We start from the raw sequence: 53670 nt of genomic DNA, 5'->3' as shown, positions 1-53670 counted from the left end.
CCGATACGACAAACTCCTCGTTAACTTCAGAGGATTCGTCATCATCGCTGCCATAACAATCTGGCTCAGATAGTTAATTCGTCACCACAGCCTAGGCAATTCCGGGACACGACGCGGAGCTTCCCGCCCGGATCAGGCAAAGCCACCCCGCTTCCGACAAGGACGGCGGGGGTATTCGTTGTCTGGAAGCGACGCTATCGAATTACCCTCGACGAGGGTTCAGAACTTGATCATGTCGATCCTGGTCAGCGTCGTCTTCTGGGAAACGCCGGGCGCATTGACCATGTGCCAGGCGACATATTGCTCGCCATAGAGTTCGGTGGACGACATGCCGTCCACGGGCAGGATGATATTCATACCGTTCAGCGCCGCATCGGTGGCGGTATCCAGAACCGCGCCTTCCGACGCCGTGCCGGTGACGATCACGGTCTTGATGCCCTTGTCGGCCAGGATGCTGCGCAGATTGGTGCCGATGAACTTGTCCGGACCGGATTTGACGATCGGATCGCTGGCGAGCGGCGCGAGCGCGGTCGCGATATCCTGCGGCTCACCGGCGCCGGCGAGGCTGTAGACCACGAACACACCCTTGGCGCGCGCCGCATCCAGCAAGGATTTGACCTTCGGAAGCGAGGCCAGGCAGCGCGGCTTGGTGTTCCTGTTGCACGGCCCCTTCGTGGGGTCCTGCGCGCCGTTGAAATCGAGCAGCAGGAGTGCCGTCGTCTCCAGATCCACCGTGACCGGCTTCAGCGAGGGTGCGGACGGTGGCTGCACCGTCTGCCAGTCGTCGATAATGGTCTGCGCGCAAGCCTGCGACGCACCGAGCCCGAGCAACCCGATGCCGCAAGCCAGGGCCGATTTCCGCATGATGCTGCCGATCATCTTCATGGCGTCCTCCTTCGACTCCGGCGCTTCGGCATCCAGCTAGAGCATTTCCGCCTTTCTTCGAATCGCGAAAACGCTCTATCTCTTTGTTTCAGCGCAATTGCGGACGGAAAGCGGCTCACGCACTTTTCCTGGAATTGCTCTAGGTCAAAAACGGCGGGTTGGTAACGAAACTCTTCGTGATCCGGGGATGGGCGGAACAATCGGCCCTGCGGTGCAGCGGGGAATATGCAAGCGGCCCGCGCATTTTTCCAAGGACAATCCGTCGTTGACAAATGGCGGGGAGACCATAGTCTTCGCCCAAGCCCTTGCGATCGCTACCATTCTTGCGGAGATGAGGATCATGCTGGCGAAATGCGCGACACGACGCCCCCTCCTGGCAGGCCTTGCCCTTTGCCTCTCGGCCTACGCGGCCATGGCGGCGCAGACGCTCGATCTCATATCGCAGAGGGGAAGCATCCGCGTCGGCTATGTCATCGACGAGGCGCCTTTCTCCTTCAAGAAGAAAGACGGCAATCCCACGGGATATGTCATCGATCTCTGCGGCAGGATCGCCGATGCGGTCGGGCGCACGCTGCCCCATTTGAAGCGGGACTATGTCGAGATCACCCTCGCCGACGGCTTCGATGCGGTGAAGAACGGCCAGATCGACCTTCTATGCGGCGCCATCACCATCAATCTGACGCGGCGCGAAAGCGTCGATTTCTCGCAACCGATCTTTCTGACCGGCGCGAGCGCGCTGCTGCGCAAGGATTCGCCCGACTATCTGCAAGTCCTCTTCCTCGACAAGCACCCTGCCCACGCGACCGACAGGAAATCGCCGCCGGCCAGCACCATCGGGGTGCGCGCCGACACGACAACGGGCGCGACGCTGCGCGCCGCGCTCGGCCCGGATGGGCCACAAACGCATGTCACGGATTTCGCCACGCATCAAGACGGACTGAGTGCTCTAGAGGATCACAAGATCGACGCCTATTTCGCCGATCGCGCCCTGCTCATCGGCCTTGCCGCCCACGCCCGCAATCCCGCCGCACTGGCAATCGGCAACCGCCTCTTCACCCACGAACCCTACGGAATCGTCCTCCGACGCGACGATTCAGCCTTCCGGCTCCTTGTGGACCGGACGCTTACCGAACTCTACCAGTCCAACGATTTTCCGAAGCTGCTGAAGACCTATTTCGGGGACGAGGGACCGGTTCTGAGAAGCGAGATTATGACGGGTTCGGTTCCGGAGTAGTCAGTTGCACTACGGGGTGAGCGTCGGCCTTCTGGCGATGGATAGTTGTCTTGATTTTAGTAGGGGATATTGGTTTCTGGGGCCTGAGTCCATGGAGGCTTGTAAATTCTCAGCCTCAAATCGGCCCTACGGCGGCAATTCGGCTTTGGGCCGAAAGCAGCATGTCAGCTTTAAGGCTGCGAACTGACAAAGCTGACAAGTTCTATCGTCGTCGAGTGACTTTACGACCATGCGTAAGTCATCACCTTTTTCCAGCGGAGTGACGTAACGCCATGCTTTACCGCATAGGATGCACCGAGTGTACAGGCATGCAGGTGGAAGATCCGCGCATTCTTGACGAGTGCTGTCTGCCGCGGCTCAGCGCCAAGGTGCTGCTCAACCAGGAAAATATGCGATACGTCGTTGGCTTGATCTTGCCCGATTAATTCTGTGACTGCGAGGACATATCGGTTGGGAATCACCTTTGTTTTTTCCAAATCGCGCGCGCCGTCGATTACCTCGGTTATCACCTGCTGGTAGAGTCTGTTGGCGTATCCAAACAGTTTCGAAGCGCGGCGATTGGTGTCTGCATCTCGCTGCTTCCCAGCACCGGCCCCGGTTTCGCCATAAGACCCACAAGACCTCAATGGCGTGCACTCGGACACGAAGTGCCGATACCGACGAACTTTGACGTTCGGGACGCAGCGATTGAAGCAAGCCGCCTTTTGCTAGATTTGGCTCCTTTTGACAAAACTGAGTTGGAGGAGCTGCTGAAAATCGCTCCACGTTTGCATCCTGACGATTTGAGCCGCTTAGTTGAGCAGATTGAGCGTTGGGCATCAGATGCTGACGACGAAGACAAGGCAGACCTCCGGAATGACCTCCGTCGTCGTGAGGTCATACGTATTTTCGAAGACGGCCAAGACGAGAACGACTTGGTGGTTGCTCTTCGCAGGATGGAAGCTGCGTTGGAGGCTGGAATTGCGACCGCCCGCCATCGCTGGCTTTTCGATAGTCCACACGTCGAGTGGCGATCTCTAATCGAAGATGAGGAGAAGGGACGCTTATCGTGGCAGGAACGGGATGCTCGCGTAAAGCGGAAGCGCATCGGGGCCATCATGGAAATCCGAGAGCAAGTGGGTGAGGATCAGGTCTTCGAGTTCGCGCTAAGTGTCAAGCACCCGGAGCTTGTCGCCCAGGTTCTGGTGCCGCCAGACGCCTCTCCGGAGGTAGCCGCGAAATGGGCAGCGCGCGCGCTCCAGCATCAACCGAGCGAAGCAGTCAATACCTTCCTTCGCCAAGTGCTCTGGACCTCCGGATGGGCCGATCTCAACTCAGTTGTGACAATTCTCTCTCAAACGGGTATCTTGAAGGATGCCGACATAAAGTATCGGTTAGCCGAGCACCTTCCTGGCCGCGCGCCTGGATGGAGAGTTGCTGAAGAACTCGGAAGTGATGTTGTTACCACTTATTGGAGGACTGTATCGGTCAGATTATGGGATGACACGCCATCGGAAGAAGGCGAATACGCCATAACAAAGCTGCTTGATGCGCAGCGTCCACGCTCAGCATTTGCTGCAGTGAGTCTCTCGCCCGATAGACTCTCTCCGGAGAAATGGGAACGCATTCTGGAAGCCATTGCGCATGGGCAGGAGCTGGATGGTCCATTTCCAGAGTCCTATCATTTGGACGAAGTGCTGAAACGCCTTGATGACTCTGACGAGATCTCAAATGACCGGATCGCAACTTTGGAACTGCCATTCGTACCGCTGCTATGCCGCTATGGGTATCGCCATCATCAAAGAACCTTGGCGGTGCATCGAAAACTGGCAAGTGATCCGTCGCTGTTTGTTCAACTGCTGTGTTGGCGCTATCGTCGCAGAGACGGAAGGGACGATCCAGAGCAGGAGGAGATATCATCAGATCGCCGGAAATTCCTTGCCGAACTGGCATCTCATACGTTTGAGGGCTGGAATAAACTTCCTGGGCTGAGCGAAGACGGAGAGATAATCGAGCAAGATTTCAACGTCTGGGCCGAAGAAGCGATGCAACAAGCAAGTGACGTAGATCGCAAGGAAGTTGCCGAAACCCATTTCGGAGCTTTGCTCGCACGCTTTGCACGCCACCGTCCTTGGGATGAATGGCTGCCGCTGGTGATATTGGACTTCTTGAACCGCTCTGAAAATGTGGGGCTTCGCGAAAAGTTTGATCTGGGCGTTCGAAATGCTCGTGGCATCACCAGTCGTGGGCCATACGACGGTGGCGAACAGGAGCGCAAGCTGGCGGGTCGCTATCGTGGACTTGCCGCACGATACGGAAATTCACATCCTCGCGTTTCAGCAGTTCTCATCTCGATTGCTGAAAGCTACGAGTGGGATGCCCGTCATCAGGACGAGCGTGCAGCTATAGGCGAGCGTTGGCATCCATAGGGATCGCCCTTCCTGCTGCTATGAATGATCCCTCGAAGTACATAATCGACCTTAGTGTAGTGCAAGAGGTACATACTCCCTCCATTCGCAATAAATCCCTCTCGATACGTATTTTATGAGCACTGCAATCAGAGATTATTTTCGGATGCGATCCTGCTCATCCGAGGAAATCATCAAGCGACTGGAACACGCCTGCTGTTTTCCAGAGGCTCCGGTTGCCCACCACGTAAAGAGCTTCCTTAGCCCTTGTCGCCGCGACGTTCAGGAGATTGGGGCGGCCACCCGCCCAACCGCGCGCGCCTCGCTGCTGCGCGTCCGGAGCACCCAAGATAAAGAAGACGGCGTCCGCCTCGCGGCCCTGAACGGTGTGGACCGTTCCGATGCGCTCCCTGACCCACTGATAGGGGGTTTCGACCCACCCCTCGAGCAAGCCGCTGGTACGCAACACTTCCCGCATACGATCCTGCACCACGACGAACGGGGTCACGACATAGAAGTCGGGAGCGCATCCTTTATCCCGTAGTTGGCGTAGCAGGCCAAGCAGCGCGTCGCCCTCCTGCGGGCACCATTTTTCCTGCCCCCGCCCCTCGACATTGATCCATCGGGAAGGACCGAGAATGTCCCGGATTGCGGAAGGTTTGGCTGCCTTCGCCTGCACCATGAGGTTTTCGTAGGCAATGGAATTGGAAATGCTGAACATCGGTTCAGCGCAGCGTCGATGAACGAGAAGAGGAACGCCAACTTCACGGGTTCCGAACTTTGTCTCGAAGGTTCCGTAATATTCCGTGGCGCTGTCGGCCAGTGTTTGCGCCGAAGCCCCGGGCGCGTTGTAAATCAGCGGATCGATCCCGAATTGCTGGCACATCGCTTCGGTCAACTGGTCAGGCAGAACGACAACCGGCTCTATCTGGATCGGATCGCCGACGACCATTGCTCGTTGAGTCCGCATCAATGCGCCCACGGCCGCCTGCGGTAATGCCTGGCCTGCTTCGTCCACAAGCAGCCAGCCGAAAGATTCGGGTCCGATTTTACCGAACATGCGGGAGACCGAAGCAAACGTGGTGGAAACCACCGGCACCAGGAGGAACAAGGTCGACCAGAGATCAGGGATCAGCGCGTCCTTTTCCGGGCTTCCTAGCGAACGCGTACCGAAGCCATCCATCAGAACATTGAGATTATGCCGGATCGGCTTTGCGGCGCCGTCAACAAACGCCTTATGCAATGCCATCGCTGCTTCGAAAACATCGTTGCGCAAACGTGCGGTAGCCGCATCCAGCCAGGGCGCACTCTTCTGTTTATCCTGATGACGCTGGTCGAAAAATTCTTCCGAAATGAACGTGCCGGGATATCGGCCGGCAAGGTCTTCACATGCAATTCGTTCGCGCCTGAGCGTCTCGGTCAGTTCAATGACCGAAGCCTGCATTTTTTGCAGCTCGCCGTTCGCTCGCGCAAATTCCGACCTTTTCGTCTCAGCATCTGCCGACAGACGCGAAAGCTCTATTTTCTCTGAGGTCAGGCTTTTCAAGAGGGTATCGTATGCCTCGTGCCATGAACGATAAGCCTGCGTGCCGAACAGCCGGCTGAGAAAACCGGGCCGTATGCTCCATAAAGCGGCTCGATCCTGATCCAGTGCTTCCACATTCCGCTTCTGGACATCAAAAGCGGACACCGCTTTTCCGGCGTTCTCCACTAGTTGCGCCAAAACCGGGTGCATTGCCTCGATTTCGACGGCGAGACCGTCAACCGTCTCCTGCTTTTGCCGGATCGATCGTAAAAGATCATGAGCCTTCTGCAACTCCGCCAGTGCCGATTTCGAAGATGCCGCTACCTTGCGAAAATGCTGACGGGCTTTTCTCCAGCGCCGCAGGGCCTCATCATGATCCTCCGGTGCGTTTTCCTTGACGATGACCTGCGGCGGTCTTTGCTTCGTTCCTGTCTCTGTTTTCTCAGTGATCAGTTGAGGATTACCGCTGGCCTGCTGCAAATACCTCTGCAGCCCGACATCGTCGTCCCACCAGAAGGTTTGCCGGAAATCGCTTCGGTTCTTGCCATTGCCGAGCACTGCAGCGACCGCGCCCCAGGTGTCGCGTTCCAACAGGGCGTCGGATACAGTCTTGAAATATCTCAGACCGCCGGCGTCACCTGCTATCGCTTGCATGGCTGGCAGCTCGGCGCTGACATTCTCGACGGCTTTGTTGTTCGAGGAGGCAACGATTATCTCATACCCCCTGATCTTGTTGTCCAGGCGATAGAGGTGAACGAAGGAAGCTCCCTTCTTCAACCTCTGACCGGAATGGATGAAGGCGCTTTCCGGCTCGTCATAGGAGGAAAGAATTTCAGCCCGCTTGGTGACAAGCGCGGCGATGACATCGCGAAGAAGAGTTGTTTTTCCCGTACCTGGCGGACCGTTCACAGCAAGAATACCGTCCGTCTTCAGGTCGTGAAGGGCAAGATTGACCGCGCATTGCTGAAGGAGAGCAAGCGGATGCCGGCCGTCGCCCGGCCATGATCCCAATGGAAATTTCCGAGGCTCGAGCGCTTCCGAAAGCGCCTCGTTGTCCTTCATGAGGTTTCGGCGACCGCGTGGCTTAAGGACGCCCAGATAACGTTTGAGATTGGGCGTCGCCTTACCGGAAACTACAAGAGCGCGTGCCGCTGCCAGATCATCAAGGAAGAACGAATTGAGCAGAATTGCTTCAGGCGGGTCCTGCAGCTTGAAATACTGATACGACCGAACGGCAAACGCCGGTGGCCTGACAAATTGTGCAGGTAGGCCGATGGTCTGCACCAGCCAATCATAAGTGTCTTGAATTATCTTGCGGGTGAGCGGCAGCGGATTTCCGTCCTTGTCGGCACTCACAATTTTTGCCGCCAATCCCTCCACAAGCGACTTTTCCGCCTGCGACCATTGTCCGAGATCAATCAGCCTACCACCCAATGCCACGGGTATTCCCCAGCCGAAGCTGGAAATGGAAACGGCTTCGCTCTCGACCGGACGCCCTTCCCGGTCCACCATGATCGTGGCGAGCACGGCTTCTCCACGCGCTTGCGGCCGCTCCGCCCGGCTGTCGGTATAAACCGCTAGCAACGCCGAGACGGCGGCTTCCATGTCAATGCTGCCGAGAATGACTTGGTAGTAAAGCTTTTGGTTAGGGGGAGCTTTCTCGCCACCATTCTCCCAAGGCAGCGCGTCCTTATCGATTTGGGCGATACGATATCGAGCGCCGCTCGCCAGATCCTCGGGCTTTCGGAACGACGGAGGAGACAAGACCTCCATCGCCGTCCACGCCAGCAGGATGCTTCCCGGATCACTGCCGACAGGGGGGCGTTCGAGGATAGGACGGATTGTTATCGCCGGGGCCGGCACTGGTCCGGGAATAGGAGAGGCCAGGCGCTCTGCTGGTGTTGCGGCAGCAACAATCGGGCCTTCCACAACCGGTTCGCTGATATCGACGCGCGAGGCAGATCGTTGAGCGATTGTTCCCCGAGCCTGCATCGCCCGCTGCCTTAGCTCCTGCGCGCGCTGGGTTTTTCGCTCGGAAAGCTCTTCAAGCAGGCCGTCCAAAAACTTTGGATCATCGCGTCGTTGATCGAACAGCTTTTCAAGCTCTACTACGCCCTTTTGGATCAGCGGTCTTTTGGACATGGAAAATATTCGCAAAATTACTACTCGGCCCAATTTGCCACCAGAAGCTGTGTGAAATCAACAGGCATGCCTTTGAACTGCTGGATCGGCGCATTGGAGCAACGACTACGACCGCGATCCCTGTATCGGAGGCGCGGGCACCATCATCAGACAGGTCGAAAGTTGTTCGATGGCATCGGCCCGGTGGCGTCTGGTCCCGAAACCCCATGGTCCAATGACAGTGGGGCAAGCCGACCCTTTGACATCGGCATTGTTTCGATAGCATCGTCTCCCCCCCATTCTCCAAAAGCAGGCGGTGTTCCGAAATGCTTACATTGCGCCAAATCGAGGTCATCCGAGCAATAATGGTCACCGGCAGCATCGCCGGCGCGGCACGGCTGCTCAATGTTTCGGCGCCGGGGCTCAGCCGTCTGATGAAATATACCGAGGACTCGCTCGGAGTCCGATTGTTCGACCGACGCGCAGGGCGCTACGTCCCCACGCCCCAAGCGCGAAACATCTTTGATCTGCTGGACACCGTGCATCGCAAGATCGACGATCTGCAGACCGCCGTCGCCGGCCTCGGACGTGGCAACAGCCAGGAGCTTTGCATTGCATCGGTACCAAGCATTGCCAACGTCATGGTGCCCAGGGCAATCGCGCGTTTGCGGCAACGCTATCCAGAACTCGCTCTCGACATCAACATCCTGAAGATAGAAGAAGCGATAGACTATCTGCTCCTAGGTCGTGGTGAGTTGGTGGCGATATCTTCTCGCTTCGACCACCCCCTTATCGAATTCGAGCTTCTTGCGAGCGGAAGACTAACGTGCATCGTCCCTGAGAACAGCCCGCTCGCAGCAAGAGCGACGATAACGCCGGAAGAAATGGCACGACATCCGCTCATCGGCATCAATCCGAAGGATCCGTACGGTGCAATCATGGCGGCGATGTTCACAAAGAGCGGCATCGACTACCAGATGAATGTCAAAGCTCGTTTCGGTACGACGGTGTGCAGCCTTGTTGCCGCCGGGCTTGGGATCGCGATCATCGACGAGTTCACAGTCGCACACAACGTTGTACGCGGTCTGAAAAGCATCGAGATCGAAGCAGACACGGCATTCCACACTTACGTCGCCTACAGGAACGACCTCCCGCTCTCCGCTTTTGCCGAGCATTTTCGAAAGCTTTTGCGCGAAGAGATGGTCCTTGCCAGCACCTACGCGTCGAATGCCAAGGCGCCAAAGACGATACAGGGCCGAACCGTAACATGATGTTATGCAACATGCAGAAAAAGGTAGGCGATATTATCCACTACATCAGTTAGATTTCATTTCGATACCGGGGCCTGGGGAGGCGTGCCCTGCAGAGCGCTCATCTTTGTCGTGCGCACCGCATCGGTTCCCTGCCCGTCAACCATCTGGAATGAAACATGACCGGGTTTATTCCCTCGGGAAACACACGCATCTTCCCCGTTGTCGGGGACCCTATAGCTCAAGTCCGTTCGCCGACCGTCGTGAGTCGAATGCTGGTTGAGCGCGGCGAGGACGCGATCGTTGTGCCGATGCATGTTGCCAATCGCGATCTCCGAGGCCTATTCGAGGCACTTCATCCAGTTCGCAACATGGGTGGAGCGCTCGTGACAATCCCTCACAAGCAGGCAGCCCTTTCCTTTTGCACAACAGTGACGGAACGGGCGGCGTTCGTTGGGGCGGTCAATGTGGTCGCTCGCACGCAGGATGGCTGGCATGGAGATAACACCGACGGATTGGGATACCTTGACGGTATCGAAGCAGAGGGCTTCTCGGTAAAGGGGCGAACGGCGCTTCTCGTCGGATGCGGCGGCGCGGGATCGGCGATCGCGCTTGAGATATTGAAACGAGGAGCGTCCAAGCTCGCTGTTCATGACATCGACAATTTCCGCCGAGATAGCGTCGTAGCTAAACTCGAGGAGACTTATCCTGGGAAAGTAGCGATCGGCAGTCGCGATCCGTCGGGTTTCGACCTCGTTGCGAATGCGACACCGCTCGGGATGAGGCAAAGCGATCCTCTCCCGATCGACGTTGCGCGCCTGGAGCCGACTCAGTTCGTGGCCTGCGTCGTCACCAAGCCGGAAGTCCCGAGATTGATCGAGGAGGCCCGCAAGATCGGGTGTTCGACGATGACCGGCGCAGGAATGTTCGACGCCCAGGCCGCGACGCTTGTGGACTTCCTTCTAGCGGGCTGGACAGACTGATGGGCCTGTTCGAAGAGTGACTGATTTTGTCTCCCGATGAGGAGAGACTGGGCGGCGCTTCAGGGAGACAGCGCCTCGACAACCCGGCCTAGTGTACAAGGGAGGACTCCATGTATCGCAAGCAAATGCTCGCAATGACGACCGCGCTGATGGCCACCATAGGCGTTGCCAACGCCGAAGACGTGATCAAGCTCGGAATGGTCTCGGAGCTGTCCGGCGCAGGGGCGCCGTCTGGCACAAACTGGCGCGATGGCGTCAAGCTGGCTGCCGAGGAAATTAACGCACAGGGCGGCATTCTTGGCAAGAAAGTCCAGATCGATGAATACGACACCCAGACCGATCCGCAGGTGTCCCGTGCGCTCGTTACGAAGGCGATCGACGAAGGCGCGGCCGTCATCCTTGGGACGATTTATTCAGGATCGACGATGGTGAACATGCTGGTGGCGCAGCAGAACGGCATTCCGCAGTTTGTCGGATCGGAGGCGCCAAGCATCACGCAGAAAGGCAACGGTTTCGTTTTCAGGACGTCCGCAGGGTCTCAGAAGGGCATCCCGGCTCTGGTCCCATATTTCACCGACACCCTCAAAGCGGAGAAAGTCGCCGTCGCCTGGGTGAACAACGAGTTCGGAAAGGGCGGCCACGACGTCTTCGTCGCCGAGATGAAGAAGGCGGGGGTCGAGATCGTTGCGGACGTCGCCTCAGAACAGGGGCAGGCAGACTACGCAGCAGACGTCGCCAAGCTGAAGCAAGCCAATCCCGACGCCGTGTTCGTCTACATGAACCAGGAGGAGTCGGCCCGTTTCCTGGTCGAGGCACGCAAGCAGACTGTCGCCGTACCATTGATCGGAGAAGTCACCCTCAACGACCAAAAGGTCATCGATTTGGCAGGGCCTGCCGCCGAAGGCGCAATCGCCCATGTCGGTCTGACGATCGAAGCTCCGGAAATCAAGCCGCTGGGCGATAAGTTCCAGGCGAAGTACGGTCGAAAGCCAATCCAGGACGCCATCAAGGGCTACATCGCGACATGGACAACCAAATATGTTGCGGAGGAAGTTGGAAAGATCGATGGCGAAGCATTCGCTGACAAGATGCACGGTCTTTGCCTCAAGGCCGCGGACCACCCCAATATCCTTCTCGACACTTGCTGGGACGAGCATGGCGAAGTCTCCCGGCCGAGCTTCATGGTTCAGGTGAAGGATGGCAAGGCGGTCGTGATCGGCAAAGTTGCAGCCAACTAAAAGGTACTGGCAAGCCGCGGCTGCTCGCCGGCCGCGGCCATCGAGAGAACGAAACGATGTCTCAATTTCTGCAAGTTCTGCTATCCGGCCTTGCGACCGGGTCCATCTACGCGCTCGTAGCGATCGGCTTCACCCTCGTCTGGCAAGCGGCCCAGACCGTCAATTTTGCCCAGGGCGAGTTTGTTATGCTGCCGGCCTTCCTTGTGCTCGCCTGCATGACCTTCCTAGGCATGCCGTTCTGGATGGCATTGCTAATCGGGCTGCTCCTGTCACTCCTTATTCTAGGGTATGCGTTCAAGAAGCTCATGGTCGAGCCTATCCTTCCCCACGGAGGAATAACCTTGATCATCGCCACGATGGCGCTCGGTATCTTCCTCAAGGAAAGCGTAAAGGAGCTCTATTCGGCGGAGGCTCAGCCATTTCCTGCGCTCTTCCCGAACGATCCGATCAACGTTTTCGGTGCGGCATTGTCTCTACAAGACATCCTGAACCTGGTTCTCTGCCTGTGCATCGTCATTCTCCTAACCTTGTTCCTCAATCGTACACGCACCGGACGAAGCATGCAGGCAACCGCCCAGAACCCCGCTGTCGCGGAGATTCTCGGGGTGAATGTCAAGAGGATGATCCTATACACCTTCCTCATCAACGCAGCCTTGGCGGCACTCGCCTCATATCTGATCACGCCCGTCTACCTCGCCAAGTTCTCGAACGGCGAAACGCTCGGACTGATCGCTTTCATCGCGGCGATTGTCGGCGGCTTCAATCAGATTCGCGGCGCTCTGGTCGGAGGCTTGCTCATCGGGGTTCTCGATAATCTTACCGCAGCCTATGTGACCGCGCAGTATCGTGCAGCTCTTCCGCTGGTTCTGCTCATCATCATCATTCTCGTAAGGCCTCAGGGCATCATGGGAACGTCCGAAGGGAGGACCGTCTGATGAACCCGCGCATTCGTCTACTAGCGATCGTTGCGCTCCTGGCAGTTTCAATCGCAGCGCCTCTGGGACAGGGGAACTACATCATCTACGTGCTGACGTCATGGCTCATCTTCACGATCGCGGCCATGGGGCTGAACCTGACCCTGGGTTATGCTGGTCAAATCTCCTTGGCGCAGGCTTCGTTCATGGCGATCGGCGCCTACATCACCGCACTGCTGACTCTCGCGGGATGGCACTGGCTGTTGGCGATGCCGGTTGGAGTCGTCGCGTGTTTCGTCGTCGGTCTCGTTCTCGGATATCCGGCTCTGCGCGTAAAAGGCCATTTCCTTGCCTTCGTGACGCTTGCCTTCAACACGCTCGTCTTTCTGGTGCTGCGCAACGAGGACTGGCTGACCGGAGGAAGCATCGGACTTTCTGGCATGCCGCGACCTTCGTTTGGCTTATTCGCCGCGACAAAAAGCTTGCCGTTCTACTATTTCACGCTTTGTGTCGCGGTCATTGCCGCGCTTGTGATGTGGGGCATCGTGAGGTCCCCATGGGGCAGAGCCTTCAAAGCCCTTCGCGAAAACCCGGTTCGTGCTGAAAGTCTCGGCGTCGACACCCGTCGCATCACGCTCTTGGCTTTCGCCATCGGATCCGCTTACGGCGGCCTTGCAGGTTCCCTAATCACGCCGCTCGTGCAGTTCATCGAGCCCGGATCGTTTGCGTTGGCCCATTCACTGCGTATCCTCCTCATGGTGATTGTAGGCGGAGCGGGCTACTATTTTGGACCCTTGCTGGGAGCCGGTGTGGTGATCCTGTTGCCCGAGTTGCTTCGTTTTACCGAAGGATACTATCTCATCATCTATTCCGGTCTGGTCATCGTAATGCTCGTCTTCGTACCATCGGGTCTGATCGGTATCGGAGCCCGCGTCAGGAACAAAATCTGGCCCAAGCAGCAGGTACGAGCAGACATGGCCGAAGGAGCCCGACTGAAATGAACGCTCCAATCCTAACCGTCAACGAGATCACCAAGAGCTTCGGCGGCATACGCGCCGTGGACGGCGTATCGTTCGAAGTGAACAAGGGCGAGATTCTCGGGCTTATCGGGCCGAACGGCTCGGGCAAGTCAACGCTTTTCAACTGCATTCTGGGCCAACTCACTCCAGATTCCGGGCACGTGTCGGTCAATGGCAGGGGTGTCTCTGGAATGCGCGCGTCCGACCTTAACAAGCTCGGCGTCGGTCGCACGTTTCAGCAGTTGTCCGTCTTTCCAAAAATGTCAGTGCTGGACAACATTATCCTCGCAGGCCAGGAACATCATGGGACTATGCTCTCACGCCTTTTCGGACCGGGCGACGCGGGTCTCACCGAAGAGGCGGACAAGATGATCTCCTTCTTTCGCCTGAACCATCTGCGCGACACACTGGCGGGATCTTTGTCGTATGGTCAGCAGAAGCTGGTGGACGCTGCGATGGCGTTCATGGCAGGCCCTAGTCTTGTACTCCTCGACGAGCCTGCCGGCGGTGTCAATCTTACTATGCTGGCAAACCTGAAGGACAGGCTTGTTGCCTACAACGCGGCGCATGGGACGACCTTCGTGGTCATCGAGCACAATATGGAATTCGTCATGAGCCTGTGCTCGCGCATTATCGTTCTGGCCGAAGGCAGCATCATCGCCGAAGGCAGTCCCGACGAGATCCGATCCAATCAAACCGTCATCGACGCGTATCTTGGAGGCTGATCATGCTTGAACTGAAAAACATCTATGGCGGCTACGGGAAGATCACCATTCTGAACGGCGTCACCTTCACGATACCAAAGGCTTCGATCACGACAGTGATCGGCCCGAACGGTGCGGGAAAGTCGACAGTGTTCAAGGCAATCTTCGGACTTTTAAACATCCATTCCGGACAGATTCTGCTCGATGGCCAGGATGTGACCCGACAGACGCCAAGGCAGATGATCGGCCACGGGGTAACCTATGTGCCGCAGGGCAGAAACGTCGTTCCGCAATTGTCCGTCTACCATAATCTGGAACTCGGTGGGATCACGGCAAGCGACCAGACGATCGTTCGCAAGCGTATCGACATGGTCATGGACCAATTTCCGATGTTGCGGAAATACAGCGGCAAGAAGGCGATCGAACTTTCCGGAGGCCAGCAGAAGCAGTTGGAAGTGGCTCGCGCACTCCTCTTGGACCCCAAACTGATCCTGATCGACGAGCCTTCAATCGGTCTGTCACCGAATCTCGTTCAGGAGGTCTTCCAGACGCTGCTCAGATTGCGGGATCAGGGCGCGACAATCCTGATGGTCGAACAAAACGCAAAGGCTGCGCTGGCGATGTCGGACTATGGCCTCGTTCTCGAGCTTGGACAGACCCGAATGCATGACAAGGCGACGAATCTTCTCGCCGATCCCAAGGTCGGGCAGTTATTCCTAGGCGGGCATATCGAGGCCGCAAATGCCGTATGAGGTTGTCGACTCGCCACGGGCAAGGCTTGGAGAGTGCCCGATCTGGTGCGAACATACCGAAAGACTCTGGTGGGTAGACGTCCTCGCGCCGAAGCTCTGGAGCTACGATCCCGCGGCGAAGGTTTGCAAGGATCATCCGGTGACGGCGCGACGTATAGGATCGGTGGCGCTACGGTCCAGAGGAGGCCTCGTTCTCGCTTGCGACGACGGCCTATATTCATATGATCCGGAAACCGGGGATCAGCAATTCCTCATGGATCCGGAACCGGACGCGATAGGCCATCGTAAAAACGACGGTCGCGTCGACTGGGCGGGCAACTTCTGGATTGGGACACTGAGGGAGGCAGACTATGCCCCGGTGGGAGCAATATATCGCGTAGATCCAGAACTTGGCGTCGAGCGGATCAGGGGCGACCTTGCAATTCCGAACGGTCTCGCATTCGATGAAATCCTCGGACGCGCCTACTACGCCGATACGCGCGCGTATGCGATCTGGGTTCGGGACTACGATGCGGCGAACTCCACTCTTGGCGACGAACGGCTGTTTGCAAGAACCCAGGCGCCGGCGCGGCCGGACGGAAGCTGCCTAGATAGCGAGGGCCATATCTGGAACGCCGAATACGCCGGGGGGAGACTGGTGCGCTTTGCACCGGACGGACAAATATCTCAGGAGATCAATCTGCCGTTTACCTATCCGACGTGCTGCTGTTTCGGAGGTAAAGACTTCGACAAGCTATTCGTGACGTCCGCGTCCGAACCACTTTCTGCGGAGGAGTGTAGTCACCAGCCGCTCGCAGGGCATACCCTCGTCCTCGATGTCGGCGTGCGGGGAAGACCCGAATGGCGCACGTCAATCTGAACAACTGCGGGAGACGGTTCGATGAAGACTTCAATAGCTACGGTGTCGATAAGCGGCGAGCTTCCGGACAAGCTTACTGCGATCTCCAAGGCGGGATACTCGGGCGTTGAAATATTCGAGAACGATTTTCTTGCGTTCGACGGCAGTCCGGCTGATGTCGGCCGGATGGCTCGCGACAGCGGCTTGGAAATCACGCTATTCCAGCCATTCCGTGACTTCGAAGGAATGCCGCACGCGTTCCGGCAGCGGACGTTCGACCGAGCCGAACGCAAGTTCGACATCATGCAGGAGCTTGGCACTGATCTTCTGCTCGTGTGTTCGAACGTCTCTACAGCCTCCCTCGGAGGAATCGACAGAGCGGCGGAAGACTTCCACGAGCTCGGAGAGCGGGCCGCCAAGCGCGGGCTTCGCGTTGGGTACGAAGCGCTGGCCTGGGGACGCCACATCAACGATCACCGGGACGCTTGGGAAATCGTACGTCGTGCGGATCATAACGCTATTGGACTTGTCCTAGACAGCTTCCATACCCTATCGCGGAAGATCGACATCAATTCGATCCGATCGATTCCGAAGGAGAAGATATTTATCGTTCAACTGGCGGACGCGCCGCTTATTGGTATGGATCTCCTGTACTGGAGCCGGCATTTCCGCTGCATGCCCGGTGAGGGTGACCTACCGGTAGCGGCCTTCGCCAAGGCGGTGTCGGATACCGGCTATGACGGCTACTTCTCCCTCGAGATTTTCAACGATCAGTTTCGTGGTGGCTCCACACGGGCGATTGCGGCAGATGGCTATCGTTCACTGATTTATCTGGCAGACCAGATCGGCCGGGACAAGGATACCGGCGCTTCTGCGTCCGCCATGCCCGCCCGAGCCAAGGTGAACGGTGTCGGCTTCGTGGAATTTACTGCCGATCAAGACGACGCGGCGGATCTTGACGGAATCCTTTGGACACTCGGGTTCCGAAAGACTGCCGTTCATCGCTCGAAGCATGTCTCGCTTTATCGGCAGGGAGACATCCGCTTGATCGTAAACAGCGAAGACAAGGGCTTCGCCAATGCCTCCTTTGCGGTTCACGGCACATCGGCATATGCAGTCGCCCTCAAGGTAGACGATGCGGCTGCCGCCATGCGAAGAGCAGTCGCGCTCGGGGCTGAACCCTTCAGCCAGGCAGTCGTTGCTGGAGAGGTCGAGATTCCTGCCATTCGTGACATCGGTGGTGGTGTCGTCTATCTGTTGGACGACAACGGCAAGCTTGGACATTTCGACGAGATTGACTTCGTCCCCGTCGAAGAGGACCATGCGGCCATAGCGGATGTGCGCTTAGTGACTATAGACCATATCGCGCAGACAGTTCCCTACGAAGACTTGTTGTCATGGCTGCTTTTCTACACGTCGATCTTTGACACGGAGAAGACCCCGATGGTCGATATCATCGATCCCGGCGGCGTTGTGCGTAGCCAGGTCGTTGCGAATACCACGGGTTCCTTGCGGATCACCTTAAACGGCGCTGAAAACCGACGGACCCTCGCAGGCCACTTCATGGCTGAGAAGTTCGGCTCGAGCATCCAGCACATCGCGTTCCAGACTAGCGACATCTTCGCGTCAGCCAGCGCTCTGAGGCAGAACGGCTTCAAGCCGCTGGTCATCTCGCCGAACTACTACGGGGACGTTGAGGCACGCTTTGGACTCGAACCGGAATTTACGGACCGTCTCAGGGCGGAGAACATTCTCTATGACAGGGACGACGACGGAGAGTATTTCCAGCTCTACAGTACAACGTACGGGGAAGGGTTCTTCTTCGAGCTGGTCGAAAGACATGCCTACCGAGGATACGGCGCCGCAAATGCACCATTCCGGATCGCGGCACTGAGGAAGCGCCTTCGCCCCGAAGGGCTGCCGAAAGCCTGACGAGATTCGTCCGACGGTCTCATCTCAATAGGTGCCGCATGGCAAGTCCGACAAGGTTTCCGACCCAGGCGGGGCGACGAAGCCTTGATTTGGATGGCTCTCGGGTGTCACGATCCCACCTGGATTGTGATGTCCGGTTTGCATGCCATACTGATTTCTGGCTGGTGGTGCGGGCCGAGCTCCAAATGAGCGGATGCGGCAAAGGCCATCCCAGTATTTGCCGATGTAGATGAACGCTTCACCAGTTCAGATATCGAACAGACAATCCGCTATCGTCGAGCTTCTTTCTCGTCTTGGCCGATGCATTCACGGCAAATGCACTTCTCGCTTTGCGCAGGATTGGCAGATCATCAAAGCTATCCGTGTAAGCCGCAGACCAGCTCTCCTCAAACCCAATGACGCGGAGTGCTTTGCATTTTCGCTCATGGCGACAATGGTCACCGAGAATCCAACCACCGAGAAAGCGATGCAATTTGGATCCGGCAACTGTGATCCGGCCATCAATGCGAGCAAGCAGTGGAGCGGCGATCCAGAGCGGCGCTCCCGTTGCCACTGCGACCCGACCGCCTTCATCTAAATAACGTCGAAGTTCAGCCAAGCCTTTGTCATGCCAAGCCACCCTTGACTGTTCGCCCGATTTGACCTTGTCCGCGAAGCACTCGAAAGAACTCTTCAAGGCGCGTTCGGAGAGCCCAAAAGTGGCGATCCAGAGAAAGACCGTCGTTCCCCAGCGACGAGACTGCGGGGACAGAATCAAGGGGCCAGCGAAAGGCAAGGCCAACGCTGATAGCACGAAGCGCAAATAGGATCGTGTCACCCGGCCAAGAATCCAAGCTGCTGTTGAATCCCAGTTGAGCAGTGTTTCATCAAGGTCAAAAACGGCAGACTTCAATTCCTGCATATTGATGCATAGCCCTCATCTCAGATTCTTGAATAGACACGCTAGCTCTTCACAGTCAGTCTCAACCCAAACGTAGCGTTAGATTTCCGACCCGGCATAACTATGCTTTCGAAGCAACGCCGATTTGGTCGGAGGTCGATGCCCCCTTCTCGACATCGGGCAGTTCGGGCATCGACTTGCGTAGAATCCAAAGGATTACGGGTTTTGGTAGAATATGCGCTAGCCGGATAAGCCAGCGCATGACAAAGGGAAATAGATAGTCCACCTTCTCGTTTCTAAGTGCGTACATGATATGGTCGACGGCCTTCTCCGCCGAAATTTCGAGCGGCGCTGGCATGCCGTCGTTGGCGGTTGCTTCGGTGGCCACGAAACCCGGATACACCGTCGTGAACTTGATGCCATAACGGGCAAACTCGATCCGGCATGTGTCGATCAACAGTATCGCCGCACCCTTTGCCGCCGAATAAGGCCCCTGAAGCGGCACTCCCAGGAAGCCGGCCAGCGAATTGGTGTGCGCCACATGGCCACCGCCCTGCCGCATCATCTGCTTCAGGATTGGGAAGAGGTAGTTGACGACGACGTCGTAATTCGAACGCATATAGGCGTTGACGTCGCCGGCGTCCATCAGCCGCATGTCAAGAGCCGGTGCGCCGCCGGCGTTGAGATAGGCCATATCGATGCGGCCATAGCGTTCGACCACGGCTTTCACAACATTTTCGGCAGCCGTGGTATCGCTCGCATCGGCGGCTATCGGCCAACATTCGCCGCCGGCGTTGCGGATATCTTCCGCCAACTTGATGAGCATCGGTTCGCGCCGCGCGGTGACGATAACCTTTGCGCCTTCGCCGGCCAGCCTTCGGGCCAAGACCCGCCCCATGCCGGAGGAGGCGCCGACGATCAGAATGATCTTTCCCGAGAATTGCATGGTTGATCCCTCGTCTTGATCAGGCCGCCTTGGCTCGACGCTGTTCCGCCCAGCCGCAATAGTGGTCCGCCATCGTCTGCTCGAACGGCCGGTAGACGATACCAAGCTCCTTCCGGCTACGAGCATTGTCGAGAGCGAAGCGAATTCCCAGATGGTTCGTCATGTACTCTTGCGTCAGACCGAACAAGGGGCCGATAATCCGAACGACGAGGTTGGGAATCTGCCAGGACGGCAGGAGAAAGGGCTTCGGATGAAATCGGCGGGCATAGCCTGCGATTTCCAGAAAGGTCCGGGTGCGGTCCTCCGAGAGGATATAGCGTCCCTTGGCGTCCAAGTTCAGCGCCGCCCGGATATGGGCCTTCGCCACCTCCCGAACATCAACACAGGCCAAACTGAGATCGGGCATGCCATAGAAAAAGTAGCCCTTGAACATTTCGTCGAGTAGGAAGAGGGAGCCAGATTCCGACGCCGGTGTCAGGGATGGACCAAGGATCATTCCGGGATTGATCGTCACCAGGCTCCAGCGGCTTTGCTCACTGTTGATCTTCCAGGCCTCCTTTTCCGCCACGACTTTGGAGTAATGGTAGGGGTTGTTGTGAACGTTGCTTGAGGTGTTGAAGTATTCCTCGGCGACCGTGTTATTCCTCATCGACCGGACGTCGATGTAATCACCGAAGATGGCACCGATCGTTGATGTCATCACGACACGCCGAACGCTCTCCACCCTGTTGACGCTATCGAGAACATTGCGGGTGCCTTGAAGCGCCGGTTCCACCATCTCGCGCTGCCCGTCTTTGATTTTTTCCGGCAGCTTGAAAGGTGAAGCGACGTGAAAAACGATCGAGCAGCCGGCCATCGCGCTGTCGAAGGAACCCGACCTCAGAAGATCTGCCTCGAACAGTTTCAGCTTGCCAGGAAAACGTGCCTGCATGTCGGTCAGAGGTTTCACCTTGTCCGAATTGCGCATGCTCCTGACCGTGGCATGCACCGTCGCGTCGGCTTCAAGAAGCTGAAGGATGAGATGGCTGGCGACAAAACCACTCCCGCCGGTGACAAGCACGGTCTCTTGCATTCGGAACCCCTGTTCTCGTTATTCAAATTACTGTACCAGATCAATGAAACGGTCCGTAATATGTCTCCGTTCCCATGGCCTCGGGTGATCAAAAAATGGCCGAAAAGGACCCTCCCCAATAGAGCGCAAAAAGCCCCGTCTTCTTCGAAGATGCCGAGCCTTTCAACAGACATTGTTAGCGGGTTTGGCGGACCCCGGCGCTTCGGAGATCAGCGATCGTTGGATAGCCGTTCACGGCCATGAGAAGATCAGTCTCCGCCAGGATAGAGCGCAGATGGTGGATAACGCCTTCCGTTCCGCCCGCAGCAAGCGCATAAGCGTGGGAACGGCCGATACCCACAGCGGCCGCGCCCATCGCCAGAGCCTTGGCGACGTCGGTGCCGCTTCGCACTCCAGAATCGAATAGGACCGGCATATCCGGAACGGCGAAGATAACGTCTTTCAACATGGAAAGGGCCGCGATACCGCCATTCGCCTGCCGCCCGCCGTGGTTGGAGCATTGGATGGCGTCAATCCCGGCATCGGCGGCACGGCGCGCATCGTCAGGATGGCAAATTCCCTTCAGCACGATCGGCAACCGGGTCGCCTCCCGCATCCATTTGAGATCGTCCCATGTCATTATGTGGCCAAATATGTTCACCCATTCATGGATGGCCGCTGCCGGGTCCTCGGCAACGGGCTTCTTCAGCCGTTTGAGAAAATGAGGATCGCTGAAATAGTTGGCGAGGCAGAGGCCTCGCAATTGCGGGAAGTTTGCGGAATTCAAATCGCGAGGCCGCCAGCCGGTCACCCAAGTATCGAGCGTCACGACAAGGGCCTCAAAGCCGGCATTTTCTGCTCGCGAAATGAAACTTAACGCGAGATCGCGATCTTTCGGCGTATAGAGTTGAAAATAGCTTGGCGTGCCGTCAAGCTTCTTGGCCACTTCCTCCATTGGGTCCTGCGACAGCGTTGACGCCATCATCGGCACGCCGGTCTTCGCTGCCGCTTCGGCCACTCTGAGATCGCCGTGATTGTCGGACGAGCAAAGGCCGACCACACCAATGGGGCACAGGAAGACCGGAGCCGACAACGTCCTGCCGAACAGAGAAACGCTCAGATCACGCTTTGCCGCACCATTGAACATGCGTGGCACGATACCGTAGCGGTTGAATGCCTCGGCATTGTTCCGCTGGGTGAATTCATCCCCACAGCCGCCGGCAACATAGCTCCAGACCGAGGGAGACATTGCCTGTTTCGCCTGCTCCTCCAAGGTGGCGAAGTCCACCGGTAATAGAGGCATCTTGCCGCTCAGCCCGGCAAGATAGATCTCATTTTGAAAGTCTCCAAAATTTTGCGACATAAATTTCTCCTCCCATTGGCACGATGCATGCGAGACCGGGCGGTTGCCCCCGCCCAGGTTCTTCAGTATCCGGCTTTCAAGATCGACCGCTCGCCCCGAAGATGCCGTGAAGCGGCGTCCTTTTGATCTTTCTTCAGGCGTCCGTTGGCGATGAACTTCACGAGCCATGGAAGGCGCTTGACCTTGGCCGTGGCGCTTTGCGCAAGCACGAAGCACTCAGCGCATTTCTCCAGGATCTCGATATTGAGCAGCAGGCGCTCAAGGCCCATACCAAAGCAGAGGGCCATGTCATCAAGACAATAAGCGTTGGCACCGTTTGAAAAGGCTCCCATCGGTCCATCCGTCGATCGCATTCCCACTCGTTTCGCTTCCACGCCGAGATGGCGGACTTGCTCGTCAAAGACCGCCGGCAGCGACAGGTCGAGACGCGCCAGCGCCGATGTCCAGGTGAGCCCCCCGGAAGCAATGGCCCCGACATCGGGCCGCACCAAATAGATGTGGTGATGCAAGTTCCAGGGCGTCTCGGAAAGACGTGTCCATTCGAAGACGTCAGGAACATCCTGCCTGGCATCGATCCGGACGCGGACGAAGGAATTCTGTTCCGGAATACGCTGGGAAAGCGTGTCCCCCGACTTCAGAAGCCCTTTGCCAGCGAGTCTCGCCGCTGCCAGGCCGAGGGCTTCCTCGATGTGAGAATTGTCGACTTTCATCAGCATGTCACACCAGACGAAAAACAGCTTCAAAACGTTCAAGGGCATCGTCGATCACCTCGTCGGTGTCAGCCATGCTGGTGTAGATGCGGCTGCCGGCCAGCGTGAGAATGCCATGGGCGAGATAGGCGGCCCCCATTTCCTCCATCAGATGCTTGCGGGCATTGGCCTCCCGCATCAACTTGATAGGGTTGCGCATGCTCATCAGAAGCACGGCCGAGGTCTGGAGATGCACGATGGAACCCATGTTGTAGACGACATAGGGCAAGCCGCGCCGGTTCAGGATTTCCTTCAATCCCTTGGCAAGTCTGTCGCCCGCGCGGCCGGCCAGAAGCGGCGCATTCGTGCGCGCCATTTCCTCGATCGCATAGTAGCCTGCGACGCAGGACAAGGGATTGGCAGAGAGAGTACCGCCGACGAAAGCACGCTTGCTGGATGTTCCGATGCCGCCGACCAGCGCCATCATGACTTCCTTGCGCCCACCGATGCCGCCCGCCATCAAGTAGCCACCTGTGAGGCACTTGCCGAACACGGTGATGTCGGGTTTCACGTTGAAATAACCTTGCGCGCCGCCCATGCCGACACGAAAACCAGTAACGACCTCGTCGAAGATCAGCAGTGCGCCGAACTCGTCGCAGAGCTTGCGGACTTCGCGATTATATTCGGGGGTCACGGGCCGCGTGCCGCTTTCGGGACCTAACGGTTCAACGATGACGGCGGCGGTTCCGCCACGGATGCGGTTGAGCATCAGCTTGCGGCGCAGCGTGCCGAGTTCGTTAGGGAAGACTTCCTGGGTGTGGGCCGTGGCGCCCTTCGGAATGCCTGTCGCTTCACGGCGGCCGGTGCCCGGCACGCGCATGCCGTAGACCATCTGGTCGCTCCAACCGTGATAGTCGCCGCCGACCTTGATGACCCATTTCTTGCCGGTATAGACACGCGCAAGACGGATCGCGCCCATGCATGCCTCGGTACCGGACCCCAGCATCCGGAACATCTCAATGCCCGGCATGTATTGCCGGATAATCTCGGCGAGTTTGAATTCGTATTCGTGAAGAAGGCCGGTCACCGGACCACATTCGTCGATCAATCGGTGGGCCTTCTCACGCACGGGCAGGTAGTTGGAACCGAGAAGCGTCGGTCCGCCCGCCTGCAGGAAGTCGATGTAGCGGTTGCCGTCTGCATCCCACATGTAGGCGCCGTCGACCTTGGCAGCGGCGATCGGGAACGGATGATTGAAGGCGAGGTTATGCTGGACGCCTCCGGGGATCACTTCCGCCGCCCGTTTGGCCCACGCCTTGGAGGTCTGGCACTTCTGCTCGAAGTACTCGAGCACCTTCGGCATGTTCGCTTTGGAAATACCGCGTGGCGGTTGCTTGAGCAGGGCATTCAATCGGTCCATAAGGTCCTTGTTGTCCGGCCAGGCGCTGATGCTATAGGAAAGTTCCGGGGTGCGAGCTACCATGTTCATTTCAGGCTCCCTTGGTCTCAGCCTTGTCCAGGATGTTCAGAATGAACGCCTGAAGTTGCTTGTCGAGGTTGACGCGTTTCTTAATGCGATCGCGAAGATGAATGGCGGACGCCGCTTCGATCTTGCGGATCATGCCGGTTGCGGTCTTGAGATCGGCCCCTGCGCAGATGACGCCGTGACTCGCTAGAAGATAGGCAAAGATGTCCGGCCGCAGCGCCTTCGCGAACGCCTTCGCCAGCATTCCGGTGCCGGAGGGCTTATACGGAATGAGGGCGACGTGGGGACCGAGCGTTTTCAGATCGCTTCCCCGAGGCCATGGCAGGATTTCGTGCAAAAGCGCGACCGCGCTTGCGATCGGCTGGTGCGTATGAACGCTGGCATTGCGGCCGGGATGCATTCTGAGCATCCGCGCATGCAACCCCTTTTCGATAGTAGGCGTCTTCTCGCCTTCCACGACGTCAAGGGTCTCGATGTCGAGGATCACCACGTCTTCTGCCCGCACGGAGTAATAATCGGTGGCGGAAGGCGTGACCGCCATCAGCCGGTTATCAACGCGAACGCCGATATTTCCACCCGTTCCGGCGAAATAGCCATTGTCCGCGAAGTAGCGGCACATATCGGCAATCTCCTGCCGCCGAGCCATGAATCTAGCCATGAACCTTGCCCTTCGAACCGTTCAGACGTTTGTAAAGTGGCGCCAGGCGCCGATGGAGTTCGGTAAATAAGCCGAAACGCTCGTCGTAGAGCCGATGAGCGGTTGCACCGGGCTCATAGACCCTGTCGATGACGACATGGCGCGCAGCTTCCTCGATATTGATAAGACCTAGACCCGCGGCGCCGATAAACGCGGCACCTCGCGCATTCGCCTTTACTGGATCACGCGGCTGGCGGATACGAACACCCAGAACATCGGCGAAGATCTGGCACCAGGAATGTGACATCGCGCCGCCGCCGATCATAGTGATCTCCTCAGGCCGGCGGCCGAGGAAGCGAGTCACCGGCTTCATCATCCACCGGGTGTTGAGTGCAACCCCCTCGAACACGGCCCTGACCAGGGTTTCCCGATTGTGCTCGATGCTCATATTGAAGAGGCCTGCCCGAAGTGTCGGATCGTCCACTGGGCAACGCTCGCCGAAAAGCCAGGGCAGATACATCATACCGTCGGCACCAGCGGGAGTGCGCGCGGCGATTTCGTCGAGAATCCTATAGGTGTCAGGGGTCGGCTCGGAGTCGATCAAGCCATCGTCATGGAAAACGATGCGATCTTTCAAGAACGCGATATTGCTTGCCCCGCTCGATTGCATGGCGATCATCAGATATTTCGATGGAACTGGACAAGGAACAGAGGTGATCTGGTCCATAACATTGGTCTTCTTGAAGGGGACGTGCGCCGATATCCAAGAGGATGAGCCCATGTAGAGATGGGTATCGTAGTCGGCGATCGTTCCCGCGCCGATCGCGGCCGCCGAATTGTCGATTGCACCCGCGACGACCGGCGTTTTCGGCGAGAGATCCAACAGATCGGCAACGGAAGGAAGCAGAGTTCCTACAACATCCGTGCAGCGTACCAAATCCGGAAACTTCGCCTTGTCGATGCCGCTTGCGGCGATCAGGCCGTCATCGTAGCGGATATGATCGACATTACGGTTGTCGGTTACCCAAGAGGTAAGGATCGAGTCCTGCGTGGCGCAGAAGCGACCGGTGAGACGCAGATTGAAGAAGTCCAGAACATTCAGGAATTTGTAGGTCTTCTCATAGATTTCGGGGAACGCATCGCGGATCAGAAGCATGTGGCCCGCAGGATCTTTGCCGGACAATGCCGGCGCCCCGCCGCAGAGCCTCAACCATTTCTGCAGTTTGATCGCATCATAACCTGCCACTTTCAGCGCGCCGCGCATTTCCTTTTTCAGATAGCGGGCACCGCGCATATCGAGCCAGATGACTGCGTTCATCAACACATTGCCGTCGCAATCGACGGCGATCGTTCCCTCGCCTTGGGTTGATGAGCAGATTGCGACGATATTCTGACGTGGCACCGCATTCTGGCTTAGTACGTCTCGAGCTGCCTCGATGAAAGCCTTCCACCATTTGAAGGGGTCCTGTTCGGCCCCGATTGTGTCCACCACTAGCAACGGAACCGGCCGAAAGGCCCAGGCCACGACATCGCCTGTGATCGAAACCAGTCCGACCTTGCAGCCGCTGGTACCGAGATCAATCGACAAGATATATTGGTCGGACCTGAGCATCTATCGCTATACACGCAGCCCGGAGATAGATCTCTGGGCTGCTCCCCATTTTCTTTGGATATTGTGCTGACGATATTTGAAGCCTGTGCCGTCTGCGTAGCGGCAAAGCTGTCCTATTAGGGGTCTGTTCCGGTCAAATAGAAGATAGATCTGCTCGCAGTGCGCCGGGCGTCGCGCCTGTCCAACGACGAAACGCACGACGAAAATTGTGGGGGTCCGAGAAACCCACTGCAAATGCGATCTGCTCGACCGACATATTCTGATTGGCCAACAATTCGAGAGCGCGGCTCTTTCTAAGCCCGTCGAGAAGCGATTGAAAGGAAACCCCGCTTTCAGCAAGCCTGCGACGGAGGGTTCGTTCGCTCATGCCAAGAGCTCTCGCGACTTTTGAAATATGATTGCGGCTCTCCAGCTTTTGCCGCAACACCCTCTCGACGGACTCGATGATTTCCGCAGCCTCGCGGCTTCGCGCCCGATTGTAGGCCATAAATTCGAGGAGCTGGCGGTGGCCGAAGGGATCAGCCGTCACCAGTGGACGCTTATACCAGGCAGGATCATAGACGAAGGCGTTTTCCATCTGGCCAAATCGCACGGCGCAACCAAAGACCCTTTGGTAAACCTCCGCATGGGCAGGCGCCGGATAGGCAAGATCGACCCGGAACGGTTTGAACTCCTCCCCGACGAGGCCGCTTGCTATCCCCATGAAGCTCGCGAAAGCCTCCTCCACCAGGAAAATATATATGTCCGGGTCGTGAAACCGGCTCGCGGCGGTGACGACAACGCCTTCCGGGCAGACCTTCGTGTCGAATTCCAGCATACTTCCCGTATCTTTCTGGAGATCGAGGCCGAGTTTGACTGCATCACCGACGGTATTTGCTGTCAGCATCGCATAGCCAACAAGTCCGACGGAGGTGATCTTCTCACGAATTCCGGTTTCAAGCCCTAGTGCCTTGCCCTTGGCCATTTTCAGGGCGCGCAGGATCGCTTCACGCCCCTGGCGAAAGGAAACCCGACAAGCGGGATCGGCAAGGTCCTCCATGGTAAGGCCAAGGCCGGCCGTCAATCGAGAAGCGTCCAGATCGAAATCCGTAAGCGTCGCGACAAGGCTTCGGATCAGAAACGCAGGAATGTTGGCGGTGACGTAGCGTGCATCGACTGTCTTCATATGACCCCTTGTGAAAGAGCTTTCCTATTGTGGCCCCTGCCTTTCCTCCCTGCGCGTGGTCTTACCTGCGAGGTACTGGTTGCCCCAAACCAATAGCAGGCATCATGCGCTGGATTTCCAAGCCACTCGACAACCAGTTCGGCAACTGCACACCGTAAGGGACACGAGCGGCCGCAACTTTGCGGATCATGAAATAAAACGATATCTGTATGATAATCGTCAAATACCATTGAGGGATTGCGACACAAGTTGGCCGGATATGACACTATAGAGGCCCCAAATTCCCTTGTCGGACAAGGTCGTCCTCCTATTCTGACCTCCACCGTGCCTCACAGAGGCCGGTCAATAATGAGAATGGTGGAACTATGGGTATGCAAAAAGCAACCCGACCTCTCTGGGGGAATGACGATGCTCTTGTGGATACTTGGCTTGAGCGCCGCATATGCGGTGGCGCTCAACGGTACGATGGTCATGCCCGTCGTCGTGCTGTCGATGAGCAAGCTTGCGGGCTATGACGAAGCAACCGCGACGATCGTTGCCAGCGCAGAATTGGCAGGAATTGCTCTCTACGGGATGTTCTTGCCCAAACTCGCCCTCAAATCATGGCAAGCGGTCGCCCTGGGCGGCCTTGTCGCGGTTGTCGTCGGCGAAGCGCTCAGCTTCTGGCTCCGGGCCCCGTTAACCCTCGCTGCCGCCCGATTTGCGACCGGCCTTGGCGAAGGAGCGCTATTCAGTCTCGTTTCGATGAAACTCGCCTCGCTCGCCAATGCCGAACGATATTGGGGAGCGCTTAGCCTGATTGGCGGCTCAGCCATGGGCGTGTTGCTTTTCGTGGTGTCGGTGATGCCCCAGGATGAGGCGGGTGCACCCGTCTTCCTCATATTGGCCGCTTTCGTCGCCATCATGGCACCGCTCCTCGTTTTCATCGCCAGGCGCTCACCGTCGTTGGCCGTGGCCACGCATCATTCCCGGCTGAACGGCAGCAAGATGCTGCTTTCGATGATTGTCGTCTTCCTCGTCTATGCGGTGCAGGGGGGGCAATGGGCGGTCTGCGGATACATGGGCGAGAGAGTGGGGTTAAGCAATGGCGCGGTCGGCTTCTATCTTGCCACCTCATCACTGGTTGGCTTTCTGGGTGCGGTTGTTCCCTCTTTCACCCACGACAAGACCAAACGGCTACCCGCCGTGCTCGCGGGTTTCCTGATCATGGCCGTGTCGATTTATTTCCTATTCAACATGCTAACGTCGGTGGTCTTCGTCGCCACGCAGGTACTCGTGAACATAGGCTTCTATATCGTGACGCCGTTCGTCACTGGAGTCCTGACTGAAAATGACTCGGACGGATCGCTGATGTCTCGGACGCTGGTCGTCGCCGTCATGGGCGCGACGGTCGGCACGGCGATCGCCGGACCGGTCTTCGCCGAGGCGGGCGCAAGCGTCTTCGCTTGGTCGTGCCTGTTGCCGCTTACCGTCGCGGCGATCTGCGGAACGATGGTCTTCGGCCATCTGCATCGAAGCCTTCCGGCGGTGGCGTCAGTCAAAATTGCGGAGTGAAATCTTGCCCGATATGACCATCGATACCCTTCAGACCATGCTGAAACGCCAACGCGAAGCCTTCGACGACGATATCTATCCGTCTTTCGCGATACGCCGCGACCGCCTGGATCGCATCGGCAGATTGTTGAAAGAGAACCAAACAGCTCTCTGCGAGGTGGTTTCGCGGGATTTCGGCCACAGGTCGCATCATGAAACGACGCAGCTCGAAATCGCCCCGTTGATGGGCGCACTCAGGCATGCGCGCTCACATCTGCGTCGGTGGATGAAGCCCGAGCGCCGAGGACGATCGATTGAATTCCTCCAGCTTTCGAACTGGGTTCAATACCAGCCGCTCGGCGTGGTCGGCATCATGGTGCCATGGAACTATCCGCTTTTGCTTGCGCTTGGACCGCTCATCGACATTCTGGCGGCCGGAAACCGGGCGATGATCAAACCATCGGAACTGCTACCGGAAAGCTCCGCCCTTATTGCCCGGCTTATCGGTGACTATTTCAAGCCCGAAGAGGTAGCGGTCGCCGAAGGTGGAGTGGAGATTGCAGCGGCATTTTCCGCCCTCCCTTTCGACCATCTGATTTTCACCGGTTCGACCGCCGTTGGCCGCAAAGTGATGGCGTCAGCCGCGGCGCATCTAACGCCTCTTACGCTGGAACTCGGCGGCAAGTCGCCCGCGATCGTAGCGCCGGATTATCCTGTCGGCGAAGCCGCTCGCGACATCGCCTTCGGCAAGCTGATGAACGCCGGCCAGACCTGTATCGCCCCCGACTACGTGCTGGTCGAAAGAGGCAAGCTCGAGGCGTTCGCCGCAGCCTTTATCGCTCAGGCGGAGGCCTTCTATCCACGCCAGGCCGCGCAGAAACATTATTCGAACCTCGTCGGAGAACGCGCCTACCGCCGGCTCCTCAGCGGCGTCGAGGAATGCCGCGCACGCGGTGTCAAACTCGTGACCGCCGACATCGCCATGTCCGCCAAGGGTCTCAATATCGCGCCTACACTGGTGGTCGATCCACCCGCCGATTGCCTGTTGATGGAAGAGGAAATCTTCGGGCCGGTCCTGCCGCTCGTCCCCTATGACGACTTCGATGCCGCGCTGAAATTCATCCGAGTGCGGCCGCGCCCGCTGGCGCTCTATATCTTTACCCACAACGGCGTCACCGAGCGGAAGGCACTTCTGAACACCGTCTCCGGCAACGTCACCGTCAACGGCACACTTCTCCATATCGCGCAGAACGACCTGCCCTTCGGCGGCATTGGCCCAAGCGGAATCGGCGCTTATCATGGTCATGAAGGCTTCAAGCGCTTTTCGCATGCGCGTGGCATCGCAAAGGTGCGGATCCTCAATCCAGCGCGCCTCGCCATGCCGCCCTATGGGCGCGTTGCGGAGTTCCTGGCACGGTTCATGATCCGTGGCTGAACTGACATTAGGTTCTTCCGCTAGGATTTGATCAATTCGCTCATGACGAACTTGGATCGGGCCGGGGCCGTCTTGGTACGGTTCCGCGTTTCATGGAATCGCGAAACCGTTCTATCTCTTTACTTTCACGCAATTCCGGACGGAAAACCGCTGCGCACTTTTCCTGGAATTGCCCTAGAGGCGGGTCCACGTCACGGATTTGCAGAAAATCTTCAGCGCGCATCCCTTCAGATCCAGGGAGTTGCCATTCACCGTCCCATATCCGCTATAGGTTTTATTGTCCCCCGGGTCCGTGACTTCGCCCGAATAGTTCGCCCCCTTGCCGCTCAGCTTTCCAATATGCTTGCCAGCAAATTCGCCAGTCGTCATGGTGAGGCAAAAGTCGCTGCCGCAGGGTTTTATGGCGATAATTTCAATCGGTCCGTTCTTCCAACTACCCTCGATCGGCTCACCGGCTTCCACACCGCTCGCTATACAAATCAAAAGACCCAATGCGGTTATCAATGTTCTTGTCATGTTGAGGTTCCCCTATTTCGATTGGCCTCCCATCACTTTTTGCTGCTCTCTGTGGGCAGGCAAGACACCGAGGCACGAGGAAGGCTACTGACCTCGGAAAGAGCGGAAAAGTCGGCATGCCGGTCAAATAGGGGTCCGATCCGGCAGACTTGACACAAGCCGATTGCATCTTCCGAGACGCTGCGACGGCCCGGCAATCGGGGACGTTGCCGATGTCTGCGAGATCGGAAGAGTATTCGCGCGCGCATGTTTCCAAGGGCAAGACAGGCTTGGGAGGCGGCGTTCGTTCGACTGTGAAGCTTGGCCGCACATGACACCAATATGACCCCGTTTTCCCTTGTTGGAACCAAGGCCCAACCTATCGTCACGGAATTGGGAAACGGGCGCTCGACACTTCGGTATGCCAAATGGCCGGGAGAAAAGAGGGGAACAAAGAGCCTGCGATCATCCTGTCGTGACGTCGTTCCGGTCAGAGAAGTAACGACAATGCTCCGGAAGCTCTACCCGAGCGTGGTCTTGGACGGAGCTAGCGGAAAAGGGACAACATGCTTCGTCGTCACCGGTGCCTATACCACGGACCTCCGGGCGAAAGAGACCCGATGCATTGCGAACCGCTTCAACGCTTCCCGATGAAAAATTTCCGAATGAGGACCTTCAGGCTGCGCTTGTCGGAACTCAGCAATAAAAAGAGGGAACGAAATGAACAAGCAATGCTATCGGCAAGCGCATCGGTTTGCGCTTGCGACGTTGGTCGGAGTGTTGTCACTTGCGCCTTATTCAGCGCTCGCCGGAGGCTTCACCCGAGGGGAAGCAGATACTGACATTCTCTTCATCGACGGAAACTACGGCCTGCGTACCGGGGCGGCATATGTTTCGCCGAGCCGTACCTATTCCACGCTGAATGGGGCATCAGCTTCGGACAAGGCCTATTCGGATGCGTATTGGATACCTAGCGCCGGCATCAAGGCAACGCTTGGACTGGGCGTCGCCTGCGCGTTGACCTACACGCAACCATTCGGCGCATCCGCCACTTACGGCACGGAAGCGCAGAACGCCGAAGCGACGACGGCCGCGAGCCAAGGAGTGGCACTGGTCAATCCGACTTCCAAGATGCAATTTTCAACTGACGAATACGGCGTCACTTGTGATATGCACTTTGACGCTGGCCGTGGCGGCCTCCATCTTATCGGAGGTGCATTTCTCGAGAGTTTCGAATACAAGGAAGATACCTGGTTCGGTTCCGTTCGGTTGAAGGATGACGGCGCGCTCGGTTATCGAATCGGTGCGGCTTACGACATCCCCGAATACGCCATGCGTTTCCAGATAATGTACCGGTCCGAAGTTCGGCACGACGCGGAAGGGACCTTTACGCCCTCGGCACTCGCCGTCGCAGCCGGCGTAACAAGCAACCTCCCAACTATCGGAAGCGGTACCCTGCCGCAGTCAGTCAAACTGTCCGCCCAAACTGGAGTTGCTCCTGGCTGGCTAGTCTACGGCTCTGTCGCCTGGACTGATTGGAGCGTTCTTACAAACTTCAGATATGATGTCTCTGATCTTGCCTCCAGCAATAAGGTTTTCAACTACAAAGATGGCTACACAATCCAAGTCGGTCTCGGTCACGAATTTAGCGAGAGCCTTTCAGGAACCGTCAATCTAACCTGGGACGAAGGTGTAGGAACTGGAGCCGACATCACCACCGACACCTGGACCGTGGGTGTCGGCGGCGAATACAAGACCAAGCTAGGCACATTCGGTCTTGGTGCCTCCCTTTCCTACCTCACCGCAGGCTCGCAAAACGAGGCGGCGGGAGCCACCTATAATGCAACGGCCGACGCCGATTGGGCGGTCGGCGTAGGTGCTAGCTATTCGCTTGCGTTCTGAGCGACCTGACCCCGTCGCCGTTGCGGATTGCCGGAAAACGGCTGAGGCCTATGCCTCAGCCGTTTTCGCATCGTGCCGCGCTCTTCGTTTTCCGTGGTCCGCTACAGCGCGCGCGGAAACCCTTGCTTGCGACAGCGAGGCGGGCCCTCATAGGCCATAGTCATAGAAGATGCTACTAACGACGCTTTACTTCATTGATAAACGCGTTTAATAAACGTGTTTATCAAAATGGAGAAAGCCATGCCCAGGCTTGCCCTTTCTGAAGAGGAACTAACCGCCTTCAGGGCAAAGATCCTCAAAACGGCAACGGCAATCATTGCAAAGGCCGGTTTTGCCGGACTATCAATGCGCGCCCTGGCAGCGGATCTCAGGCTGACGCCGGGAGCGCTCTATCGCTATTTTTCCTCTAAACAGGACCTTCTGCGGGCTCTTTGGGAAGACGCTATCGGCTGTCTCCACACGCGTTTCGAAGAGATCGATGCGACCGTCGAGGATGAACAGGAGGCCATCATCGCGATGTTGAAGGCCTATGCTGTCTTCGCTCTCGAGGATCACGATCGCTTCCGCCTATTGTTCCTCGAAAACGATCATGGCGCGACCGACGTGTTGCAACTGAATGCGGTAGCGCAGGCGCCTTATGCGATATTGTGTCAGCGCATCGGAATTTCGATTTCGAGTGGGCTCTTCAAGAACGGCAACTCCGAACAACTGGCACATGTGCTCTGGGCCTGTGTTCACGGCGCGGTCACCCTTGTCATCACCGTACGGGAATTCGATTTCGGCGACGCAGAGAACTTCGTCGATCTAACGATAGCCACTGCCATTCGCGGCCTCGCCGCAGGTCAGAGAAGAAACGATGAATAAGACACTTTCCGTGACACTCGTTACGGCAATCATGCTTCTTTCCGGTTGTTCCGAACAGGATGAAATGGCTGCCAAAGCCCCCCGACCCATCCGGTCCGTCACTGCGCATTTCCAAGAATTGGGTGAAACCGTCACGCAGACGGGTGAAGTCAGGCCGCGGATCGAAACCGCGATGAGCTTCAGGCTCGATGGACAACTCACCTATCGCGTGGAGAATGGTTCGACAGTCAAGGCCGGCGACGTCGTGGCGCGCCTTGATCGGACAACGGCGCAAAACAACCTGCTGACCGCCAAGGCGGATGTCGCGACGGCGAAAGCCGCACTTGATCTTGCGGACGTGACGGCGCAGCGAAATCGCGATCTGTTTGCGAAGAGCATTAGCTCGCGAGCGCAAATGCAAGAGGCTGAAGCCAATCTTGAAACCGCCGGGGCGAAGGTGGAAGCGACCGCAGCCGCGCTCGCCAACGCGGAAGAAGCATTGTCCTATACCGAGCTCCGGGCCGAACACGATGGAATCGTCGCGGCGACCGGAGCCAATGAAGGCCAAGTCGTGTCGGCCGGCCAGATGGTCGTCACAGTGATTTCGGACGCGGATCGCGATGCAATTTTTGACGTGCCCGAAAAGCTGATCAACATGAAGACCGAGCCACCGTATGTGGAGGTCGGCTTGATCTCCAATCCAGACGTCAAGGCAAAGGGTATGGTTCGCGAAATCACACCATCAGCCGACCCCGTTACCCGCACCTATCGCGTCAAGGTCGCGCTGGACGCCGCCGCAAAAGAGATGCCATTCGGCGCGGCCGTTATAGGCTCGCTGGTTCTGTCTCCACAGAAGCTAATGGAATTGCCGGCCTCTGCCCTAACCGACCACAACGGCCAGCCCGCTGTCTTCGTATTTAATCCCGCCACACGAGAACTTGCCTACAAGGCTGTCCAGCTCACCCGCTTCGATGACAAGAGTATTTTCATCGCCCAAGGACTTACGGAAGGGGACGTGGTCGCCGTCGCCGGCGTCAGCAAGCTTCGCGAAGGCGAATCCGTCGTCCTCGACGATGAGGGCGCGAAATGACAGCGCCGTCATCCGCGCCTGCACAGCGCTTCAATCTTTCCGCATGGACGCTGAAGCACCCGTCTCTGGTGATCTTCATGATGATGGCTGTCATCCTGGGTGGTATCTGGAGCTATCAGCGGCTCTCCCGGAACGAAGATCCGCCGTTCACCATCAAGACGATGGTTGTCTCGTCGCTTTGGCCCGGAGCCAGCAGCACAGACACAGTCAATTTGCTGACGGACAAGCTCGAAAAGAAGCTCTCGGAAACCCCGTATCTCGACTATACGCAAAGTTACTCACGGGCGGGACAGTCCGTGATTTTCGTCAACCTGCGCGATGACACCCCGCCGGCCCAAGTGCCGAACATCTGGTACACTGTCCGCAAGAAGATCACCGATATCGCCTCGACGCTTCCCACTGGAGTTCAAGGCCCCTTCTTCGACGACGAGTTCGGTGACACTTTCGGCAGCATTTATGCCTTCACCGCGGAAGGATTCTCGCAGCGAGAACTGCGCGACCGAGTCGATGCCGTTCGTTCCGAGATCCTTACCTTGCCTGACATTGGCAAAGTGAATGTGCTGGGTGTGCAGGAGGAAGAGATCGTCATCGAATTCTCGTCAAGCAAGATCTCGAGCCTCGGCATCGATCCCTCTGCTGCACTGGAGGCGATCCGCGCCCAGAATGCGGTAACGCCGACGGGCATCGTCCATACACAAGACGAAAAGATTGCACTGCGCGTGAGCGGTGCCTTTGCCTCGGAAAAGAACCTTCACGACCTGACGTTCAGAGTCGAAGGTCGTTTCATCCGGCTTGCCGACGTTGCGAGCATCAGCCGCCGTCTTGTTGATCCGCCGGCACCAAGCGTGCGCGTCAACGGGAAGCCTGTCATTGCGCTCGCTATTTCGATGGCAGAAGGTGGGAACCTGCTCAAGTTCGGCGATGCTCTCAAGGCAAAGATGACAGGTATCGCCGCGAAGCTGCCCTACGGGATAGAGTTGGCGCAGATTGCCGACCAGACAACGGTGGTCAAGGATGCTGTTGGCGGGTTCGAGCGCGTCCTGATTGAGGCCATCGTCATCGTGCTTGCAGTGTCGTTCGTGTCGCTCGGCACCCGGGCAGGTCTCGTCGTCACAGCGTCGATACCGCTCGTGTTGGCGATGACGTTCTTCGGCATGGACATAGCCGGGATCGGCCTACAACGAATCTCACTCGGCGCACTGATCATCGCCCTTGGCCTTCTGGTCGACGATGCGATGATCACGGTCGAGAGCATGGTATCGTGCCTTGAGAATGGCCAAGAGCGCGTAATCGCCGCTAGCCATGCCTACGCAACGACGGCATTTCCAATGCTGACCGGTACGCTGGTTATGATCGCCGGATTCATCCCCGTCGGTTTCGCAGCATCGAGCGCCGGCGAATATACATTCTCGCTGTTCATGGTTGTGCTGATTGCGCTGACGTCATCCTGGATCGTGGCAGTGGTATTCTCCCCAATCCTCGGCACTTGGATTCTACCGAAGGCGCTGGCACATACCAATCATGATGGTGGCCGTGTCATGCTGACATATCGACGGCTTCTGAAGTGGTCACTTGCCCATCGCTGGTGGACCTTGGCCATTGCCGTCTGCGCACTGCTGGCCTCGGTCTTTGGTGCTACCCGGCTGGAACAGCAATTTTTCCCGGCATCTGACCGACCGGAGCTACTGGTCAGTTTGACATTGCCCCAGAACGCCTCCCGCGAAGCAACCGACAGGAGGGCCCGTGTACTTGAGGCGCTGTTGAAAGCCGATCCTGATATTGATCACTTCACAACCTATGTCGGTTCCGGTTCGGTGCGCTTCTATCTGCCAATGGATTTGCTGCTCGAGAACGACAACGTCTCCGAAACGGTGATCGTCACGAAAGGGCTGAAGGAACGAGATGCCGTCCGCGAACGGCTGGAGACGGTTCTTCAAAAGGACTTTTCCGATATCATCACACGCGTCTCACCGCTCGAGCTTGGCCCACCGGTCGGCTGGCCGCTCAAATATCGTGTTCTCGGGCCGGACTATGGGCGAGTACGCGAACTAGCGTTAAAGGTAGCCAACATCGTTGGCGGCAATCCTCAGTCCCGCGATGTGAACCTTACCGCCGGCGAACCGCAGCGCAACGTCACCGTGGTTGTCAATCAGATCGAAGCCCGCGCACTCGGTATGAGTTCTGAATCAGTTGCGAGCGAGATCGCCTCGATTTTCTCCGGCTCGACCGTAACGGCGGTTCGCGACGGTGAGCGGCTGGTCAATGTGGTGGTAAAGGGCGTCGAAGCCGACAGGTCCTCGATCGCCGCGATCGGCAATTTGCAACTGCGCGGCGGCGACGGCAAGCCGGTGCCATTGCGACAGGTCGCCACAATCTCCTATGGCATGGAAGACCCGATTATCTGGCGGCGTCAAGGCAACCCGATGATCGTCGTCCAGTCAGACGTTGCCAAGGGCTTGCAGGCAGCAACAGTTGCCGCGGAAGTGGACGCCAAGCTTCAGGAACTGCGCAACATTATACCGACAGGCTATTCGATCGAAGCAGGTGGTATCACAGAGGAATCGGAAAAGGGTAACGCATCCGTCTATGCAGTAGTCCCGGTGATGCTGTTCGTCATCGTCGCGCTGCTCATGGTGCAGTTGCAGAGTTTCACACGCATGGGGCTCGCGATGCTGATGGCGCCGTTCGGTTTGATCGGCGTGGTCGGAGCGATGCTTCCCACTGGCACGCCAATGGGCTTCGTGGCACAACTCGGCGTCATCGCGCTTTCCGGCATGATTATCCGCAACGCCGTTATTCTCATCCAGGAGGTCGACCAGAATGTCGGGAATGGTCGGTCGCCAGGTGATGCAATTATTCTAGCCGCGAGCCATCGAGCACGACCGATCGTGCTGACAGCCTGCGCCGCGATCCTTGGGATGATACCGATTGCACATCAGATATTCTGGGGGCCAATGGCTTACGCGATCATCGGCGGGCTCGCGGTGGCAACCGTCCTGACACTGTTACTCCTGCCGTGCCTGATGCTGTGGCTACTTCTCACCGAGGCTGACTCCACCCGGCCAGCCGTGACGGAGCAAGCGGACGGTCATACTGGTTGAGCGACGGAGAATTCGGCCGTGGAGTCGTCGACGGCACCGAGGCAGTGCCACCGTCCGTTCGCCGCATCACATCGGCACGAGCTTGCAAAGCCTGTTGCTTAAGCAATAAGGCGACAATGAGCTTCAGTCACGACGGGCAGTTTATTCATCGTGCGGAGGGGTTCGACGGTCAAAGACCCGCCGATACTGCGAACAGCATCGGCGGGAAGGTGGCGCTGCAGGGGGAGAGTTTATGGCGACAGTTCCTCAAGCGCTTTGCCTTTAGTCTCCACGGCAAACAGCATCGTCACAATGGCGCCGACAACCAGTATGGCTGCGAAGGTCGCAAAAACATACTGGATGCCCATCGAGGACATTACGAACCCGACAATGATCGGCCCGGTAGACGAGCCGAGCCTCAGCCATGCGCTGCCTGTTCCTGTTCCCAGCGCTCGCAGACGCGTCGGATAGATTTCCGCCGAATAGAGATAGAGCGAGAACGTCACGGTCTGAACGATGGCATAGGCCAGACCGCCGAGAACCAGAACTTGAATCGGTGAGGCTGCGCCCAGCCAGGCGAGGAACAGCAGCGGGATGGGGGCCAGAAGCAACGCACCCGTATACCAACGCTTTCTGCCCACCTTATCGATCAGAAGCGCGCAGACAATGGCGGCAATCACACCCCCGACGGAGGTGAGAAAACCATAGAAGATGCTCGTTTGAAGAGGCAGATTGAAGACCTGGCGATATAGGGTTGGCAGCCAGGTGATCGTGCCGTTTGCCACAGTGTAGGCGGTGAACCATATGGCCCAGATGGACAATGTGCGCTTCAAGTAGATGCCCTGAAACAGTTCTTTCCAATCGGACTTGCGGCGGACGGGCGTCGCCGTGATTTTGGGTGCAGGCAGTTCCTGACCTGAGGCGCGGGCGCTTTGCTCCATGCGGGCTACGATAGCATCTGCCTCGGCATAGCGGCCATTGGCGGCAAGCCAGCGCGGTGATTCCTTGAGGAACCAGCGCAACGGAATCATCAGAATTGCCGGGACGAGGCCGACGACGAACATGGCTTTCCAACCGTAGACCGGCACCATGAAATACCCGATCAGGCCAGCGCCGACGAGACCGAGCAGGAACATGACCTCATAAAGCAGGAAGAACTTGCCGCGCCCCTTGGACCCAATCATCTCATTGATGTATGCGCTCGCGACCGGTACCTCGCCGCCGGTGCCGATACCCTGTACGAAGCGGAACGCAATCATCATGCCCGCGCCCGCAGCGAAAAGGCAGGCAACATCCATGCTGACGAATAGGAGAATGGTGAACAGCAGAACCCTGAGGCGACCCACCTTTTCCGCCAGCCAGCCGAACAGAATCGCCCCAAGCAACTGCCCGAGATATCCCATGGACAGAATCATTCCGGTCTGTTGGGGATTAAGTCCCCATTCCTTGACGAGGACCGGCATGGCGTAGGCAATGGCGATCACAGTGTACCCATCGAAGAACGTCGCGGCGCCGACGATGTTGCGCGCCCAGAAAACTTCTCGGGTGATGGGAAGGCGCTCCAATCGAGCGCTGATGTCGGCCTGAGGATCGGCGATAGCCGCCCCAGCCGGTACCTGTATAGGCCGGATGATATTCATTGGCTCCTCCTTCCTGCCCGTGGCTTACCTTATCTCCCAGCCAGGGGCACTCTTGTTCGATTGTTGCTGTCGTCTTTCAGCCTGTCCTGTCAGCGCGGAAGTCGCTTGGAATGGATCGAGGAGAAATCACTTTGCCTGTGGCATCGCGAACCTGCTCCACTCAGCAGAAAAAGCAGATTCCCGTGGTTTCCTCCTCCAGTCGGAATGTCGCCCCTGCGTTTTGAGCAGGGGCGACGGAAATCATTCGGCCGCAACGAGTTGCTGGTCGACACGGCCGATACCGGCAGCGTCGAAGGCTGCGAAGATTTCCTTTTCGGCCTTTTCGCCGAGGTTCTTCAGCGGCTCTCGGATCGTCGCATGATCGAGCACGCCACGGTGGACGAGGCCAAGCTTGAGCGCCACGGTGCCTTCCATGTGCGAGCCGCGGTGATAGACGGCGCGGGTGACAGGCAGAAGCTGTTCGAAGATCTTGCGGGCTTCGGGATAGTTCTGCGCCTTGCCGGCTTCGATGAGTTGAACCAGCAGTTCCGGCGCGATATTGCCGTAACCGACGAGCAGGCCATCGACGTCGAACATGGTCGGCAGCAGCCATTCGTCGTGGCAGGAGAGAACCTGAAGCTTCGGATTGGCCTTCTTCAGTTCCGGAATTTCAACGTACCAGCGTTTCATGTTGCGCACGCCGTTCTTGGTGGCGACCACGCCTTCCTGGGTGGCGATTTCGAGCTGGGTGTCGAGATCGTAGCTTGCCTTGGTCACGTCCGGGTACTGGAACAGGATTTCCTGCAGGCCGGATTCCTCCCAAATTGCCTTGTAGCGGCTCTGCGGTGCCCCCTTCTGGTAGCCGAAACGCAGCCAGCCGTGGTTCGGATAGACGAGAGCGCCGGTCGCGCCGGCAGCCTTACATTTCTTGGCTTCGGCAGCGGCGACCTTGGTGCCTTCGCCGGTGATGCCCGCGATGATCGGGATCTCGCCATTTACGGCCTCGACATAGGTGTGGATGAGGGCGAGACGCTCCTCTTCCGTCAGGAATGTACCTTCGCCGGCATGACCGAGAATGACGAGGCTTTTCACACCCTTGATCGAGACGAGCCACTTGGCGAGACGCGCGTTCGCTTCGTGGTCGACATTGCCATCACGGTCAAAAACGGTGACGGGAGCGGGGCTGAGACCGCGCAGGTCCATCGGTTGCATGTGCTTTCTCCTCCTTGGGCCATCGCTGCTCTCTTATCTTCAGCGATGGGAGCGTTAACGGGAACGTTCCCAATATCGTTTTCGAAACATCTGGAGTCAACTGCTTTTTTGGTGCATGATTGCAAGCAAGCCGCTTCTCGGAGTAACTCGACCGGAAATATTCAATGGATTCAAAGGTGAATGAAGATTTTCGTCAGTCCCGCGTCACTATTCACAGTGTCGCGGCGGCGGCTGGCGTTTCGAAGTCAACCGTGTCGCGCATCCTGGACGAGCGATTGCCACGATCCGACAATGAAACGGCCCGGCGCGTCCGGAAAGTGGCCGAGGAGCTCGGCTATGTCCGCGATGTCTCCGCAGCCAGCCTTCGTCGCGGCAGCACCATGACCGTTGGGGTAATTGTCCCTCGCCTCACGGACACCGTGATGGCGATGCTCTACGAGGCGCTCGCCAAGGCTTGCGCCAGATCGGGCCGGTTTGCGATCGTCGCGACGACCGATGACAAGCCGAAAGCGGATCGCCTCGCAGCCGAGTCCTTGCTCAAGCGTGGCGTTGACGGCCTTATCCTGTCTACCGCGCGCGAAGATGACGATTTTCCGGACGAGTTGGCCCGCAGGGGTGTGCCCTATGTTCTAGCACTTCGGACTGATGGGCACAGTCTCTCATCGGTCGGTGACGACAGGCTCGGCGGTTATCTCGCGACCCGTCATCTGCTTGATCTCGGCCATCGCAGGATCGGCATTATCGCGGGACCCAATTATGCCTCCAGTTCACGCGGGCGCCTCGACGGCTACAGACAGGCACTCGGCGAGGCTGGAGTCACTGTGAATCCATCTTACATTGTCCCTTCGACATTCGGAATTGAATCGGGAGCGGAAGCGGCCGGAAAGCTGATCCAACTCGATGCGCGCCCAACCGCCTTGTTCGCCGTCAATGACAACACGGCCATCGGGGCGCTGTCGGAATTGACGAAGCGGGGCCTTTCCGTTCCGCAAGATATTTCTCTCATCGGCTATAACGACATACCCATTGTCAGCCATTTGTCGACGCCGCTGACCACGCTGCGAGTGCCGTTCGACCAGATTGCATCGAATGCGCTTGATCTGCTCGCCGGCGACAACGGCTCGGGAGACGACCGCATCCGTATCTCGGCTCCAACGCTCATCCCGCGCAAGTCGACAGCTCCGGCCGCATAGAGTTCAGGTAAGCCATTCAGGCGTTGGGTTCTGTCTCCATCACCCGAAGTGCCTGAAAGGTGGCGGTTCGCCTCCGTGCGAAAGTCGCTGCCGGAGATCAGGAGCGTGAGGGTGTGTATGCGCTGCCGACCGTCATTCTCGATTTGGTCGATCATGAACAATGAGCGGAGTCGAGCGGGGGCTGGGACCCTACAGTGAAGCCCGGCGAGTAGGAACTGCGTAGCAGCAATCAAGGTAGGGATTCAGCGTCAATTAGGATAAGGTTCGCAATGAGGTATGAGAAAGAGAGGACCTGGCTCGCCCGTAGTCATACCCCACCGCGGCACGGAATGTCGGCGTCTCTTGATCGCGGTCGATCCCATAAATCAGCGATTTCTGGATTGGAGAACCAGTTTGTGCCGGGTCGCCATGTAACCGACCATCAGATGCGATTATTCGTCAAATACCGACAAACGCATTATGCGGCATTGATCCTCTTGAATCCCGCCGCCTGTCGGCTGCGGAATTCTTGTCTCAAGACCCACGGCGGCTTAGTCTCCGTGCCTTCGTTCGCGGCCACCGTCTCCGCCATGATCGAGGATGCTCGTGACGACTGCACCGTCGAGCGCCTGGGCGTCGAACAACGCCTTGATCAGTCCATTGAAGATATCCCTGCGTTCGGTCAAGATCGCCGTCGCCCGGTCCAGAGCCGCCTCCAGCCTCGCGTGGACGCGAGCGGCCAGCTCCGGATCTCGGTCGAGAACCTCGCCCGGATGCCGATGCGGACGATAGAGCAACGGATACTCTTCACCCAAGCCGAGGGTCCGTTCCATGTCAAACGCCATGCCTGTGGCTCGCGCCAGATCACTATCGTCGGTCCCGCCGGAGCCACCGGAGACACGCTTGAGGACAAGACCCTCGGCGGCCCGCCCGGCCATCAGCATGGCGAGCATGTTTTCGTACCATTCGGCTGTATCGCTCGTAGACGAATGCAGACCGAGGAGATTGTAGCCGCCCTGCCCAGTATCAATATTCAGACCACGGATCGGCCCGAGACCGAGAGCATGGTGGACGACGGCGTGGCCGGCCTCATGGACGGCGAAGCGCCAGCGAAGATCGTAAGGAACCGGTGGCCGGTCAAGCCGGATGCCTTCCTCAAGATCCTCATAACGGATCGGCCGCTTTTCCCGGCGCGCCTTGAGACGCGCCTGCCGCACGATCCGCTCGATATCCGCGCCACTCAGGCCCATCGCGCGGGTGGCCAGCCGCTCAAGGACAGCCCGGGCCGGACGGGATTCCGCAGAGACCGCCGGCGCACCCATCGTCATATTCTTTTGCGTCGCGGTCATCGGCCCGCTCCTTTCCGGTTCACTACGTTTTCGGCTAGATCCGTCATGTCATTCTCTTGTGGTTCCGAGACCAACGGACCATCAGTCAACGAAGGCTCCTGATCTCCGGACGGCCCTTTGGCATTCGGCGTATCGGATGACCCTGCCTTGAAGACCAATGCTTCAACGTCGTCACCGAGATGATGGGCAAGGATGTCCAGGAGCGCGGCCTTGTCCGGCTTGGGGATCTCGATATGCGTCTCGAGCCTTCCCGACCGTTTGAGAGCTTCGTCGATATCATCGGGCCGGTTGGTCGCGCCGATGATAATGATACCCTCGCTCTTCACCGCGCCGTCGAGCAGTTCGAGCGCCTTGTTGACGAGGGTGTTCCAATAGTCAGCATGTTCCCTCTCCGCGGGCTGACGCTTGCCGATGCCGTCGAACTCGTCGATGAACAGGATCGAGGGCGCGACCGACTTCGCCTCGGCGAAGGTTTTGACCATCTTGTCGACGACATCGTTCAGATGTCCGCCCTGCAGCCACGTCGATACCGACGTCACCACCAGCGGGATCTGCAGGCTGTTGCACAGCGCCCGGGAGAAGGTCGTCTTGCCGGTGCCCGGCGGGCCATAAAGCAGCAGCTTGGTGCTCATATCCGACCAGGCGAGCTTGCCCGCATCGTAATCGGCGAGATCGCTCTTGAGATCGAGCGCCCACGCCTTCGCCTTGCCATAGCCGGACAGCGTCTCGACGGTCAGCGGCGGCTTTGCCCGCTTCGCTCCGCCGTTGCCGGACGATGGTCGAGTCCCGAACTCAATCGGGGGCTCCGGCTGAATGATCTCGGCTCCCGACGGCTTGTCCTTCTTCCAGCGACCGCCGCTGTCACTGTCGGATGACGCCGGTTTCGAGGTCTCGGAGGACGCCGCGGGTTTCTTTTTGTCCGATCCCTTCGGCGCGGATGCGGCGGCCTTGCCTCTCCCGCCGCCGCCTTCCTCCTCGTCCTCGTCCTCGAAGTCCTCACGATTGCGCCGGGCGAGCAGCTTCAGAACGGACAGTGCGTCACCAAGATCCCGCCCCGGCCGGAAGGCGAGGATCACATCTTCCAGCGACAGCCAGCGCGCATCGCCGTCCGCCGGCAGATCGCTCTCGCCGATCGCGGTCTCCGAATAGAGCGCTTCGACCACATCGCGGACGAAGGACCGGTCGAGCTGCCCGGTCTCCAGCGATACGTCGGCCGTGTGCTGAATCAAGGCGGGAATACCCGATCCCTTCTCGGCAATCGCGACGATGGGCAGGTCGCGGGCGAACGCGCCGAGCATCCGTCGCCGCAGGGCGCCGCCGGTGACCCGATGCACGCCATCGCCTCGGAATTCGACGACACGTCTGTGAGCCTTCTCGTCCTGGACGTCCAGGTAATCTTCGTTGAAGATGTGGTTTCCGTCCATCATCCCGAACGGGCCGCCGGGAACGAAGCGGGACTTTTCGAGCAGTCGCGAGACCTCCCGCTCGAAGCCGGCAAGCGGCGCATGCAACGCCACGACCGGTGTCGCATGCGTGATCGCCCGAACGATGTCGCGCAACGACTTCGTACCCGCGCCGATCGCGCGGGCCAGCACCAGGGCGACCACGATATGGCTGACCAGCGGCGGCTCCGCCATGGCGCCGACCAGCCGAACCGCATAAGAACGATGATCGAAGCCTTCGACGGGCACGTTCTCCCGGATCTTCCCACCACCTTTCTGGCGCGAAGAGGTGAGCTTGGCTGGCACCGAGGCCACCGCGACCGTGACGTCGGAAGCCGACATCGGCGATCTGACGGAACTGACACCGAACTGGCGCCGAAGCCGGGCAAGGTCGCGATCCATATCGCCTGTGAGCGCCGTTGTGTCGAAGCCGGGGCCGTAAAGCCGCAGCGTATGGACGCCGTCTTCGATGGTCCACGATCCGAGGAGGCCGTGAAGCGCGGCATTGCGGAGCGCTTCGCGGCGGGCGAGATGGCGCAAGCGACGGATGAAGAAGCGGGAGATCCTATCCATCGGCCCGGTCCCCGGTTTCAGCGGCAATAATTGCCGTTTTGGGACCGCAAACGGGCTTGCCACTCCAGAGATCGAACCAGTCGATCAACAGTCCGCACGCCGGGTCACCCTGATCGGCATGGGCACGCAGCCTGGATAGAATGATGTCCGGAATGGCCTTGCCGAGCGTCCTGCTCTGGCGGGAATAGCTGAGTGCCAGTCCGATCAGGATCGCCGGATCGTTGGTCAGGTTCTCGATCGGCGGAAGGTCGGCTGTAACCCTGGCATCGACCTGATCGGCGTGCTGGCAACGAGCTGCGGAATAGGTCGAGGTGGAAACGGCCTCGCGGAAGCGCGATGGCGAGCGTGTGTCGAAAGACATGACGGCTCCTTGGCCGAACCGCAGTGAGGTCCGGCGCTCATGATAAGAAGGGGAAGGATGAGGAACCACGGCCTATTGCCGCGGCAACCAGCGCTCAGTGCGCGGCAGGACGCCGTGCGAAGCCAACCCGGATTCGGACGGGCTCAGCCTCGTCGTCCTCAGCCTCGTCGAAGCAGCCGAGATCATCGCAGCCGTCGTCGTCTTCCCGCCAAAGAGCCTGCTGCTCTTCATAGCTGACGCTCGGCCCATTCAGGCGGATCGGCGCCTTGCCGGGCGGATTGGCGGCAACAGCGGTAGCGGCTTCCGTCAAGGACATGCCCATGACGCTGAGCGCCTTGCGCGCTTCCGTCTCCAGAAGCTCGCGGACACGACGGCCGAAGCGGGCACGCAGCTCGGCCATGCACATGGCGACACCATCGATCTCCAGAAGATCATCGATTTCGGACAATGCCCAGATGCCGGCGGCATGATCGCTCGGGCGGCTGGCACCATCGACGATCGCGACCCCGACCGTATCGACCATCAAGCGCTTGTGGTGCTTGTAGAGCCAGTCCGGCAGAACCATCGCCCCCGCCATCATCTTCATCTTCAGCTCTTCAAGACGGCTCGTATCTCCATAGGACGCGAGCGAACGTTTCAAGTCGAGAATATAGGCGGTGTGGCGGACGCGGTTCACCACGATCAGGTCGGGCGTATAGCTCCCCCTCGCCGGCGCCTCGCAGTCGAGCTTGATGCCATCGAGTTGGGTCCAGTCGTTTCCGGAGACGGCTTCGAGCGCCGCCTTGACCAGCGGCAGCTTGAGTGACTGCGTCAGGACGAGAATGCCGGGGTTGGCCTTGGCCAGACGCTCGACCGCCTGCTCCAAAAGCTTGCCTTCCCGGAAGGAGACGGCGCGAACAAGGGAGGCGATATTGACATAGTGACCGAGGATCTCGTCCTCGACCGGTTCGCCGTCGGCGATCGCCGCGATGGCGCGATCGACCAGCAGGTCGAGATCGGCCTCGACATCGCGGAAACGCACGAGATGTGGGTGGCGGCGCAGCGCTGGCGGCTCGGCGATGGTTGCCCGGTCACCAAAGCCGAACGGACGGCGGCCCGAGGCGGTGATCGCAGCGGAGGCGGCGATGGTGGAACGAAGAACTTCCCCATTGGGGTGAGCAGAGGTAAACGTGGTCATAGCCCGATTCCTTTTCCAGAAGGCTGAGGGTCAGGCCCTTGTCGATGCGCCAACATCGGCTTGGGCCGCTTTGTGTCCGGTCATCCGAACGCCGCCAACCTGGCAGGACCGAAGGCCGGGCTCAAGGTCCCAATTTAAAAAAAGAGAACGAAGCCGGTACAAGGTTAACGCTGGGCTCACGAGACCCGGGCTGCCGCAGACGCGGCTGGTAAAGTTTCCGAGGTCAGCCGGATATCGAAGGGCCGGCGTGCGGCCCCTTGCTTTTCGACAGAGCGGCCGTTCGATCTGCCGCAATCAAGCCGCCAGTTACGACATGCCGTCAGATGCCGGAGAACCGTGATCGGCGCCGGCAGACACCTTGACGTGGTCGAGGATGGCCGGTCGCTTGAAGCCTCTTTGCGCCACCGCGGGAACATCGGCGACGAGCGGCGGAACGTCGGCAAGCTGCTTGCGCGCCACAAGTTCTTCGCTCACCCGGATCAAGCCGCCGGTCGCAGCACTCAGTCCGGCATCCATCCGCTTCACCGCTTCCGAGACTGACGGGTCGACAGGTTCCTGCGGATTCTCGGGAATAACCGGGCTGAGCTTGTCGGCCGCTTCATCCGGGACCACGGGAACGTCTGCCGCAATCGCCGCGCGACCGGCCGACCACTCCGGGTTTCTCCGCTTCGAGATTGCCCACTCCAGGGTCGGCAGCACCGTCTCTGCCAGCCAGGCACGCATCTCGGCGGATTTCGGCCAGTGATCGACACTGCCCAGCTTGTAAAGCAAGGAATCGACCTCGGCCCAATGGCTTCCCTTGGCAAAAACGGTCGCATTCGGATAGTAGCCTCCCGCGATTTCCGGTTCGACGAAGCGCGCAAGGCTTGCCAGTTCCTGTTGCGCGACGCGGGCGAGGTCCTGGATTTCTCTGCCCAGCATATCCTTGAACACGCGCTTGCCAGCAAGAGCGACCTCGACATCATGCCGGATCATGTCGATATGCGCGGTATAGGATTTAAGGCCATCCCTGTTCTTCGCCGCGATCAGAGCCTTCAGGCCGTCGATACCGCCGACTGAACAAGGCTCCATTTCCGGCTCGCCGCCTTTTTCCGCGCCATCGGTCAGAATGGTTTTCACGTCCACCACCGTAAGCCGTCCCTGCTCCTGCGCGAACGCGATGGCTGCATCGACCTGTCCGGGTTTCGCCGAACTCAGATGGAACAGCACCGTCGAGCCGATGGACAGATCAACGAGAGTGTCCCTGTAGCCGGACAGATTGCGGAACACCGCCCGGTAATTGCGCGCACTGCGCGCGTTGAGGCCGCACCGCTTCTTCACCCAATGATCGAATGCGCCTTCGGCCAGCACTTCGGATGCGGAATGAAGATGGTCGCCGAGTTCGAAGGTCTGCTCCGTCGACCTCCGTCCGAGATCTGCGATGAAGCTTGCCATGCGCTCAAGACGATCGCGCGCGGAGGCGTCGATCTCGAGTGCATCATAGACAGAAGAGGCGACGGCGGGGGCAGTAGTTTTGCTGGAATTGCGCATAATATTCTCCATGTACGAGATACAGATAACTTGACGGTGAGGCCGTCAAGTAAATGTATTATTGCACGCAAACGTAGAAATTTCAAATTACAGGAAAAACAAACCTCAAGTACAACCAACTGATTTACTTAGTTTTATACGCTTTTCATGTCATATTTTCGCCATTTTCCATCCATTTCAGACCATGTGAAATATTTTTCACTTCAACCGTTGCTTGCGTCTCATCCGAAGTATTAATGGGCCAACTCCCCCGCACGACCCTCATCCGTCCTGCGCACGTGCACCTGACTTACCAGACAGCTAAAAAACGTTGTGTCGAATTGCCCGCACGTCAAAACAAATTGCGTTCGTTTGATTCCGACTTCCAGATTTCTGATTCATTGTTCTGCGGCTTCGATTCACGAACGCCGTTTGCGCCCACGCAAGTGATCTCGATTTGTCTCGACGTGCCCGCAACGCATCTCAAATTGCGCTCATTCGATTCAGCCCCCTGCGCCAACGATTCATAAACCGAGATTTCCGATTCCGATGCAAACGGCGTTGCCATGCGGGCAGACAACTGGCAGGGCTGGTTCGAGCAGCGGGGACATAATGGGGCTAAAATGCCGGACGGCAAGAGAAACGAGAAGCAGCGAGATCGGCAGCAGCGTCTGCGTGATGCCAACAGGCAGGCCCGGCGTCCGGACAGGGACGACATTGCCCGGACAGCGCTGTTCATGACGATCTCGACCATGGCGACCGGGGATGCGGCCGATGCCCTTGAAGATTTCCAGGACGGGGTCGTGGCGATGCTGGTCGAACAGGGTTTTGACGAGAGGGCATCGGATGCGCTCTTCGACGATCTCGTCGCAAAATACCGAACGGGCGCCCGGCCGTTTCGCAGGAAGGTCCACCTTCTCCATTCCGGCGATGTCGATCAGGACGAATGATCGGAGCCGTTTCGGGCTGTCGTGGCGCCATCCTTGAGCGCGCGTCGATGGCAATGGAACGCCTAACGGCGTTTGCAGTTTGGTGTCGCCTCCCCCCATTACTTCTTCAAACGCCGTTTGATTCTGAATCGGATTTTCGGAGCCATACCCGGATCCGGTTCATGGCTCCGCGCCCTTTTTCATAGTATGCCAAAAGCTATGCGATGGCACACCGTCCCAATTGGAGACAACGCGGGGGAGACGTTAGCTCCTGATTGACCACCACTTTATAAACCACTTGACAGCAGTAGACGCCGTCTGCAGTTGTGCTGTCAGCTTAGGCAACCGCCGAGGCTGGAATGCGCACTAACCGATGCTACTTGCCTGGCTAGGTTGGACATAAAAACTTACGAGCGACATCCTGGAATGGCCCTGGCAAGAGGAAAATTCCGGCTCTACTCCCCGGCCCGTACCTGTGGGGGTGGTGAACCAACAAATCAAATGGCCTCTGCCGAGGGACGGGAAACCATCGGCGGAAACGATGAGATAAAACGAGCGAGCAGTCTGCGTCACCTTATTCCGTGTGGTGAGCTTAAGCAGACAAGAGATGATCGGATCGAGGACGAGCGGACGTCTGAGGGATCCATAGTGGCGAGCGCATTCCTTCGAAATCCACTCTGGACTCGCGAAGGTCATCATGCAGATCAACTCCCCTGAACACCTTTCCAGTTTCTCACGCGGGCACTGCCAGCCCTAGCGCGTCCGGCTTCTTCGCCCGACCGCTGACATGCTGCGTCGTTTCGCAGCCTGCCTAAGGCCGGGTTTCCGTAACCTGACGCGCCACCATGCAACCCGACTGCAAAAGCAGCCGTACGGTCGCGCGCCTGCCTGAGGAATACCAAATGACCAATACTCCCAACGCCGGCGTTATCAGAACTGGCTACCTTCACGACGTCGTCAACGACACAAAATCTCGCGCCTTCTGCGGGCCGATGGCGGTAGCAGCGATTACTGGAGAACCGATTTCCCGTGTCCGGGATGGTTATCGTTTCGTCCGCCACGGTGCCGGCTGGACAAGCTGGAGCCGCGCGCCGGCGATCATGCGGACGACCACGCTGGAAACCGAACAAGTTCTTCGACTCTTTGGCTATGTCGGAGCCTGGCATAAGGTGCCGGGCCGGCCGACCCTCGCTGCCTATCTTGAGGAACGGACCGGTCTCCAGCGGACGCATCCGACCATCGTGCGCGTCCACGGTCACGTCGTCGCGGTCAGCGGATGGTTGTTCTGTGACACGTTTAGCGGAGGAGAGGTCGTGGACGCCGATAAGGCTCCCGGCCGCCGCAAGCGCGTCAAGGACGTCTTCGTTGTCACGCGGCGTGTGCCACCGGCAGCACATATTCCGACGAAGACACCGGCCCGGACGCCGCGTGGAGAGGCCCGCAAGCTGGACCAGCTCTTTCGCAAGGCTATCAAATCGGAAACGGGCGCGGCGCGGATCAGGGTCACCTCGGATGGTGATATTCATATCCAGACATCACGCTATGGCGGCTGGGAGTGGATCGGCGGGGTAGAAACCGTCGAGCAGTCACTTCTGGGGCAGAACACCGGCTATCTTAACGGCGATACCGAGGAGGCTGCGGCATACCGCGCGGCGGTGGTGAACTCATAGCGCAAAAAGAGCGTCGAGACCGAACCCAGGTTCGGCGCCCCCTTGCTCCGTTTCCCGCGCACGGCGACGCCGCCGTGCGACGAAAGCTTCACTTTCCTACGAACCAAACGCGCACCGAGGACAAATCCCTGCGGCGCAATCCCGACCTCGACAAAGGACACTCTATGCTACTCAATACCTGGGCGAACAAGCCTCCCTTCACCTTGGTGGCTTCCGTAGAAGACCGCCAGAATATTGTGGCCTTCGTCGGCCAGAATGGCCAGGCGTTTGAGCGCCTCTCGGATGCGCTCTCGAATGCATCGGGCAAGATCGAGAATGGCTGCTATTTCCTTGCCAAGCCGATCTTTGTGACTGTCACCGCAAACGGTGTTGCAATCTCCGGCAAAGCGCCGAAGCGAAAGCGCGCACACACCGCCGGCTATCGCATCACATTTGAGCTCCGTTCGCGCGATGCGAGCGAGAACGGCGCCATGGCGATGCTGATCGCGACCGCGGTTGGGTGCATGCGAATTCGTGACACGATCAGCGCCTGCGACCTGGTCTGCAAGGTCGGTTACGACATCAGCGAGACGCTGAACGAAATGGCCGGCGAGTTCATCGAACAGATCGAGATCTCGTCACGTTGTCTTCTGGTTGATTGGCCCGCCACATGATCGGCAATTTGCACAGCCGAGCCATGACGGCTCGGTATTGCGGGGCTCCCAGGCCCCGCGACGCCTGCTACCATGTTCCCCAATGTCCCGTCCGAAATTACGAGTACCCGATGACCAGGAACGTTCTCTTCTACGCCCGCTATTCCACCGAACGCCAGAGCGAGGTCTCGATCGAGACCCAGATCGAACTTGGCAAGGAGTTCGTCGAGAAGCGCGGCTGGAACCTTGTCGACGTGTTCACCGACCATGCGGTCAGCGGCACGAGCTACAAGACACGCCCCGGCATCCAAGCGCTGCTGAAGCGCGCCTCACAAGATGATATCGACGTCGTGCTCTGCATCACCTGCGACCGCATCTCGCGCGACGCCGAACATGGCAACGGCTTCCTGAAGCGGTTGAAGTTCTTGGATATCGAGCTGTGGACGGTCTACGGCAGTACGGCAGTCACCGACATGGAGATGGGCCTGCGTTCCACCCTCAGCCAGGAACTCATCGAACAGATCAGGACCCGCACCCGCGACGGCATGAAGACAGCCGTCCGCAAGGGCAAGGCCTCCACATGCCTTGCCTATGGCTACAAGGTGAAGCTGGTCTACGACGCCAATGGCGACCGGATCCCGGGACTGCGCGAGATCAACGAGGAGGAGGCGGAGATCATCCGCTGGATCTTCCAACAATATGCCGACGGGGTGTCGCCGCGCGACATCGGCAAGAAGCTCAACGCCCAGGGCACGGCCGGACCACGCGGCGCCAAATGGCGCGATACAGCGATCCGCGGCCATGTCAGCCGCGGGACCGGCATTCTCAACAACACCACCTATATCGGCCGCGTCGTCTGGAACCGGCGACAATATCGCAAGAACCCTGACACCGAACGCCGCGTCGCCCGCGGCAACAAGGAAAGCGAGTGGATCGTCAACGACGATCACCAGGCGTTGCGGATCATCGACGACGCCCTTTGGGCGCGCGTCAAGGAACGGCAGAAAGAGATTGGTGAGCTTTTCTCCTACACGACCACTAATCGCCTCAACGGCGCCCACCGGCCGAGCTACATGCTGAGCGGCATCCTCGAATGCGCCGAGTGCGGTGGCCCCTACGCGATCATGGCCAAGGACCGCTACGGCTGCACCAACCACAAGAAGCATCTGCCGATCGACGGCCTCAACGGCGCGTGCTGCCGGAACCAGAAGACCATCCTGCGCAAGGACCTCGAAGATCGTGTCCTCTCCTGCCTGACGCCGGCATTTTTCGGGATGGGGGTGTTCGATGATGTCGCCCGGCAGGTTCGCCAAAATCTTGCTGCGGCGGTGAGGAGCGAGCCGAACCCGCGCCAGCGCCTTACGGACGAGCTTAAGAGTGTCGAACGCGAGCAACGCCAGATCATCGAACAGATCAGTGAACGCAAGGCCGAGGGACGGCCGCGTCTTGCCGCTCTCGACGACATCCTCGACAAGCTTGAGGAGCGTCGCACCGGCCTTGAAGCAGATCTGCAGGAATCACCGGCTGAAGAAGAGGACTTTGATGCGAAGGTCCGCAAGTTGAAAGCGGAAGTGAGCCCGAAAGCCGTGGAGCTGATCATCAACTCGGTCTCCTACTACATCCGCGAACACGCCGATGCTGAGACCAAGCAGCCCTTCATCACCATCGTACGCCAGTTCATTCAGAAGGTGGTGATCGGCAAGACCCCGGGCCACCAGCCGGCGTCACTCGAAGTTCATGGCCAGATCGCCTCGATCCTGGCTGCGATGGAAGCTGCGACGATCATGGAAAAGCGTTTCGAGGCGCTGGCGCGGCACGATTATCTGGAGAAGCTGCGTGCCGGCGAGCTCGAGACGGAGGCCAAAAAACAAAAGCTCCTCGACGCTTACGCGGAGGAGCTTTCTGTAAGGCGTCTTGAATGGCAAAATATTCAAGTTTCGGTGGTTGCGGGGGCAGGATTTGAACCTGCGGCCTTCAGGTTATGAGCCTGACGAGCTACCGGGCTGCTCCACCCCGCGTTACCAACGTAAACCCGA

General features: G+C 58.4%; 41 protein-coding genes, 1 tRNA gene and 1 pseudogene. 22 read left to right on the top strand and 21 right to left on the bottom strand.

The window, feature by feature from the left end; translation table 11 throughout:
• Window positions 1-219: 219 nt before the first annotated feature.
• Window positions 220-885, bottom strand: a complete 666-nt coding sequence (locus FHX11_RS29700) for an isochorismatase family protein (protein WP_184364967.1) — start codon at window positions 883-885, stop codon at window positions 220-222.
• A gap of 340 nt (window positions 886-1225) precedes the next feature.
• Here FHX11_RS29700 and FHX11_RS29695 point away from each other — a divergent pair, with 340 nt between their 5' ends.
• A complete protein-coding gene (locus tag FHX11_RS29695; protein ID WP_184364964.1) occupies window positions 1226-2119 on the top strand; it encodes an amino acid ABC transporter substrate-binding protein in 894 nt (297 codons plus the stop codon).
• A gap of 704 nt (window positions 2120-2823) precedes the next feature.
• Window positions 2824-4527, top strand: coding sequence for a hypothetical protein (locus FHX11_RS29690; RefSeq protein WP_184364962.1), 1704 nt, complete (start codon window positions 2824-2826; stop codon window positions 4525-4527).
• A gap of 157 nt (window positions 4528-4684) precedes the next feature.
• On the opposite strand, the gene FHX11_RS29685 is transcribed toward FHX11_RS29690, so the two are convergent.
• Entirely contained in the window at window positions 4685-8173 is a 3489-nt protein-coding gene (locus tag FHX11_RS29685; RefSeq protein ID WP_184364960.1) for a DEAD/DEAH box helicase, read from the bottom strand.
• Window positions 8174-8478: 305 nt separating this feature from the next.
• Here FHX11_RS29685 and FHX11_RS29680 point away from each other — a divergent pair, with 305 nt between their 5' ends.
• From FHX11_RS29680 to FHX11_RS29640, 9 genes are all read left to right on the top strand, one after another.
• Window positions 8479-9423, top strand: a complete 945-nt coding sequence (locus tag FHX11_RS29680; RefSeq protein ID WP_184364958.1) for a LysR family transcriptional regulator — start codon at window positions 8479-8481, stop codon at window positions 9421-9423.
• Window positions 9424-9581: 158 nt separating this feature from the next.
• Complete coding sequence (locus tag FHX11_RS29675; protein ID WP_184364956.1) at window positions 9582-10385, top strand: shikimate dehydrogenase; 804 nt, start codon at window positions 9582-9584, stop codon at window positions 10383-10385.
• Window positions 10386-10495: 110 nt separating this feature from the next.
• Window positions 10496-11623: an ABC transporter substrate-binding protein gene (locus FHX11_RS29670; protein ID WP_184364953.1), complete on the top strand. Its 1128-nt coding sequence runs from the start codon at window positions 10496-10498 to the stop codon at window positions 11621-11623.
• A 56-nt stretch (window positions 11624-11679) separates the two neighbouring features.
• The gene (locus FHX11_RS29665) at window positions 11680-12558 is read left to right on the top strand and encodes a branched-chain amino acid ABC transporter permease (protein WP_184364950.1); all 879 of its coding nucleotides are present in this window, start codon (window positions 11680-11682) and stop codon (window positions 12556-12558) included.
• Window positions 12558-13538 (top strand): branched-chain amino acid ABC transporter permease, encoded by a 981-nt coding sequence (locus FHX11_RS29660; protein ID WP_184364948.1) that lies wholly within the window; start codon window positions 12558-12560, stop codon window positions 13536-13538. The genes FHX11_RS29665 and FHX11_RS29660 overlap by 1 nt, the downstream gene beginning before the upstream one ends.
• Window positions 13535-14281, top strand: a complete 747-nt coding sequence (locus FHX11_RS29655; protein WP_184364946.1) for an ABC transporter ATP-binding protein — start codon at window positions 13535-13537, stop codon at window positions 14279-14281. Before FHX11_RS29660 ends, FHX11_RS29655 begins: the two co-directional genes overlap by 4 nt.
• Before the next feature lie 2 nt (window positions 14282-14283).
• The gene (locus FHX11_RS29650; protein WP_184364944.1) at window positions 14284-15012 is read left to right on the top strand and encodes an ABC transporter ATP-binding protein; all 729 of its coding nucleotides are present in this window, start codon (window positions 14284-14286) and stop codon (window positions 15010-15012) included.
• Window positions 15002-15871, top strand: a complete 870-nt coding sequence (locus tag FHX11_RS29645) for an SMP-30/gluconolactonase/LRE family protein (protein ID WP_184364942.1) — start codon at window positions 15002-15004, stop codon at window positions 15869-15871. Before FHX11_RS29650 ends, FHX11_RS29645 begins: the two co-directional genes overlap by 11 nt.
• 21 nt (window positions 15872-15892) lie before the next feature.
• On the top strand, window positions 15893-17782 hold the full coding sequence (locus tag FHX11_RS29640; protein WP_184364940.1) for a sugar phosphate isomerase/epimerase and 4-hydroxyphenylpyruvate domain-containing protein: 1890 nt from the start codon (window positions 15893-15895) through the stop codon (window positions 17780-17782).
• 238 nt (window positions 17783-18020) lie between these two features.
• Here the strand turns inward: FHX11_RS29640 and FHX11_RS29635 are convergent, their stop codons facing one another.
• The 9 genes from FHX11_RS29635 to FHX11_RS29595 all read right to left on the bottom strand — a co-directional run bounded on the left by FHX11_RS29635 (window position 18021) and on the right by FHX11_RS29595 (window position 27611).
• Window positions 18021-18683, bottom strand: coding sequence for an HAD family hydrolase (locus FHX11_RS29635; protein WP_184364938.1), 663 nt, complete (start codon window positions 18681-18683; stop codon window positions 18021-18023).
• 100 nt (window positions 18684-18783) lie between these two features.
• Window positions 18784-19608 (bottom strand): SDR family NAD(P)-dependent oxidoreductase, encoded by an 825-nt coding sequence (locus FHX11_RS29630; RefSeq protein ID WP_184364936.1) that lies wholly within the window; start codon window positions 19606-19608, stop codon window positions 18784-18786.
• A 19-nt stretch (window positions 19609-19627) separates the two neighbouring features.
• Window positions 19628-20680, bottom strand: a complete 1053-nt coding sequence (locus tag FHX11_RS29625; protein ID WP_184364934.1) for an NAD-dependent epimerase/dehydratase family protein — start codon at window positions 20678-20680, stop codon at window positions 19628-19630.
• Window positions 20681-20855: 175 nt separating this feature from the next.
• Window positions 20856-22022, bottom strand: coding sequence for an alpha-hydroxy-acid oxidizing protein (locus FHX11_RS29620; protein ID WP_184364932.1), 1167 nt, complete (start codon window positions 22020-22022; stop codon window positions 20856-20858).
• Window positions 22023-22084: 62 nt separating this feature from the next.
• Window positions 22085-22780, bottom strand: a complete 696-nt coding sequence (locus FHX11_RS29615) for a hypothetical protein (RefSeq protein WP_246781209.1) — start codon at window positions 22778-22780, stop codon at window positions 22085-22087.
• Entirely contained in the window at window positions 22740-24200 is a 1461-nt protein-coding gene (locus FHX11_RS29610; RefSeq protein ID WP_184364930.1) for an aminotransferase class III-fold pyridoxal phosphate-dependent enzyme, read from the bottom strand. Before FHX11_RS29610 ends, FHX11_RS29615 begins: the two co-directional genes overlap by 41 nt.
• A 1-nt stretch (window position 24201) precedes the next feature.
• Window positions 24202-24843, bottom strand: a complete 642-nt coding sequence (locus FHX11_RS29605) for a class II aldolase/adducin family protein (RefSeq protein WP_246781208.1) — start codon at window positions 24841-24843, stop codon at window positions 24202-24204.
• Window positions 24844-24847: 4 nt separating this feature from the next.
• On the bottom strand, window positions 24848-26422 hold the full coding sequence (locus tag FHX11_RS29600) for an FGGY-family carbohydrate kinase (protein ID WP_246781207.1): 1575 nt from the start codon (window positions 26420-26422) through the stop codon (window positions 24848-24850).
• Between the two features lie 157 nt (window positions 26423-26579).
• Window positions 26580-27611, bottom strand: a complete 1032-nt coding sequence (locus tag FHX11_RS29595) for an AraC family transcriptional regulator (protein ID WP_184364922.1) — start codon at window positions 27609-27611, stop codon at window positions 26580-26582.
• Between the two features lie 429 nt (window positions 27612-28040).
• On the opposite strand from FHX11_RS29595, the gene FHX11_RS29590 reads away from it, so the two are divergent.
• Window positions 28041-29165 (top strand): MFS transporter, encoded by a 1125-nt coding sequence (locus tag FHX11_RS29590; RefSeq protein ID WP_246781206.1) that lies wholly within the window; start codon window positions 28041-28043, stop codon window positions 29163-29165.
• A 13-nt stretch (window positions 29166-29178) separates the two neighbouring features.
• A complete protein-coding gene (locus tag FHX11_RS29585; protein WP_246781210.1) occupies window positions 29179-30579 on the top strand; it encodes a coniferyl aldehyde dehydrogenase in 1401 nt (466 codons plus the stop codon).
• Window positions 30580-30753: 174 nt separating this feature from the next.
• Here the strand turns inward: FHX11_RS29585 and FHX11_RS29580 are convergent, their stop codons facing one another.
• Window positions 30754-31095: a DUF2147 domain-containing protein gene (locus FHX11_RS29580; RefSeq protein ID WP_184364916.1), complete on the bottom strand. Its 342-nt coding sequence runs from the start codon at window positions 31093-31095 to the stop codon at window positions 30754-30756.
• Between the two features lie 699 nt (window positions 31096-31794).
• Here FHX11_RS29580 and FHX11_RS29575 point away from each other — a divergent pair.
• The 4 genes from FHX11_RS29575 to FHX11_RS29560 all read left to right on the top strand — a co-directional run bounded on the left by FHX11_RS29575 (window position 31795) and on the right by FHX11_RS29560 (window position 38010).
• Entirely contained in the window at window positions 31795-32976 is a 1182-nt protein-coding gene (locus FHX11_RS29575; RefSeq protein WP_184364914.1) for an outer membrane protein transport protein, read from the top strand.
• Window positions 32977-33216: 240 nt separating this feature from the next.
• A complete protein-coding gene (locus FHX11_RS29570) occupies window positions 33217-33840 on the top strand; it encodes a TetR/AcrR family transcriptional regulator (RefSeq protein WP_184364910.1) in 624 nt (207 codons plus the stop codon).
• Window positions 33833-34909 carry an efflux RND transporter periplasmic adaptor subunit gene (locus FHX11_RS29565; protein ID WP_184364908.1) on the top strand — a complete coding sequence of 359 codons (1077 nt, stop codon included), beginning with the start codon at window positions 33833-33835 and terminating at the stop codon, window positions 34907-34909. The genes FHX11_RS29570 and FHX11_RS29565 overlap by 8 nt, the downstream gene beginning before the upstream one ends.
• The gene (locus FHX11_RS29560; protein WP_184364906.1) at window positions 34906-38010 is read left to right on the top strand and encodes an efflux RND transporter permease subunit; all 3105 of its coding nucleotides are present in this window, start codon (window positions 34906-34908) and stop codon (window positions 38008-38010) included. The genes FHX11_RS29565 and FHX11_RS29560 overlap by 4 nt, the downstream gene beginning before the upstream one ends.
• Before the next feature lie 230 nt (window positions 38011-38240).
• Here FHX11_RS29560 and FHX11_RS29555 read toward each other — a convergent pair whose 3' ends face one another.
• Both FHX11_RS29555 and FHX11_RS29550 read right to left on the bottom strand, forming a co-directional pair.
• Complete coding sequence (locus FHX11_RS29555) at window positions 38241-39629, bottom strand: MFS transporter (RefSeq protein ID WP_184364903.1); 1389 nt, start codon at window positions 39627-39629, stop codon at window positions 38241-38243.
• Window positions 39630-39869: 240 nt separating this feature from the next.
• Window positions 39870-40820: a dihydrodipicolinate synthase family protein gene (locus FHX11_RS29550; protein ID WP_184364901.1), complete on the bottom strand. Its 951-nt coding sequence runs from the start codon at window positions 40818-40820 to the stop codon at window positions 39870-39872.
• A gap of 164 nt (window positions 40821-40984) precedes the next feature.
• Here FHX11_RS29550 and FHX11_RS29545 point away from each other — a divergent pair, with 164 nt between their 5' ends.
• Window positions 40985-42013, top strand: a complete 1029-nt coding sequence (locus tag FHX11_RS29545) for a LacI family DNA-binding transcriptional regulator (RefSeq protein ID WP_184364899.1) — start codon at window positions 40985-40987, stop codon at window positions 42011-42013.
• Between the two features lie 530 nt (window positions 42014-42543).
• On the opposite strand, the gene FHX11_RS29540 is transcribed toward FHX11_RS29545, so the two are convergent.
• The 5 genes from FHX11_RS29540 to FHX11_RS29520 form a co-directional block, all read right to left on the bottom strand.
• On the bottom strand, window positions 42544-43341 hold the full coding sequence (locus FHX11_RS29540; RefSeq protein ID WP_184364897.1) for an ATP-dependent Zn protease: 798 nt from the start codon (window positions 43339-43341) through the stop codon (window positions 42544-42546).
• Window positions 43338-45356 (bottom strand): ATP-binding protein, encoded by a 2019-nt coding sequence (locus FHX11_RS29535; protein ID WP_184364895.1) that lies wholly within the window; start codon window positions 45354-45356, stop codon window positions 43338-43340. Before FHX11_RS29535 ends, FHX11_RS29540 begins: the two co-directional genes overlap by 4 nt.
• The gene (locus tag FHX11_RS29530; protein WP_184364893.1) at window positions 45349-45717 is read right to left on the bottom strand and encodes a hypothetical protein; all 369 of its coding nucleotides are present in this window, start codon (window positions 45715-45717) and stop codon (window positions 45349-45351) included. The genes FHX11_RS29535 and FHX11_RS29530 overlap by 8 nt, the downstream gene beginning before the upstream one ends.
• A 94-nt stretch (window positions 45718-45811) precedes the next feature.
• Window positions 45812-46894, bottom strand: a complete 1083-nt coding sequence (locus FHX11_RS29525) for a hypothetical protein (RefSeq protein ID WP_184364890.1) — start codon at window positions 46892-46894, stop codon at window positions 45812-45814.
• A 306-nt stretch (window positions 46895-47200) separates the two neighbouring features.
• Window positions 47201-48424: a hypothetical protein gene (locus tag FHX11_RS29520; RefSeq protein ID WP_184364888.1), complete on the bottom strand. Its 1224-nt coding sequence runs from the start codon at window positions 48422-48424 to the stop codon at window positions 47201-47203.
• Between the two features lie 545 nt (window positions 48425-48969).
• Here FHX11_RS29520 and FHX11_RS29515 point away from each other — a divergent pair.
• The 4 genes and pseudogenes from FHX11_RS29515 to FHX11_RS30020 form a co-directional block, all read left to right on the top strand.
• On the top strand, window positions 48970-49353 hold the full coding sequence (locus FHX11_RS29515; RefSeq protein ID WP_246781205.1) for a hypothetical protein: 384 nt from the start codon (window positions 48970-48972) through the stop codon (window positions 49351-49353).
• An 881-nt stretch (window positions 49354-50234) separates the two neighbouring features.
• On the top strand, window positions 50235-51002 hold the full coding sequence (locus tag FHX11_RS29510) for a hypothetical protein (RefSeq protein WP_184364886.1): 768 nt from the start codon (window positions 50235-50237) through the stop codon (window positions 51000-51002).
• 164 nt (window positions 51003-51166) lie between these two features.
• Window positions 51167-51655, top strand: coding sequence for a hypothetical protein (locus FHX11_RS29505; RefSeq protein WP_184364883.1), 489 nt, complete (start codon window positions 51167-51169; stop codon window positions 51653-51655).
• Window positions 51652-52581: pseudogene (locus FHX11_RS30020) on the top strand (recombinase family protein); the annotation flags it as partial. The gene FHX11_RS29505 and the pseudogene FHX11_RS30020, both read left to right, overlap by 4 nt.
• A gap of 777 nt (window positions 52582-53358) precedes the next feature.
• Here the strand turns inward: FHX11_RS30020 and FHX11_RS30015 are convergent.
• Together FHX11_RS30015 and FHX11_RS29495 are read right to left on the bottom strand one after the other, a co-directional pair.
• On the bottom strand, window positions 53359-53505 hold the full coding sequence (locus FHX11_RS30015) for a hypothetical protein (protein ID WP_246781204.1): 147 nt from the start codon (window positions 53503-53505) through the stop codon (window positions 53359-53361).
• A 70-nt stretch (window positions 53506-53575) separates the two neighbouring features.
• Window positions 53576-53652 (bottom strand) — tRNA-Met (locus tag FHX11_RS29495).
• Between the last annotated feature and the right edge of the window lie 18 nt (window positions 53653-53670).

Source organism: Rhizobium sp. BK602, assembly GCF_014195095.1.
GTDB lineage: Bacteria > Pseudomonadota > Alphaproteobacteria > Rhizobiales > Rhizobiaceae > Rhizobium.
The sequence above is the reverse complement of the archived record's forward strand: the minus strand, read 5'-3'. Positions and strand labels throughout refer to the sequence as shown.

Bases quoted from the DNA above. Each gene is read 5' to 3' on its own strand.
- FHX11_RS29700 (WP_184364967.1), bottom strand. From the start codon at position 885: ATGAAGATGATCGGCAGCATCATGCGGAAATCGGCCCTGGCTTGCGGC.
- FHX11_RS29695 (WP_184364964.1), top strand. From the start codon at position 1,226: ATGCTGGCGAAATGCGCGACACGACGCCCCCTCCTGGCAGGCCTTGCC.
- FHX11_RS29685 (WP_184364960.1), bottom strand. From the start codon at position 8,173: ATGTCCAAAAGACCGCTGATCCAAAAGGGCGTAGTAGAGCTTGAAAAG.
- FHX11_RS29680 (WP_184364958.1), top strand. From the start codon at position 8,479: ATGCTTACATTGCGCCAAATCGAGGTCATCCGAGCAATAATGGTCACC.
- FHX11_RS29675 (WP_184364956.1), top strand. From the start codon at position 9,582: ATGACCGGGTTTATTCCCTCGGGAAACACACGCATCTTCCCCGTTGTC.
- FHX11_RS29670 (WP_184364953.1), top strand. From the start codon at position 10,496: ATGTATCGCAAGCAAATGCTCGCAATGACGACCGCGCTGATGGCCACC.
- FHX11_RS29665 (WP_184364950.1), top strand. From the start codon at position 11,680: ATGTCTCAATTTCTGCAAGTTCTGCTATCCGGCCTTGCGACCGGGTCC.
- FHX11_RS29660 (WP_184364948.1), top strand. From the start codon at position 12,558: ATGAACCCGCGCATTCGTCTACTAGCGATCGTTGCGCTCCTGGCAGTT.
- FHX11_RS29655 (WP_184364946.1), top strand. From the start codon at position 13,535: ATGAACGCTCCAATCCTAACCGTCAACGAGATCACCAAGAGCTTCGGC.
- FHX11_RS29650 (WP_184364944.1), top strand. From the start codon at position 14,284: ATGCTTGAACTGAAAAACATCTATGGCGGCTACGGGAAGATCACCATT.
- FHX11_RS29645 (WP_184364942.1), top strand. From the start codon at position 15,002: ATGCCGTATGAGGTTGTCGACTCGCCACGGGCAAGGCTTGGAGAGTGC.
- FHX11_RS29640 (WP_184364940.1), top strand. From the start codon at position 15,893: ATGAAGACTTCAATAGCTACGGTGTCGATAAGCGGCGAGCTTCCGGAC.
- FHX11_RS29635 (WP_184364938.1), bottom strand. From the start codon at position 18,683: ATGCAGGAATTGAAGTCTGCCGTTTTTGACCTTGATGAAACACTGCTC.
- FHX11_RS29630 (WP_184364936.1), bottom strand. From the start codon at position 19,608: ATGCAATTCTCGGGAAAGATCATTCTGATCGTCGGCGCCTCCTCCGGC.
- FHX11_RS29625 (WP_184364934.1), bottom strand. From the start codon at position 20,680: ATGCAAGAGACCGTGCTTGTCACCGGCGGGAGTGGTTTTGTCGCCAGC.
- FHX11_RS29620 (WP_184364932.1), bottom strand. From the start codon at position 22,022: ATGTCGCAAAATTTTGGAGACTTTCAAAATGAGATCTATCTTGCCGGG.
- FHX11_RS29615 (WP_246781209.1), bottom strand. From the start codon at position 22,780: ATGCCCTTGAACGTTTTGAAGCTGTTTTTCGTCTGGTGTGACATGCTG.
- FHX11_RS29610 (WP_184364930.1), bottom strand. From the start codon at position 24,200: ATGAACATGGTAGCTCGCACCCCGGAACTTTCCTATAGCATCAGCGCC.
- FHX11_RS29605 (WP_246781208.1), bottom strand. From the start codon at position 24,843: ATGGCTCGGCGGCAGGAGATTGCCGATATGTGCCGCTACTTCGCGGAC.
- FHX11_RS29595 (WP_184364922.1), bottom strand. From the start codon at position 27,611: ATGAAGACAGTCGATGCACGCTACGTCACCGCCAACATTCCTGCGTTT.
- FHX11_RS29585 (WP_246781210.1), top strand. From the start codon at position 29,179: ATGACCATCGATACCCTTCAGACCATGCTGAAACGCCAACGCGAAGCC.
- FHX11_RS29580 (WP_184364916.1), bottom strand. From the start codon at position 31,095: ATGACAAGAACATTGATAACCGCATTGGGTCTTTTGATTTGTATAGCG.
- FHX11_RS29575 (WP_184364914.1), top strand. From the start codon at position 31,795: ATGAACAAGCAATGCTATCGGCAAGCGCATCGGTTTGCGCTTGCGACG.
- FHX11_RS29570 (WP_184364910.1), top strand. From the start codon at position 33,217: ATGCCCAGGCTTGCCCTTTCTGAAGAGGAACTAACCGCCTTCAGGGCA.
- FHX11_RS29565 (WP_184364908.1), top strand. From the start codon at position 33,833: ATGAATAAGACACTTTCCGTGACACTCGTTACGGCAATCATGCTTCTT.
- FHX11_RS29560 (WP_184364906.1), top strand. From the start codon at position 34,906: ATGACAGCGCCGTCATCCGCGCCTGCACAGCGCTTCAATCTTTCCGCA.
- FHX11_RS29555 (WP_184364903.1), bottom strand. From the start codon at position 39,629: ATGAATATCATCCGGCCTATACAGGTACCGGCTGGGGCGGCTATCGCC.
- FHX11_RS29550 (WP_184364901.1), bottom strand. From the start codon at position 40,820: ATGCAACCGATGGACCTGCGCGGTCTCAGCCCCGCTCCCGTCACCGTT.
- FHX11_RS29545 (WP_184364899.1), top strand. From the start codon at position 40,985: ATGGATTCAAAGGTGAATGAAGATTTTCGTCAGTCCCGCGTCACTATT.
- FHX11_RS29540 (WP_184364897.1), bottom strand. From the start codon at position 43,341: ATGACCGCGACGCAAAAGAATATGACGATGGGTGCGCCGGCGGTCTCT.
- FHX11_RS29535 (WP_184364895.1), bottom strand. From the start codon at position 45,356: ATGGATAGGATCTCCCGCTTCTTCATCCGTCGCTTGCGCCATCTCGCC.
- FHX11_RS29530 (WP_184364893.1), bottom strand. From the start codon at position 45,717: ATGTCTTTCGACACACGCTCGCCATCGCGCTTCCGCGAGGCCGTTTCC.
- FHX11_RS29525 (WP_184364890.1), bottom strand. From the start codon at position 46,894: ATGACCACGTTTACCTCTGCTCACCCCAATGGGGAAGTTCTTCGTTCC.
- FHX11_RS29520 (WP_184364888.1), bottom strand. From the start codon at position 48,424: ATGCGCAATTCCAGCAAAACTACTGCCCCCGCCGTCGCCTCTTCTGTC.
- FHX11_RS29515 (WP_246781205.1), top strand. From the start codon at position 48,970: ATGCGGGCAGACAACTGGCAGGGCTGGTTCGAGCAGCGGGGACATAAT.
- FHX11_RS29510 (WP_184364886.1), top strand. From the start codon at position 50,235: ATGACCAATACTCCCAACGCCGGCGTTATCAGAACTGGCTACCTTCAC.
- FHX11_RS29505 (WP_184364883.1), top strand. From the start codon at position 51,167: ATGCTACTCAATACCTGGGCGAACAAGCCTCCCTTCACCTTGGTGGCT.